General features: G+C 67.8%; 45 protein-coding genes, 1 other RNA gene and 2 pseudogenes. 22 read left to right on the forward strand and 26 right to left on the reverse strand.

Annotated elements, in window-relative coordinates; genetic code table 11:
• The coding region (locus A9W95_RS24240; protein WP_172826715.1) for a glycerate kinase at nucleotides 1-525 on the reverse strand (525 nt) is incomplete at its 3' end.
• Between the two features lie 228 nt (nucleotides 526-753).
• Here A9W95_RS24240 and A9W95_RS24245 point away from each other — a divergent pair.
• Genes A9W95_RS24245 through A9W95_RS24260 form a run of 4 tightly spaced genes read left to right on the forward strand, consistent with a single transcriptional unit; the run spans nucleotide 754 to nucleotide 3,680 of the window.
• Nucleotides 754-1,356: a DUF3043 domain-containing protein gene (locus A9W95_RS24245; RefSeq protein ID WP_371328116.1), complete on the forward strand. Its 603-nt coding sequence runs from the start codon at nucleotides 754-756 to the stop codon at nucleotides 1,354-1,356.
• On the forward strand, nucleotides 1,346-1,897 hold the full coding sequence (locus A9W95_RS24250) for a bifunctional adenosylcobinamide kinase/adenosylcobinamide-phosphate guanylyltransferase (protein WP_067418706.1): 552 nt from the start codon (nucleotides 1,346-1,348) through the stop codon (nucleotides 1,895-1,897). Before A9W95_RS24245 ends, A9W95_RS24250 begins: the two co-directional genes overlap by 11 nt.
• Nucleotides 1,894-2,943, forward strand: coding sequence for a nicotinate-nucleotide--dimethylbenzimidazole phosphoribosyltransferase (cobT, locus tag A9W95_RS24255; RefSeq protein ID WP_067418708.1), 1,050 nt, complete (start codon nucleotides 1,894-1,896; stop codon nucleotides 2,941-2,943). The genes A9W95_RS24250 and cobT overlap by 4 nt, the downstream gene beginning before the upstream one ends.
• On the forward strand, nucleotides 2,943-3,680 hold the full coding sequence (locus tag A9W95_RS24260) for an adenosylcobinamide-GDP ribazoletransferase (protein ID WP_067418710.1): 738 nt from the start codon (nucleotides 2,943-2,945) through the stop codon (nucleotides 3,678-3,680). The genes cobT and A9W95_RS24260 overlap by 1 nt, the downstream gene beginning before the upstream one ends.
• Nucleotides 3,681-3,772: 92 nt before the next feature.
• Here the strand turns inward: A9W95_RS24260 and A9W95_RS24265 are convergent, their stop codons facing one another.
• Nucleotides 3,773-4,879 carry a branched-chain amino acid aminotransferase gene (locus tag A9W95_RS24265; RefSeq protein ID WP_067418711.1) on the reverse strand — a complete coding sequence of 369 codons (1,107 nt, stop codon included), beginning with the start codon at nucleotides 4,877-4,879 and terminating at the stop codon, nucleotides 3,773-3,775.
• Between the two features lie 54 nt (nucleotides 4,880-4,933).
• The gene (gcvT, locus tag A9W95_RS24270; RefSeq protein WP_067418713.1) at nucleotides 4,934-6,037 is read right to left on the reverse strand and encodes a glycine cleavage system aminomethyltransferase GcvT; all 1,104 of its coding nucleotides are present in this window, start codon (nucleotides 6,035-6,037) and stop codon (nucleotides 4,934-4,936) included.
• A gap of 45 nt (nucleotides 6,038-6,082) precedes the next feature.
• Between gcvT and A9W95_RS24275 the strand changes: the two genes are divergently transcribed.
• Both A9W95_RS24275 and A9W95_RS24280 read left to right on the forward strand, forming a co-directional pair.
• Nucleotides 6,083-7,186: an adenylate/guanylate cyclase domain-containing protein gene (locus tag A9W95_RS24275; RefSeq protein WP_067418715.1), complete on the forward strand. Its 1,104-nt coding sequence runs from the start codon at nucleotides 6,083-6,085 to the stop codon at nucleotides 7,184-7,186.
• A 20-nt stretch (nucleotides 7,187-7,206) separates the two neighbouring features.
• A complete protein-coding gene (locus A9W95_RS24280; protein WP_067418716.1) occupies nucleotides 7,207-8,754 on the forward strand; it encodes a leucyl aminopeptidase in 1,548 nt (515 codons plus the stop codon).
• A 5-nt stretch (nucleotides 8,755-8,759) separates the two neighbouring features.
• Here A9W95_RS24280 and A9W95_RS24285 read toward each other — a convergent pair whose 3' ends face one another.
• Both A9W95_RS24285 and A9W95_RS24290 read right to left on the reverse strand, forming a co-directional pair.
• Nucleotides 8,760-10,355 carry an NAD(P)/FAD-dependent oxidoreductase gene (locus tag A9W95_RS24285; protein WP_067418718.1) on the reverse strand — a complete coding sequence of 532 codons (1,596 nt, stop codon included), beginning with the start codon at nucleotides 10,353-10,355 and terminating at the stop codon, nucleotides 8,760-8,762.
• Nucleotides 10,355-10,819 (reverse strand): SRPBCC family protein, encoded by a 465-nt coding sequence (locus tag A9W95_RS24290; protein ID WP_067418719.1) that lies wholly within the window; start codon nucleotides 10,817-10,819, stop codon nucleotides 10,355-10,357. Before A9W95_RS24290 ends, A9W95_RS24285 begins: the two co-directional genes overlap by 1 nt.
• Before the next feature lie 165 nt (nucleotides 10,820-10,984).
• Between A9W95_RS24290 and A9W95_RS24295 the strand changes: the two genes are divergently transcribed.
• Nucleotides 10,985-11,341: an aminopeptidase gene (locus A9W95_RS24295; RefSeq protein WP_067418721.1), complete on the forward strand. Its 357-nt coding sequence runs from the start codon at nucleotides 10,985-10,987 to the stop codon at nucleotides 11,339-11,341.
• A gap of 2 nt (nucleotides 11,342-11,343) precedes the next feature.
• Here A9W95_RS24295 and A9W95_RS24300 read toward each other — a convergent pair whose 3' ends face one another.
• Entirely contained in the window at nucleotides 11,344-13,125 is a 1,782-nt protein-coding gene (locus A9W95_RS24300; RefSeq protein ID WP_067418723.1) for an SDR family oxidoreductase, read from the reverse strand.
• A 210-nt stretch (nucleotides 13,126-13,335) separates the two neighbouring features.
• Between A9W95_RS24300 and sucB the strand changes: the two genes are divergently transcribed.
• The 5 genes from sucB to A9W95_RS24325 are packed head-to-tail and all read left to right on the forward strand — an operon-like array spanning nucleotide 13,336 to nucleotide 18,537.
• A complete protein-coding gene (sucB, locus tag A9W95_RS24305; protein WP_067418725.1) occupies nucleotides 13,336-15,177 on the forward strand; it encodes a 2-oxoglutarate dehydrogenase, E2 component, dihydrolipoamide succinyltransferase in 1,842 nt (613 codons plus the stop codon).
• A gap of 15 nt (nucleotides 15,178-15,192) precedes the next feature.
• A complete protein-coding gene (locus A9W95_RS24310) occupies nucleotides 15,193-16,104 on the forward strand; it encodes a TIGR01777 family oxidoreductase (protein WP_067418726.1) in 912 nt (303 codons plus the stop codon).
• A 22-nt stretch (nucleotides 16,105-16,126) separates the two neighbouring features.
• Entirely contained in the window at nucleotides 16,127-16,828 is a 702-nt protein-coding gene (lipB, locus tag A9W95_RS24315) for a lipoyl(octanoyl) transferase LipB (RefSeq protein WP_067418728.1), read from the forward strand.
• The gene (lipA, locus tag A9W95_RS24320) at nucleotides 16,825-17,763 is read left to right on the forward strand and encodes a lipoyl synthase (RefSeq protein ID WP_067418730.1); all 939 of its coding nucleotides are present in this window, start codon (nucleotides 16,825-16,827) and stop codon (nucleotides 17,761-17,763) included. The genes lipB and lipA overlap by 4 nt, the downstream gene beginning before the upstream one ends.
• 21 nt (nucleotides 17,764-17,784) lie before the next feature.
• Nucleotides 17,785-18,537, forward strand: a complete 753-nt coding sequence (locus A9W95_RS24325) for a DUF4191 domain-containing protein (RefSeq protein ID WP_067418731.1) — start codon at nucleotides 17,785-17,787, stop codon at nucleotides 18,535-18,537.
• Nucleotides 18,538-18,605: 68 nt separating this feature from the next.
• On the opposite strand, the gene A9W95_RS24330 is transcribed toward A9W95_RS24325, so the two are convergent.
• On the reverse strand, nucleotides 18,606-19,025 hold the full coding sequence (locus tag A9W95_RS24330; RefSeq protein WP_371328115.1) for an RDD family protein: 420 nt from the start codon (nucleotides 19,023-19,025) through the stop codon (nucleotides 18,606-18,608).
• 231 nt (nucleotides 19,026-19,256) lie between these two features.
• Between A9W95_RS24330 and glnA (A9W95_RS24335) the strand changes: the two genes are divergently transcribed.
• Both glnA (A9W95_RS24335) and A9W95_RS24340 read left to right on the forward strand, forming a co-directional pair.
• Nucleotides 19,257-20,690, forward strand: a complete 1,434-nt coding sequence (gene glnA / locus A9W95_RS24335; protein ID WP_067418734.1) for a type I glutamate--ammonia ligase — start codon at nucleotides 19,257-19,259, stop codon at nucleotides 20,688-20,690.
• Between the two features lie 298 nt (nucleotides 20,691-20,988).
• Entirely contained in the window at nucleotides 20,989-22,146 is a 1,158-nt protein-coding gene (locus A9W95_RS24340) for an acyl-CoA dehydrogenase family protein (protein ID WP_082983308.1), read from the forward strand.
• Nucleotides 22,147-22,153: 7 nt separating this feature from the next.
• Here A9W95_RS24340 and A9W95_RS24345 read toward each other — a convergent pair whose 3' ends face one another.
• Entirely contained in the window at nucleotides 22,154-23,035 is an 882-nt protein-coding gene (locus tag A9W95_RS24345) for an AraC family transcriptional regulator (RefSeq protein ID WP_067418736.1), read from the reverse strand.
• 157 nt (nucleotides 23,036-23,192) lie between these two features.
• On the opposite strand from A9W95_RS24345, the gene A9W95_RS24350 reads away from it, so the two are divergent.
• Complete coding sequence (locus tag A9W95_RS24350) at nucleotides 23,193-24,389, forward strand: acyl-CoA dehydrogenase family protein (protein ID WP_067418738.1); 1,197 nt, start codon at nucleotides 23,193-23,195, stop codon at nucleotides 24,387-24,389.
• A 3-nt stretch (nucleotides 24,390-24,392) separates the two neighbouring features.
• Here the strand turns inward: A9W95_RS24350 and A9W95_RS24355 are convergent, their stop codons facing one another.
• The 7 genes from A9W95_RS24355 to A9W95_RS24385 form a co-directional block, all read right to left on the reverse strand.
• The gene (locus tag A9W95_RS24355) at nucleotides 24,393-25,253 is read right to left on the reverse strand and encodes a TIGR03619 family F420-dependent LLM class oxidoreductase (RefSeq protein ID WP_067418739.1); all 861 of its coding nucleotides are present in this window, start codon (nucleotides 25,251-25,253) and stop codon (nucleotides 24,393-24,395) included.
• Nucleotides 25,250-25,876 (reverse strand): PaaI family thioesterase, encoded by a 627-nt coding sequence (locus A9W95_RS24360; RefSeq protein WP_067418741.1) that lies wholly within the window; start codon nucleotides 25,874-25,876, stop codon nucleotides 25,250-25,252. The genes A9W95_RS24355 and A9W95_RS24360 overlap by 4 nt, the downstream gene beginning before the upstream one ends.
• Nucleotides 25,877-25,895: 19 nt before the next feature.
• Nucleotides 25,896-28,883 carry a bifunctional [glutamine synthetase] adenylyltransferase/[glutamine synthetase]-adenylyl-L-tyrosine phosphorylase gene (locus A9W95_RS24365; protein ID WP_067418743.1) on the reverse strand — a complete coding sequence of 996 codons (2,988 nt, stop codon included), beginning with the start codon at nucleotides 28,881-28,883 and terminating at the stop codon, nucleotides 25,896-25,898.
• Between the two features lie 58 nt (nucleotides 28,884-28,941).
• Entirely contained in the window at nucleotides 28,942-30,282 is a 1,341-nt protein-coding gene (gene glnA, locus A9W95_RS24370) for a type I glutamate--ammonia ligase (RefSeq protein ID WP_067418745.1), read from the reverse strand.
• A gap of 77 nt (nucleotides 30,283-30,359) precedes the next feature.
• Complete coding sequence (locus tag A9W95_RS24375) at nucleotides 30,360-31,928, reverse strand: alpha/beta hydrolase (RefSeq protein ID WP_156746387.1); 1,569 nt, start codon at nucleotides 31,926-31,928, stop codon at nucleotides 30,360-30,362.
• An 86-nt stretch (nucleotides 31,929-32,014) separates the two neighbouring features.
• Entirely contained in the window at nucleotides 32,015-33,574 is a 1,560-nt protein-coding gene (locus A9W95_RS24380; protein WP_067418746.1) for an alpha/beta hydrolase, read from the reverse strand.
• 57 nt (nucleotides 33,575-33,631) lie between these two features.
• Nucleotides 33,632-35,020, reverse strand: a complete 1,389-nt coding sequence (locus A9W95_RS24385; RefSeq protein WP_067418748.1) for a wax ester/triacylglycerol synthase family O-acyltransferase — start codon at nucleotides 35,018-35,020, stop codon at nucleotides 33,632-33,634.
• A 145-nt stretch (nucleotides 35,021-35,165) separates the two neighbouring features.
• On the opposite strand from A9W95_RS24385, the gene panB reads away from it, so the two are divergent.
• Together panB and A9W95_RS24395 are read left to right on the forward strand one after the other, a co-directional pair.
• Complete coding sequence (panB, locus tag A9W95_RS24390; protein WP_067418768.1) at nucleotides 35,166-36,011, forward strand: 3-methyl-2-oxobutanoate hydroxymethyltransferase; 846 nt, start codon at nucleotides 35,166-35,168, stop codon at nucleotides 36,009-36,011.
• A gap of 91 nt (nucleotides 36,012-36,102) precedes the next feature.
• Nucleotides 36,103-37,629, forward strand: a complete 1,527-nt coding sequence (locus tag A9W95_RS24395; RefSeq protein ID WP_067418750.1) for a CYTH and CHAD domain-containing protein — start codon at nucleotides 36,103-36,105, stop codon at nucleotides 37,627-37,629.
• A gap of 13 nt (nucleotides 37,630-37,642) precedes the next feature.
• Here A9W95_RS24395 and rnpB read toward each other — a convergent pair.
• Nucleotides 37,643-38,054: RNase P RNA component class A (gene rnpB / locus A9W95_RS24400), an RNA gene on the reverse strand.
• Between the two features lie 65 nt (nucleotides 38,055-38,119).
• On the opposite strand from rnpB, the gene A9W95_RS24405 reads away from it, so the two are divergent.
• Entirely contained in the window at nucleotides 38,120-38,830 is a 711-nt protein-coding gene (locus tag A9W95_RS24405; RefSeq protein ID WP_067418751.1) for a 2OG-Fe(II) oxygenase, read from the forward strand.
• 15 nt (nucleotides 38,831-38,845) lie between these two features.
• Here A9W95_RS24405 and A9W95_RS24410 read toward each other — a convergent pair whose 3' ends face one another.
• From A9W95_RS24410 to cobC, 4 genes are read right to left on the reverse strand one after another with little or no spacing between them, the layout of a single operon-like run.
• Nucleotides 38,846-39,964, reverse strand: a complete 1,119-nt coding sequence (locus tag A9W95_RS24410) for a bifunctional RNase H/acid phosphatase (protein WP_067418752.1) — start codon at nucleotides 39,962-39,964, stop codon at nucleotides 38,846-38,848.
• The gene (locus tag A9W95_RS24415; protein WP_067418753.1) at nucleotides 39,961-40,698 is read right to left on the reverse strand and encodes a zinc ribbon domain-containing protein; all 738 of its coding nucleotides are present in this window, start codon (nucleotides 40,696-40,698) and stop codon (nucleotides 39,961-39,963) included. Before A9W95_RS24415 ends, A9W95_RS24410 begins: the two co-directional genes overlap by 4 nt.
• Nucleotides 40,695-41,846, reverse strand: a complete 1,152-nt coding sequence (locus A9W95_RS24420) for a YqfO family protein (RefSeq protein ID WP_067418754.1) — start codon at nucleotides 41,844-41,846, stop codon at nucleotides 40,695-40,697. Before A9W95_RS24420 ends, A9W95_RS24415 begins: the two co-directional genes overlap by 4 nt.
• A complete protein-coding gene (gene cobC / locus A9W95_RS24425) occupies nucleotides 41,843-42,877 on the reverse strand; it encodes an Rv2231c family pyridoxal phosphate-dependent protein CobC (RefSeq protein ID WP_067418755.1) in 1,035 nt (344 codons plus the stop codon). The genes A9W95_RS24420 and cobC overlap by 4 nt, the downstream gene beginning before the upstream one ends.
• Before the next feature lie 143 nt (nucleotides 42,878-43,020).
• Here cobC and A9W95_RS24430 point away from each other — a divergent pair, with 143 nt between their 5' ends.
• Genes A9W95_RS24430 through A9W95_RS24440 form a run of 3 tightly spaced genes read left to right on the forward strand, consistent with a single transcriptional unit; the run spans nucleotide 43,021 to nucleotide 44,970 of the window.
• The gene (locus tag A9W95_RS24430; RefSeq protein WP_067418772.1) at nucleotides 43,021-43,653 is read left to right on the forward strand and encodes an HAD-IA family hydrolase; all 633 of its coding nucleotides are present in this window, start codon (nucleotides 43,021-43,023) and stop codon (nucleotides 43,651-43,653) included.
• The gene (locus tag A9W95_RS24435; RefSeq protein ID WP_082983309.1) at nucleotides 43,646-44,143 is read left to right on the forward strand and encodes a low molecular weight protein-tyrosine-phosphatase; all 498 of its coding nucleotides are present in this window, start codon (nucleotides 43,646-43,648) and stop codon (nucleotides 44,141-44,143) included. The genes A9W95_RS24430 and A9W95_RS24435 overlap by 8 nt, the downstream gene beginning before the upstream one ends.
• Complete coding sequence (locus tag A9W95_RS24440) at nucleotides 44,143-44,970, forward strand: SURF1 family protein (protein ID WP_067418756.1); 828 nt, start codon at nucleotides 44,143-44,145, stop codon at nucleotides 44,968-44,970. Before A9W95_RS24435 ends, A9W95_RS24440 begins: the two co-directional genes overlap by 1 nt.
• On the opposite strand, the gene A9W95_RS24445 is transcribed toward A9W95_RS24440, so the two are convergent.
• From A9W95_RS24445 to A9W95_RS27040, 5 genes are all read right to left on the reverse strand, one after another.
• Entirely contained in the window at nucleotides 44,952-45,875 is a 924-nt protein-coding gene (locus A9W95_RS24445; RefSeq protein ID WP_067418758.1) for a cobalamin biosynthesis protein, read from the reverse strand. The genes A9W95_RS24440 and A9W95_RS24445 overlap by 19 nt on opposite strands.
• A gap of 43 nt (nucleotides 45,876-45,918) precedes the next feature.
• Entirely contained in the window at nucleotides 45,919-46,074 is a 156-nt protein-coding gene (locus A9W95_RS27035) for a hypothetical protein (protein WP_156746390.1), read from the reverse strand.
• Between the two features lie 167 nt (nucleotides 46,075-46,241).
• On the reverse strand, nucleotides 46,242-47,174 hold the full coding sequence (locus A9W95_RS24450) for a cation diffusion facilitator family transporter (RefSeq protein WP_067418760.1): 933 nt from the start codon (nucleotides 47,172-47,174) through the stop codon (nucleotides 46,242-46,244).
• A 52-nt stretch (nucleotides 47,175-47,226) separates the two neighbouring features.
• On the reverse strand, nucleotides 47,227-48,345 hold the full coding sequence (locus tag A9W95_RS24455; RefSeq protein ID WP_067418761.1) for an epoxide hydrolase family protein: 1,119 nt from the start codon (nucleotides 48,343-48,345) through the stop codon (nucleotides 47,227-47,229).
• Nucleotides 48,346-48,356: 11 nt separating this feature from the next.
• A complete protein-coding gene (locus A9W95_RS27040) occupies nucleotides 48,357-48,527 on the reverse strand; it encodes a hypothetical protein (protein ID WP_186246643.1) in 171 nt (56 codons plus the stop codon).
• Between the two features lie 202 nt (nucleotides 48,528-48,729).
• Between A9W95_RS27040 and A9W95_RS24460 the strand changes: the two are divergent.
• Nucleotides 48,730-49,461 (forward strand): annotated as a pseudogene (locus tag A9W95_RS24460) (adenylate/guanylate cyclase domain-containing protein); the annotation flags it as partial.
• Here the strand turns inward: A9W95_RS24460 and A9W95_RS28140 are convergent.
• Nucleotides 49,456-49,666: pseudogene (locus tag A9W95_RS28140) on the reverse strand (hypothetical protein); the annotation flags it as partial. The pseudogenes A9W95_RS24460 and A9W95_RS28140 sit on opposite strands and share 6 nt — an antisense overlap.

Below are 49,666 nucleotides of genomic sequence, written 5' to 3' on the forward strand. Positions count from 1 at the left end.
CAGGGGATATTCGGTATCCGAGGCGGCAATCAGTTCCACTTCGGCCAACCGGTTACGGGCTTCGTCCAGGCCGCCGAGTTCGGTGATCATTCCGCGTCCGCCGTCGGTGCAGGCGCTGCCGCCCAGCCCGACCACGACCCGCTTGGCGCCCGCCTGCAGCGCGGCGGCGATCAGTTGGCCCACTCCCTTGCTGTGCGCGGCAATCGCCGTCTCCGGCGTCGGCGGCCCGCCCAGCAACCCCAGCCCGCACGCTTGCGCACACTCCAGGTAAGCGGTCGCCGAGCCGGGATCGAAGACCCACGCCGCCTCCACCGGATCATCCAGCGGCCCGGACACGCGCAGCCGCCGGGGCCGCCCCAGCCTGCTGGCGAGCACCTCGACGAACCCGGGTCCGCCGTCGGACTGGGGCGCGACGATGAAGGAGTCACCCGGCCGAGACCGGGTCCAACCAGTGGCGATGGCGGCGGCGGCTTCTACCGCGGACAGGCTGTCGCCGTAGCAATCCGGCGCCACCAGCACCCGCATCGCAGGCAGCTGTAATCTGCCGGGCCCGAAGCCACCGGCAGGATCGTCCGAGGCCTGCGAGCCGTTCATCACTCGCCAGGGTATGTCCAATTCAACTACTGGCGCATGCGTAATAGTGGCGCACTTCCGGCGTTCAGCTAGCCGCGAAGTAACCTGTCGACTGTGAAGCTGCTGGGCCGTAAGAAGGGCACTCAACCGGGCGCCGACGCGCCCCCCACACCCGTCGAGATCGTGGATGCGTCCGGCGCCCCGCGCAGCACCAGCCCCAAGGGCCGTCCCACCCCCAAGCGCAACGAGGCCCGCAAGAACAAGAAGGGCCCGGTAGTACCGGCGCCGATGACCGCCGCAGAGGCTCGGGCCCGGCGCAAGTCGCTGGCCGGCCCCAAGCTCAGCCGCGAAGAACGGCGAGCCGAGCGGCTCGCCAGCCGAGCCCGGATGACCGAGCGCCGGGATCGCATGATGGCCGGCGAAGAGGCTTATCTGCTGCCGCGCGACCAGGGCCCGGTGCGGCGCTACGTGCGCGACATCGTCGACGCCCGGCGCAACGTGCTGGGCCTGTTCATGCCGTCCGCGCTGGCGTTGCTGTTCGCCATGTTCGCCGTCCCGCAGGTGCAGTTCTACATGTCACCGGCGATGTTGGTGTTGATGGCGTTCATGACCATCGACGGCCTCGTCCTGGGCCGCAAAGTCGGCAGGCTGGTCGATGCCAAGTTCCCCAAGAACACCGAAAGCCATTGGAAGCTGGGCCTCTACGCCGCCGGCCGGGCCTCCCAGATGCGCCGCATGCGCTCCCCCAAGCCGCAAGTCGAGCGCGGCGCCGATGTCGGCTAGCGCTGCGCGCACCCTAGTGCTCGGCGGGATCAGGTCGGGCAAGTCCCGCTGGGCCGAGAACGTGATCACCGAGTCGGTGCCGGCCGGCCAACCGGTTCGGTACCTGGCCTCCGGCCCGGCCGCGCCGGGCGACACCGACTGGGAGCGACGGGTGACCACCCACCGCAGCCGTCGGCCCCAGCACTGGGCGACGGTGGAGACCGACGACATCACGACCGAACTGCGCCAATCGCCTGGAACCCCGACCCTGGTCGACGATCTGGGCACCTGGCTGACCGGCACGCTGGACCGACATCACGGCTGGGCGGACGGGTCGGTGGCCGCGCCCGTCGACGAGATGCTCGCCGCGGTGCGCGCGTTCGAGTCGACGCTGGTGCTGGTCAGCCCGGAAGTAGGGCTGACCGTCGTACCGGCGACGGCCTCCGGCCGCCGTTTCGCCGACGAGTTGGGCGACCTCAACCAGCAGGTCGCGGCGCTGTGCGATCGGGTGGTGCTGGTCGTGGCGGGACAGGCCGTGCCGATCAAGCCGCAGCCGACATGATCGGCTTCGCGCCCATCTCGCCGCCCGACCTGGCCGCCGAAGCCGCCGCCCGTGCCCGGCAGGACACGCTGACCAAACCGCGCGGCGCCCTGGGACGGCTCGAGGAGCTGTCGGTGTGGGCGGCCGCCTGCCAGGGTCAGTGCCCGCCGCAGCAGTTCCAGCGGGCCCGAGTGGTGGTGTTCGCCGGTGACCACGGTGTGGTCAGGTCCGGGGTGTCGGCCTATCCGCCCGAGGTGACCGCGCAGATGGTCGCCAACATCGACAGCGGCGGCGCCGCGATCAGCGCGCTGGCCGGTGTCGCCGACGCCACCGTGCGCGTGGTGGACATGGCCGTCGACGCCGCGCCGGCGTCGGAACGGATCGCGGCGCACCGGGTGCGGCGCGGCAGCGGCGACATCACCACCGAGGACGCGTTGACCGCTGAGCAGACCGCCGCGGCGATCGCCGCGGGCCAGCAGGTCGCCGACGAAGAGGTCGACGCGGGCGCAGATCTGCTCATCGCCGGTGACATGGGCATCGGCAACACCACCCCGGCCGCGGTGCTGGTGGCCGCGCTGACCTCCGAGGAACCGGTGGCGGTGGTGGGTTTCGGCACCGGTGTCGACGACGCAGGGTGGTCGCGCAAGACCGCGGCGGTGCGCGACGCCCTGTTTCGCGCGCGACCGCTGTGGGGTGACCCGGTCGGGTTGCTGCGCTGCTGCGGCGGCGCGGATCTGGCGGCGATGGCGGGATTCTGTGCGCAGGCCGCGGTGCGCCGCACGCCGCTGCTCCTGGACGGCATGGCGGTGACGGCCGCGGCTTTGGTGGCCGAGCGCCTGGCGCCGGGGGCCCGGCAGTGGTGGCAGGCCGGTCATCGCTCCACCGAACCCGGTCACCACGTGGCGCTCACGGCCTTGCAACTCGATCCGATTCTCGATCTCGGGATGCGGCTGGGCGAGGGCACCGGCGCGGCGGTCGCCTTGCCCGTGCTGCGCGCCGCCGTCGCGGCGCTGTCCAGCATGGCTACCTTCGCCGAGGCGGGGGTCTCGACCCGGTCTTCGTCCTAATGGGATGGCTGGCAACGGCTTTCGCGTTCGCGACGGTACTGCCGGTGCCTAGTTCTCGAGTCACCCCGATGGGTCGCGGCGCGATGACCGCGCTGCCGGTAGTCGGGGCCGGCTTGGGCGCCCTGGCGGCGGCCGTCACCTGGGCCGGCGCCCAAGCGTTCGGGCCCTCGAGTGCGCTGTCCGGATTGCTCGCGGTGGCGGTGTTGCTGTTGGTGACCCGCGGCCTGCACATCGACGGTGTCGCCGACACCGCCGACGGTCTGGGCTGTTACGGGCCGCCGCAGCGAGCCCTGGCCGTGATGCGCGACGGGCCCAGCGGGCCGTTCGGGGTGGCGGCCGTGGTGCTGGTCATCGCACTGCAGGGCTTGGCTTTTTCGACGATCCCCACGGCCGGGATCGCCGTCAGCGTGGTCGCCGGGCGGGTGAGCGCGGTGTTGGCGTGTCGCCGTTCGGTTCCGGCGGGTGAGAGCAGCGCGTCGGGCGCCCGGGTCGCCGGTACCCAACCGATGGCCGTGGTGGCGGGCTGGCTGGCGGTGCTGCTGGCGGTGTCGCTATGGGCCGGGCCGCGGCTGTGGCAGGGGCCGGTTGCCGTGGTGGCGGCGGTGTCGGTGGCGGCGGTGCTGGTCGCCCACTGCGCGCGCCGCTTCGGCGGGGTCACCGGCGACGTGTTGGGTGCGGCCATCGAGTTGACGACGACAGTGTGCGCGGTGGTGCTGGCGGCGCTGGTGCGGGTGTAGCGTCCCGGCGCCGAGTGTGCGGCTGGCCGCACACTCGCGCCCCGCTGTGCGGCTAGCCGCACACTCGGCCGTGAGGGCCGGCGCAGGAGAGCCTAGCCGAGCCGCGACATCCAACCGTGGGTGTCGGCGAACGTCCCCCGCTGTATCCCGGTGAGGGTGTCGCGCAGCGCCATCGTCACCTCACCGGGTTCACCGTCGGCGATGGTGAACTCCGCGTCGCCGTATTTCACCTGGGCGACCGGGGTGATGACGGCGGCGGTGCCGCACGCGAACACCTCCGTGATCTCCCCCGACGCCGCCTTCTTCTGCCACTCGGCGATGTCGATCTTGCGTTCTTCGACCGCGAACCCGGCGTCAAGAGCCAACTGCAGCAACGAATTTCGCGTGATGCCGGGCAGCAGCGAGCCGGACAATTCCGGAGTGACCAGGCGCGCCGAACCGCCGCTGCCCAGCACGAAGAACAGGTTCATGCCGCCCATCTCTTCGACGTAGCGGCGCTCCACCCCGTCCAGCCAAACCACTTGGTCGCAACCGTTTTCGGCGGCTTGGGCCTGGGCCAGCAGCGAGGCGGCATAGTTGCCGCCGAACTTGGCCGCGCCGGTGCCGCCCGGACTGGCGCGCACGAATTCCGTTGAGATCCAGACCGTCACCGGGTTGATGCCGCCTTTGAAGTAGGCGCCGGCCGGGGAGGCGATCAGCAGGTACCGGTACTCCTTGGCCGGTCGCACGCCCAAGCCGGGCTCGGTGGCGATGATGAACGGACGCAGATACAGCGCCTCTTCCCCGCCGGCCTTGGGCACCCACGCCTTATCGATCGCGATCAGCTGGCGCAGGGATTCCAGGAACACCTCGTCGGGCAGTTCCGGGATCGCCAAGCGGCGTGCTGAGGAGCGCAACCGGGCCGCATTGGCGTCGGCGCGAAACGACACAATCGACCCGTCCGCCCAGCGGTAAGCCTTGAGGCCCTCGAACACTTCCTGCGCGTAGTGCAACACGATGGCCGACGGGTCCAGTTCGATCGGGCCGTAGGCGATGACCCGGGCGTTGTGCCAGCCTCGGCCGTCCACGTAATCGATCGAGACCATGTGATCGGTGTGGTATTTGCCGAACCCCGGGTCCGCCAGGATCGCTACCCGCTGCGCCTCGGTGGCGGGATGATCCGACGCCGAAACCGAGAACTCGAGGGAGCCGCTGGTCATGGGGGTCAATTCTATATCGGTGCGCCAACGGTTTTTCGCCGCGCAATGTCGGGACTAGCGCGTCTTCAACGTGACGAAAGGTGGGCGCACCACTTCGCACGGGGCCGCGCGGCCACGCACGTCGACGGTGATTTGCTGGCCGTCCTGCACACCGGCCGCCGTGTCGATCAGCGCCAACGCGATACCGGCCTGCAGCGTCGGAGAAAAAGTTCCCGACGTGGTGACACCGATCGCCTGGTCCCCGTCGAGCACGGTCATGCCCGGCCGCAACACTCCCCGGCCCAGCATCCGCAATCCCCGCAGTAACCGCGTCGGCCCGGTCTGCTTCTCGGCCAGTAACGCCTCTCGGCCGAAGAACGCGTCCTTCTTCCAGCCGATGGCCCAGCCGCAGCGCGCCTGCAGCGGCGAGATGTCCAAGGCCAATTCGTGCCCGTGCAGCGGATAGCCCATCTCGGTGCGCAGCGTGTCACGGGCACCCAGCCCGGCGGGTTGGCCACCGGCATCGGTCACCGCCGCTGCCAGCGCATCGAACACCACAGCCGCGGACTCCCACGGCGGCAACAGCTCGTAGCCGTGCTCGCCGGTGTAGCCGGTACGGCAGACCCGCACCGGCACGCCCGAAAAGCTGGCGTCGGCGAAGCCCATGTAATCCATGTCGCTGGGCAGCCCCAACGCGGCCAGCACGTCCGCGGACCGAGGCCCCTGCACGGCCAGCACGGCATACGAGCGGTGCAGGTTAGTGACGGTCAGGTCGGCCGGTGCGGCTGCTTGCAGCGCGCCGACCACCGCGGCGGTGTTGGCGGCGTTGGGCACCAGGAAGATCTCGTCGTCGGCGACGTAGTAGGCGATCAAGTCGTCGATCACCCCACCGGATTCGGTGCAGCACAACGTGTATTGGGCCTTGCCCGGCCCGATGCGGTTGAGGTCGTTGGTCAGCGCGGAATTGATGAACTGCGCGGCGCCGGGTCCGCGGACCAGCGCTTTACCGAGGTGGCTGACGTCGAACAGGCCGACGGCGGTGCGGGTGGCGTTGTGCTCGCTCACCGTGCCCGCGTAAGAGACCGGCATCAGCCAGCCACCGAACTCGGCGAAGGTGGCGCCCAACTCACGATGGCGATCTTCCAACGGTCCCTGCTGCAGCTGCGGCGCTTCGCTCACGGCGTCCCACCCTAATCCAGCGCCGGTGCTGGCACACTTAGGCAGGTGTCCGGCTCCGCAGAGGACTTCGATGCGCTGGAAGCCGCCGGGATCGCCAACCCGCGCGAGCGGGCCGACCTGATCAAGTACCTGCACGGGCTCGGCTTCACGGTCGAGGAGATGGTCGACGCCGAGCGCCGCGGTCGGCTCTTCGGACTGGCCGGCGACGTCCTGCAGTGGTCCGGGCGACCGACCTACACCCTGCGCGACGCGGCCGAAGCCCTCGGCCAGTCAGCCCAAGAACTCGCGCATGCGTGGGGCTTGCTGGGCCTGACCATCGCCGGTCCCGACGTACCCGCGCTGAGCCAGGCCGACGTCGACGCCCTGACCACCTGGGTTCAGCTCAAGGCGGTGATGGGCGAAGACGGCGCCTCAGGGTTGTTGCGAGTCCTCGGCGCGACGATGGCCCGACTCGCCGAGGCGGAGTCCACGATGATCCGCTCGGCGATGCCCGACATTCAGATGACCCACACGCACGACGAATTGGCCACCGCGCAGGCGTATCGCGCGGCCGCCGAGTTCGTGCCGAAGATCGGGGCGCTGATCGACATCGTGCATCGTCACCACTTGACCAGCGCCCGTACCCATTTCGAAGGTGTGCTGCGCGACACCTCGGCAAGTGTGGTCTGCGGCATCGGGTTCGCCGACTTGTCCGGTTTCACCGCACTGACGCAGATGCTGACCCCGGCACAGCTGTCGGACTTGCTCAACGAGTTCGGCGGCACCGTCGCCGATGTGGTGCACGCCGACGGCGGCCGGGTGGTCAAATTCATCGGCGACGCGGTGATGTGGGTCAGCCCAACGCCGGAACGGCTGCTGCAAGCGGCGACGGACCTGGTCGACCATCCCAAGGCCCGCGCCGAAGGCCTGCAGGTGCGGGCGGGGCTCGGCTACGGCACCGTGCTGGCCATCAACGGTGACTATTTCGGTAACCCGGTCAACTTGGCGGCCCGACTGGTCGCGGCGGCCACGCCGGGTCAGATCCTGGCCGCCGCGCAGCTTCGCCAGGAACTACCGGACCGGCCCGCGACCGCGTATGGGCCGATGACGCTCAAGGGTTTTGACGCCCCGGTCGACGTGTTCGACCTGCGCACCGGCCCCGCTGGCTAGCCCGACTAGGCTCACTGCACGTGACAGCTGAACCGCTCTACCAAAGTCCCTCCGTCAACGTCGCCACATCGCTACCCAAACGGGGCGCAGGTTCTTCGGTATTGCTGGTGCCGGTGGTCTCGACCGGTGAAGACGACCGGTCAGGTGCCGCCGTCGCGACGGCCGATTCGCTGCTGCCCGCCGAGGCTGTCGCCGAGATCGAGGCCGGCCTGCGAGCGCTGGATGCCTCCGGTGGCACCGAGCAGGTGCACCGACTGGTGGTGCCGTCGCTGCCGGTCTCGAGCGTGCTCACGGTCGGCCTGGGCAAACCCCGGCCGGAGTGGTCGGCGGACACCATCCGCCGCGCCGCCGGTGTGGCGGCCCGCTCGCTGGGCTCGGCCGAGGCGGTGATCACCACCTTGACCGAGCTGCCCGGAGACGGTGTCGCTGCGGCCGCGGTCGAGGGCCTCGTCCTGGGCAGCTACCGCTTCACCGCGTTCCGCAGCGCCAAGACCGCGCCCAAAGACGCTGGCCTGCGCAAGATCACCGTGCTGAGCTCGGCGAAAGACGCCAAGAAGCAAGTGGCGCACGGCGCTGCCGTCGCGACCGCGGTCGCCACCGCCCGCGACTTCGTCAACACGCCACCCAGTCACCTGTTTCCCGCCGAATTCGCCCGTCGCGCAAAGGCATTGGGCGAATCGGTTGGGCTGCAGGTGGAGGTGCTCGACGACAAGGCGTTGACCAAGGGTGGCTACGGCGGGGTGATCGGCGTCGGGCAGGGATCCGCGCGGCCGCCGCGGCTGGTTCGGTTGACCCATCGTGCTTCGCGGCTGGCCAAGCGCGGCAAGCCGGCCAAGAAGGTCGCGTTGGTCGGCAAGGGCATCACCTTCGACACCGGCGGCATCTCCATCAAGCCGGCGGCGGGGATGCACCACATGACCTCCGACATGGGCGGGGCGGCCGCGGTGATCGCCACGGTGACGCTGGCCGCGCAACTGGACCTGCCCATCGACGTGATCGCGACCGTGCCGATGGCCGAGAACATGCCCTCGGCGACCGCGCAGCGGCCGGGCGACGTGTTGACCCAGTACGGCGGCATCACCGTCGAGGTGCAGAACACCGACGCGGAGGGCCGGCTGATCCTGGCCGACGCGATCGTGCGGGCGTGTGAAGACAATCCCGACTACCTGATCGAAACTTCTACCCTGACCGGCGCGCAAACCGTCGCGTTGGGCGCCCGCATTCCTGGGGTGATGGGCAGCGACGAGTTCCGCGATCGGGTTGCGGCCATCTCCCAGCGAGTCGGCGAAAACGGTTGGCCCATGCCGCTGCCCGACGAGCTCAAGGACGATCTGAAGTCGACCGTGGCCGACCTGTCCAACATCAGCGGGCAACGCTACGCCGGCATGCTGGTGGCCGGGGTGTTCCTGCGCGAGTTCGTCGCCGACGGGGTGGCCTGGGCGCACATCGACGTGGCCGGCCCGGCGTACAACACCGGCAGCCCGTGGGGGTACACGCCCAAGGGCGCCACCGGCGTGCCGACCCGCACCATGTTCGCGGTGTTGGAAGACATCGCCGCAAACGGCTAAGCGCCTCAGCGGGTCAGCATCGACAGCACGGCTCGACGCAGCTTGCGTCGCGGCCAGCCGGTCAGCCCGCCGGCGCGCAGCGCGGCGTTGGCGGCGTTGCGCCCGCACGCGCCGTGCACCGACCCGCCCGGGGTGGCCGAGGCACTGGCCAAAAAGAGTCCCTCCACCGGGGTTTCGGGTCGGCCCATGCCCGGCACCGGCCGGAAGATCAGCATCTGTTGCAGTTGAGCGGTGCCTCCGTTGAGCGATCCGCGATGCAGGTTGGCGTCGCTGGCTTCCAGGTCCGACGGGCGTTGCAGGAACCGGTCGACCACCCGGGAGCCGAAGCCGGGCGCATGGGCTTCGATGACCTCGTCCATCGATTCAGAGAGTCGCTCGGCCGAGGCGTCGTCGTCGATGCTGCGGGGCAAATGTGTGTAGGCCCAAACACTTTCGGTGCCTTCGGGCGACCTGCTGGGGTCCGCCGTAGTGGTTTGGCCCAGCAGCATGAACGGGCTTTTCGGTAACACCTTGGTGTTGACGTCGGCCATCCACCGGACCAGGCCGTCCCCGTCGGCGCCCAGGTGAACGGTGCCCACGCTGTGCAAGCTCTCGGCCCGCCACGGCACGGGGCCGTCGAGCGCATAGTTGACCTTCACCACCGGCGGATCCCACAGGAAGTGCTCGAGGTCGTGCCGCATGCCGCTGGGCAGCGCATCGCGCGGCAGCATCTCGCAGAACAAGCGCGGCGCCGTGACGTCGGCGACGACGGCGCGGCGCGCCCTGAGCGTTCGCCCGGCGGTTGTCGTCACCCCGACCGCCCGGCCGCCGCTGACCTGGATGCGAGCGACGTTCTGGTTGCATTCGATTTGCCCGCCCGCCGATTGGACGCGGTTCACCAGGGCCGCCGTCAACTGCCCGGCTCCACCGACCGGCACCGGCCAACCGAGGTCTTGGGCCATCATCGACATCAGCAGTCCCATCACGCCGCTGCCCGGCGCGTCGAGCGGGATGTCGGCGTGCATGGCGTTGCCCAACAACATCACTCGTGGTGCGTCGCCGACGAACAACCGCTGCGCCAGGGTATTGGCCGGTTGCACAAGCAGATTCGCCAACCGCAACGCTTCGGCGGTGCCGAGCTTGGTCAACAGCTGCGTCAGCGGCCCGACCGGCGGGAAGGGCGCCAAAATGGCATGCAGCAGTGGCTCTTTGACTTTGTCCCACAATTCGACCAGGCTCAGCCAGTTCTCACCGTCACCGGGCTGGCGACGTTCGAACTCCGCGGCGGTGCGAGCCGGGTCGTGATAGATGACCGGTGGGTCGTCGTCGCCGGGATGGCGCGGATGGCCCACCACCGACGGCGCGTGCGACCACCGCAGGCCGTGGTGTTCCAAATGCAGCGCGCCGATCGCCGGCGACGCGATCGTCATCGGGTAGAAGGAGCTGAACAGGTCGGTGATGTAACCCGGCGCCAGTTCGGCGCTGCGCACCGCACCACCCGGTTCGGGTTGCGCTTCGAGGACCACCACGTCCCACCCCGCGTCGGCCAGCATCGCCGCGGCCACCAGGCCGTTGTGTCCGGCGCCGATGACGACCGCGTCGACGGCGTCGGCAGACCCCACTATTTGACCTGACTGGGGTTGAGCCGTTCGGCGAGTGCGGCCAGGCGCCACAGGCATTCCCGGTTGCGGGGATACACCGCGGCCAGTGCGAGGCGATTGGGAATCAGACTGCCCGGGCCCGACGCGGGCACCTCGATCATCTCGACCCGGCATCCTTCGGGAATGTCGCTCAGCCGCAGCGTGATACGTGCACCGCCGGCAAGTCCGCCGCGCGCGTGCAAAACGAGTTCCTCACCGGGTGTGCAACTTTCGACCACGGTCTTGTCGTCGATCAGCAACGGCCACACCCCGATCGAGTGTCTGATCTCTGAGCCCGGTTCCGGCCAATTCGGATCGACGGCGCGGGTGCGGCTGTTGCCGACCACCCACTGCGAGTACGTCCAGCCATTGGCCATCACATCCCACACGTTTTGGCGAGATGTCGCCACGTCACGGGTGGCGATCAATGTTTCGGTCACCGACATGAGGGTCCTTTCAGGCGAGGATTCTTCTCGCGGGGGTACCCGCGCCGGGCGAAACTAGTACGCCGCCGCGCCGGTTAAGTGGCTGACCACGCCGCGGCGTTTAGCCGAGGACCGCCGCGGTTACTAAATTCACCGTCCGAATGTCCACTGGGGAAAGGCCGAACTGTGACTGTGCGACGGTTGATCCTTGCTGTGAGCGCCGTGCTTCTGCTGGTCGGCGTGATTGGGTTGTTGGTTCCGGTGACGGTCGACAACAGCAACGGCGGGTCGGTGTCCTGCGGAAACGGGCTTGCCGAGGATTTGTCGTCGGCGCGCAACGCCAACGACAAGAACGGGGCCAACATCCCGATCCTCAACCAGGTCGTCCCGCATACCGACTACGTGGCGCAGTGCGAGTCCGCGGTGTCGGGCCGCAGGACCTGGACCATCCCGCTGGCGGTCATCGGGATCGTCGGGATCGGGGCGACACTGCTGCTGCGGCGCACCGACGGGGTCGGCACCCGCGCCCCCAGAGGCGTCTGACGTCAGATCACCCGCATGCGCGCGGTGCTGCGCAGCGCTTGGGGCAGCACGCGGGAGATGCCGTACAACGCATACGCCTCGAAGGTCACCGGCCGGATCGGCTTGTTCTTCTCGACCGACGAGACGATGGCGTCGGCCACTTTGTCCGGCCCGTAGCGGCGCAGGGCGAACATCTTCTGTAGCTGGCCCTGGCGTCCTTCGACGGCGTCGTCGTTGCCGCGGCGGGCGTGAAACGCCGTGGTCTGGATGATGTTGGTGTTGATGACCCCGGGGCAGATGGTGGTCAGGCCCACCCCGGCGGCGTCGAGTTCGGCGCGTAAGCAGTCGGAGAACATGAACGTCGCCGCTTTGGAGGTGCAGTAGGCGCTCAGCGACTGCAGCGGCGCATAGGCAGCCATGGACGACACATTGACAATGTGCCCGCCGGTCCCGCGTTCGACCATGCGGCGTCCGAACGAGCGGCAGCCGTTGACCACGCCGCCGAGGTTGATGTCCAGCACCCGGTCGAACTGGTCGGCCGGGATGTCCAGGAAAGCGCCCGCCTGGCCGATGCCGGCGTTGTTGACGACGATGTCGGGCACTCCGTGTTCGGCGCTGACCCGCTCGGCGAAGGCCTCGACCGCGTCGGCGTCCGACACGTCGAGCACATAGGGGTGGGCCACGCCGCCGCGCACGGCGATCTCGGCGGCGGTCTCCTTGACGGTGGCTTCGTCGATATCGCTGATCACGACTTCGGCCCCATCCCGCGCGAACGCCAGCGCGGTCTCGCGACCGATGCCGCTGCCGGCCCCGGTGACTGACACCAGGGTGTCCCCGAACCGGGCGCGGGGGCGGCCGACCTGGGCGCGCAGCAGCGCACGGCTGGGCTGTCTGTCTTCGGCGAGGTCGGCGAAATCGTGCACGGCGGCCGCCATCACCTGCGGGTGCGACATCGGTGAGAAGTGTCCGGCGCGAATGTCGCGCCGCCACAGTCGCGGCACCCAACGGGCCGTCTCGTCGTAGCCGTAGGGCCGCACGTACTGGTCCTGGGTGTTAACGATCAGCTGCACCGGCACGTCGACGATGTGCACGCCCCGGCGGCGCCAGCTTGCCGAGAAGGTGCGGAAGTAGTTGGCGGGGTATGTCTTAACCGATTGAGCGGCGTCGCGCGCCAGCTTGTCGGAATGGTGAATCTGCTCGACGGGGATGTTGTCGACGATGCCGCGCCGTACGCCGGGCACCGACAGCGCCAAGCGCAGCAACAGCGGCGCCAGCACTGGTATGGAGAACAACGCCATATAGCTCAGCCGCAAAGCCTGGGAGAGTGAGCGGGCGAACCGTCGCGGGCGCCACGGCCGCCGCAGACCGCTGAAGATGTAATCGGCCAGCTGCTCATGGCTCGGCCCGGACACGGAAGTGAACGCCGCGACCCGGTCGCTGGCGCCGGGCCGGCTCAGGTACTCCCAAACCCCCACCGATCCCCAGTCGTGGGCCAGCACGTGCACGGGCCGGCCGGGGCTCAGCTCGCCGATGACCGCCGCGAAGTCGTCGGCAAATCGAGCCATGGCGTAGGCGGACACCGGTTTGGGCACCGACGAGAAGCCGACGCCGCGATTGTCGTAGCGGACGATCCGGAACCGCTCGGCCAACAGCGGAACGACGCCGTCCCACAACACGTGCGAGTCCGGCCACCCGTGGACCAGCACGACGGTCGGCCCCTCGGGGTTGCCTTCCTCGTAGACCGCGATGCGGACCCCGTCCTGGCTGTCGACGAACCGCTGGGGCGCCTGTGTAGTTGCCGACATCAAACCTCCGACTGCCGCGCTTTGCTGGGCTCTCAGTGGGCACACCGTAGCAAGGGGCTCCGACGGCCAGCTGGCCCTGGCTGTGTGCCGACAAAAATGCGGTGACAGGATAGTTTCGACATCAAATGGGTTTCCCGCCAGCTTCATCATGGTGTGGTAAGCCAGAGATCGACGTGTGCCGACCGACGACCGATCCAGGAGTCAATAACGATGGCCTTCTCAGTCCAGATGCCGGCACTTGGTGAGAGCGTCACCGAGGGAACGGTCACCCGCTGGCTCAAGCAAGAAGGCGACACGGTCGAAGTCGACGAGCCTCTGGTGGAAGTGTCCACGGACAAGGTCGACACCGAGATCCCGTCGCCGGCCGCGGGTGTGCTGACCAAGATCGTCGCCCAAGAGGACGACACGGTGGAGGTGGGCGGTGAACTCGCCGTCATCGGTGACTCCGAGGACAGCAACGACGGCGGTGACGGCACGGGCGACTCCGGTCAGCAGGACAGCGGCGAGCAGGCCCCGGCCGAGCAACAAGCCGAGCCAGAGCCAGAGCCAGAGCCCGAACCCGAACCCGACCGCGAGCCCGAGCCAGAACCGGCGCCCCAGGCGAAGTCCGGTGGTGCCGGCGGCGGCGGTGACTCGACGCCCGTCCTGATGCCCGAGTTGGGCGAGTCGGTGACGGAAGGGACGGTCACCCGCTGGCTGAAGAAGGTGGGCGATACCGTCGAGGTCGACGAGGCGCTGGTGGAAGTGTCCACCGACAAGGTGGACACCGAGATTCCCTCGCCGGTGGCCGGAGTGTTGCAAAGCATCACCGCCGAAGAAGACGACGTGGTGCAGGTGGGCGGGGAATTGGCCCGCATCGGGTCCGGGGCACAAGCCGGCGGCGACTCCCAGCCCGAGCCCAAGCCCGAACCGGAGGCCAAACCGGAGCCCGAACCGGAACCCGAACCGGAGCCCAAGGCCGAGAAGAAGCCGGAACCCACGCCGGGACCGAAACCGGAGCCCAAGCCGGAGCCCAAGCCGCAAGCCGAAGAAAAGCCCTCGCCCAAGCCCGAGCCAGATCAGGGGCAGCCGTCCGGCCAGGGCGACGGTGCGCCGTATGTCACTCCGTTGGTGCGAAAGCTGGCCGCGGAGAACAACATTGACCTGGCCGAGGTGACCGGCACCGGAGTCGGTGGACGCATCCGCAAGCAGGACGTGCTGGCCGCCGCCGAAGAGAAGAAGCAGCAGAAAGAACAAGCACCGGCCCCAGCAGCGCAGTCCCAGGCCGCCGCACCCGCGGCCAAGGCGCCCGCTGCCGCCGCCCCCTCGCCATCACCCTCGCTGGCGCACCTGCGGGGCACCACCCAGAAGGCGACCCGGATCCGGCAGATCACCGCGGCCAAGACCCGAGAGTCGCTGCAAGCCACGGCACAGCTCACCCAGACCCACGAGGTCGACATGACCAAGATCGTGTCGTTGCGGGCTAAAGCCAAAACCGCCTTCGCCGAGCGCGAAGGGGTGAACCTGACGTATCTGCCGTTCATCGCCAGAGCGGTGATCGACGCGCTGAAGGTTCATCCCAACGTCAACGCCAGCTACAACGAGGACTCCAAGGAGATCACCTACTACGACGCCGAGCACCTCGGTTTCGCGGTGGACACCGAGCAAGGCCTGCTCTCCCCCGTGATCCACAACGCCGGCGACTTGTCGCTGGCCGGGTTGGCCCGGGCCATCGCCGACATCGCCGCGCGTGCCCGGTCCAACAAGCTCAAGCCGGACGAACTCTCCGGCGGCACGTTCACGATCACCAATATCGGCAGTCAGGGCGCGTTGTTCGACACCCCGATTCTGGTGCCGCCGCAGGCCGCCATGTTGGGCACCGGGGCCATCGTGCGCCGGCCGCGGGTGATCGTCGACGAATTCGGCAACGAGTCGATCGGCGTGCGTTCGGTTTGCTACCTGCCCCTGACTTATGACCATCGCCTGATCGACGGCGCCGACGCCGGACGTTTCCTCACCACCATCAAGCACCGCCTTGAAGAGGGAGCTTTCGAGGCCGATCTAGGGCTTTAGGAAGGCTTCTTCACCGTGGACAACGCCGTTATCGCGATAGCGGGTTCGTCTGGCTTGATCGGCTCGGCCCTGACCTCCGCGCTGCGCGCCGCCGACCATACCGTGCTGCGCATCGTGCGCCGGACACCGACGAATTCCGAAGAGCTGCACTGGAATCCCGAAAGCGGTGAGTTCGATCCCGACGCGCTGCTGGATGTCGACGTGGTCGTCAATCTGTGCGGCGTCAACATCGGCAAGCGTCGCTGGTCGGGGGCGTTCAAGCAGAGTTTGCGCGACAGCCGGATCGCCCCGACCGAGGTGCTGGCGGCCGCCGTCGCCGACGCCGGTGTCAGCACCCTGATCAATGCCAGCGCCGTCGGCTACTACGGGGACACCAAGAATCGCGTCGTCGACGAAAACGATTCCGCCGGAGCCGGTTTCCTGGCTCAACTGTGCGTGGACTGGGAAGCCGCGACGCTGCCAGCGCAGTACAGCGGCACCCGAGTTGTGTTGGCACGCACCGGAATTGTGCTGGCCCCGTCGGGCGGTGCGCTGCGCATGATGCGACCGGTGTTCTCGGTCGGGCTGGGTGCACGGCTGGGCAGCGGCCGGCAGTACATGTCCTGGATCAGCCTTGAGGACGAGGTGCGGGCGTTGCTGTTCGCGATCTCACATCCCACGTTGTCCGGCCCGGTCAACCTGACCGGACCGGCGCCGGTCACCAACGCCGAGTTCACCACGGCCTTCGGCCGCGCCATCAACCGACCGACGCCGTTGGCGGTGCCGGGGTTCGCGGTCCGGGCGGCCCTGGGTGAATTCGCCGACGAAGGTTTGCTCACCGGGCAGCGCGCCATTCCGTCGGCGTTGGAGCGCGCCGGATTTCAGTTCCACCACAACACGATTGGCGAGGCCCTGGAGTACGCGACGCTGCGGCTTCGCGAGCCGTAGCCCGCGGGGTAGCCTCGGTTCTGTGACGGGGTCCATCCGATCCAGCGCCGCCCCTATCGCGGTACGCCAGCTGAGGTCCATCGACTACTCAGACGCCTGGCAATTGCAGCGTGAGCTGGCCCAGGCCCGGGTCGCCGGTGGCGCCGACACGCTCCTGCTGTTGGAGCATCCCGCGGTCTATACCGCTGGCCGGCGCACCGAGCCGCACGAACGCCCCAGCGACGGAACTCCGGTGATCGACACCGACCGCGGCGGCAAGATCACCTGGCATGGCCCCGGCCAATTGGTCGGCTACCCGATCATCGGCCTGGCCGAGCCCCTCGACGTGGTCAAGTACGTGCGGCGCCTCGAGGAGGCATTGATCACCGTTTGCGGCGAATTGGGGCTCGACACCGGCCGGGTCGACGGCCGCTCCGGCGTGTGGCTGCCGGCCGGTGACGGCCGGCCCGCTCGAAAGATCGCCGCTATCGGCGTCCGGGTGTCGCGCGCCACCACGTTGCACGGATTTGCGCTCAACTGTGATTGTGACTTGCAAGCCTTCACCAGAATCGTGCCCTGCGGGATCGCTGACGCCGGAGTGACGTCCCTGACGGCCGAATTGGGACGTACGGTCACCGTCGCAGACGTGCGCAGCCGGGTCGCTGACGCGGTGTGCGACGCCTTGGACGGTGTGCTGCCGGTCCAAGAGCATGTCCCGGGTGGCCGCGTAGCATCGACGTTGTGACTGTCGCTCCGGAAGGCCGCAAACTGCTGCGCCTCGAGGTGCGCAACGCCGAGACGCCGATCGAGCGCAAACCGCCGTGGATCAAGACGCGGGTCCGGATGGGCCCGGAGTACACCGAACTCAAAAGCCTGGTGCGACGTGAGGGTCTGCACACGGTCTGTGAAGAGGCCGGCTGCCCCAACATCTTCGAATGCTGGGAAGACCGGGAAGCCACCTTCCTGATCGGCGGCGACCAATGCACCCGCCGTTGCGACTTCTGCCAGATCGACACCGGCAAGCCCGCCGCGCTGGACCGCGACGAGCCCCGCCGGGTCGCCGAGAGCGTGCAGGCGATGGGCCTGCGGTACGCCACCGTCACCGGCGTGGCCCGCGACGACCTGCCCGACGGCGGCGCGTGGCTCTACGCCCAGACCGTGCGCGCCATCAAGGAACTCAACCCGCACACCGGCGTCGAACTGCTGATCCCCGACTTCAACGGCGCGCCCACCCGACTCGCCGAAGTCTTCGAGTCCCGCCCAGAAGTGTTGGCGCACAACGTCGAAACGGTGCCGCGCATCTTCAAGCGCATCCGCCCGGCCTTCACCTACCAGCGCAGCCTCGACGTGATCACCGCCGCGCGCGACTTCGGATTGGTGACCAAGAGCAACCTGATCCTGGGTATGGGCGAAACGCCCGAGGAGGTGCGCACCGCCCTGGCCGATCTCCATCGCGCCGGCTGCGACATCGTCACCATCACCCAGTACCTGCGCCCGTCGGCGCGCCACCACCCCGTCGATCGCTGGGTGCGGCCCGAAGAGTTCGTCGAGCATGCGCAGCACGCCGAGCAAATCGGCTTCGCCGGGGTGCTGGCCGGACCGCTGGTGCGCTCGTCCTACCGGGCGGGACGCCTCTACGAACAGGCCGCTGTTCGCCACCGTCACTCAGCCCCGCGCTGAGCGTCACTATCCTTGGTGACTATGGCCAAATCCCGTAACGCCGCCGAGACCAAGGCAGCCAAAGAGGAAGCGAAGGCTGCCCGCAAGGCCGCCGCTCGGGAGCGCCGCAGCCAGCTGTGGCAGGCGTTCAGCATGCAGCGCAAAGAAGACAAGCGCCTACTGCCGTACATGATCGGCGCCTTCGTCCTCATCGTGGCCATCGCGGTGGCCGTCGGACTGTGGGCCGGCGGATTCACCATGATCCTGCTCATCGTCTTCGGCGTGGTGCTCGGCGCGCTGGCGGCCTTCATCATCTTCGGTCGGCGCGCCCAGCGCAGCGTCTACCGCAAAGCCGAAGGGCAGACCGGCGCCGCGGCCTGGGCGCTGGAGAACCTGCGCGGCAAGTGGCGGGTCACGCCGGGAGTGGCGGCGACCGGTCACTTCGACGCCGTGCACCGGGTGATCGGCCGGCCCGGCGTCATCTTCGTCGCCGAAGGATCGGCCAACCGCGTCAAACCGCTGTTGGCGCAGGAGAAGAAGCGCACCGCGCGGCTGATCGGCGACGTGCCAATCTACGACATCGTCGTCGGCAACGGCGACGGCGAGATTCCGCTGGCCAAGCTCGAACGCCACCTCACCCGGCTGCCGGCCAACATCTCGGTCAAGCAGATCGACACCTTGGAGTCGCGGCTGGCCGCGCTGGGCACCCGAGCCGGCGCAAGCATGCTGCCCAAGGGTCCACTGCCCACCAACGCCAAGATGCGTGGCGTGCAGCGCACGGTGCGGCGGAAATAACGCGGCGATCGCAAGCGCGGCGTAGCCGGGCGCAGCGCCTCGCCGCCAAAAAATAGTCTGCAGCCGAGTCAGCGCCTGACCACCGCGGTAGCGGTCAGCCGGTCCTGTAGTCCGCGCCCGTCCGAATCGGTGAACAACGGCGGCACCACCAGCCCGATCAGCAGGCCCCGCACCGCCAACCGGCCGATGCCGATGGGCGCTGGGGCGCCGACCGAAGCCACCTGCAGACCCAACAGCAACTGGCCGGGACTGAAGCCGAACAGCCGCACCGACACCGCACCCAGAACCAGCCAGACGGCCAGCACAGCCGTCGAGAGCATTGGCATGGAAATCAGTCCGAATCGCATGGCCAGCAACGCCAGCCCGTAACCGATCAGCCAGTCGATCAGCAGCGCGCCGAATCGCCGCCCCGTTCCCGCCAGCGAACCCGGGCCACTGCGCGGCAGGCCCAATGCCTCACCGGGGTAGGTCGACGGCGACTCCGACATCACTGACCTGGCCCGACGGTCGAAGACTCCGGTCGCGCTGACAACCCGCGCGAAATCACCGTCGGACCAGTTACGATCTTGCCGATCATGGCTTCACAATAGGGCCCGGGCACAACCCGGAAACTGATGCCGCCGCTGTGGTCACGTAACGTCTGCGCAACACGGGGTTGACCAACCGGCAACAACTGCTCCCTAGCGTCGGCCGCGAATCACCAAGTAAAGGAGCACTCTGTGACAACGACGCCCGACGACGTCTTCAAACTCGCCAGGGACGAAAACGTCGAGTTTGTCGACGTCCGGTTCTGTGACCTGCCCGGCATCATGCAGCACTTCACAATTCCGATTTCGTTCTTCGACGAGAGCGTGTTCGAAGACGGCCTGGCCTTCGACGGTTCGTCGATTCGTGGTTTCCAGTCGATCCACGAGTCCGACATGCTCCTGTTGCCGGACCCCGACACCGCGCGCATCGACCAGTTCCGCGAAGCCAAGACGCTGAACATCAACTTCTTCGTGCACGACCCGTTCACCCTCGAGCCCTACTCCCGCGACCCGCGCAACGTGGCCCGCAAGGCGGAGAACTACCTGATCAGCACCGGCATCGCCGACACCGCGTACTTCGGGGCCGAGGCCGAGTTCTACATCTTCGACTCGGTGGCCTTCGACTCGCGCACCAACGGCTCGTTCTACGAAGTCGACGCCATCTCCGGGTGGTGGAACACCGGGGCGCCCAACGAAGCCGACGGCAGCGCCAACCGGGGTTACAAGGTCCGGCCCAAAGGCGGCTACTTCCCGGTGGCACCGGTCGACCACTACGTCGACCTGCGCGACAAGATGCTGACCAACCTGATCAACGCCGGCTTCAGCCTGGAGAAGGGCCACCACGAGGTGGGCACCGGCGGGCAAGCCGAGATCAACTACAAGTTCAACACCCTGCTGCACGCGGCCGATGACATGCAGCTCTACAAGTACATCGTCAAGAACACCGCGTGGCAGAACGGCAAGACCGTCACCTTCATGCCCAAGCCGCTGTTCGGCGACAACGGCTCCGGTATGCACACCCACCAGTCGCTGTGGAAAGACGGCAACCCGTTGATGTACGACGAGACCGGGTACGCCGGCCTGTCGGACACCGCCCGTCACTACATCGGCGGCCTGCTGCACCACGCGCCGTCCCTGCTGGCGTTCACCAACCCGACGGTCAACTCCTACAAGCGGCTGGTGCCCGGTTACGAGGCCCCGATCAACCTCGTCTACAGCCAGCGCAACCGCTCGGCGTGTGTGCGGATCCCGATTACCGGCAGCAACCCCAAGGCCAAGCGCTTGGAATTCCGGTGCCCCGACTCGTCGGGCAACCCGTACCTGGCGTTCTCGGCGATGTTGATGGCCGGGCTGGACGGCATCCGCAACAAGATCGAGCCGCAGGCCCCGGTCGACAAGGACCTCTACGAGCTCCCTCCGGAGGAGGCCGCGAACATCCCGCAGGCGCCCGTGCAGCTGTCCGCGGTGATCGACCGGCTCGAAGCCGATCACGAATATCTCACTGAGGGAGGCGTTTTCACGCCCGACCTGATCGAGACGTGGATCAACTTCAAGCGGGAGAACGAGATCCTGCCAGTGCAGATCCGGCCGCACCCGTACGAGTTCGCGCTTTACTACGACGTATAAGGAAGACGTTTAGCACCGAAGCCGCCCGCGCGTAGATCCGCAATCCGCCGACCTACTCGCGGGCGGTTTTCGTTTTGGAACTACCGATTGGTCGGTATAGCCCTCCCATACGGCCATGACCAATCAACGCCGATCGTCAACGGCTCGGCGGAGCGCACCACCAAACGATGTGACCTTGCTCATAGCGAGCCACAAGTTAGCCGGTACGGCGTGTTCGGATGGTCAAACCGATTCAACACAATGACCGAGTAGTACGGCGCACGCTCCGCGACAGCATTCGGCAGAAGGTAGGTGTTCTATGGCCGCGAGCTACGGAAGAACTTCGCCGCCTGTCGACATTGGGCGTGACTTGGTGGTCCGCGCCGCGGACTTGGTTCCACTGCTCACCTTCAACGCCGCCCGGGCCGACCGTCAGCGTCGTATTTGTGGGGAGAACCTGGATGAGCTTCGCGACGCCGGCTTGTTGCGCATGATGACTCCCCGCCGGTGGGGCGGCCGCCAGGCGAAATTCGAGACCAAGGTCAGGGTGGTGAGCGAACTCGCTCGCGGCTGCGCCAGCACGAGTTGGGTGTTGGCTCAGCTCACCGGCGGAACGTGGTTCGTCGGCATGATGAATAAACAAGCCCAACAGAACGTCTGGGCAAGCAATCCGGACGCGACGGTGGCAGTGGCCATCTCACCGCCGGGCACAGCGGACCCGACAGGCGAGGGCTACCGCATCAGCGGGCACTGGCCCCACTGCTTCGGCGTCGAGCACGCCGACTGGGTGCTCCTCGGCGCCCGGCCCGTCGGCCCCGACGGACCGGCACCCCTCGTCGCGCTGGTGCCGCGCGACGAGGTTCAGATCGAGGACACCTGGCACCTGACGGGCATGCGAGGCACCGGGTGCAACACCGTCGCGACCGATGGCGTGACCGTCCCCTTCCATCGGACGACTTCGCTTGGCGCAATTGAGAAGACGCTGCTGCGTTGGGGTGCCTTGAGCGATCTCGGCGGAGCTCAGCTCGGGTTGGCCCAGGCCGCACTGGATCTGGTGAGGGATCACGCGTCCCGACGCGGGTGCACTGCCACCACGTCCAGCCGGACATCGGATGCACCGACCGTCCAGCTCGGCGTGGCACGAGCGGCTTCAGCCCTCGACACGGCAGAAGCTTTGGTGTTCAACGCGGCCCAGGAACAAGACCGCGCGGGCCGCAAATGGGCCCCGCCTTCGGTGTTGGACCGCGCGCGCGTGCACGGGAAGCTGAACCGCGGCATCATCGAGGCCCGTGACGCCGTCCGTGAGCTGATTTCGGTTGCAGGTGCGCCCGCGCTCGCCGAATTCAATCCGCTGCAACGCATTTGGCGTGACAGCGAGATCGCCGCCAGCAACGCCGTCAGCAACCCGGCAATCAGCGCCGAGGTCTATGGCCAACTGTTGTTGGGCGTCGACGAGCCGCGGGCCGTCACGTTGTGACAGTGACTCAATTCATCTCGGCTCGATAGCGTCCGGGCGTGATGCCGGCCACCGCGCGAAACGCGCGGCGTAGCTGAGTTTCCCCGCTGAATCCGGATGCTGCGGCGATGTCAGCGACCGACCGATCGGGATGAGCGCGCAGGAGGCGTTGGGCTTCGGCCACCCGGATCTCACGCAACTCGTCGGCCAGCGATCGAGGGGTATCGCGAAACAGACGGAACAACGTGCGCCGCGAGAGGTGGCAGCTGCGCGCCACCGCGTCGGCATCGAGGGTGGAATCACGGAAGGCTCGACGCAGGTTTAGCAGCACCCGCTCTCGCTCGAGTTCGGCCGGCGCGCTCTGGGCGCCGGCGGCGATGGCCACCGTCGAGCTGATCAGGCCGAGTGCGTGGGTGGCGAAGGCCGAACAGTCCTGACCGGCGAGTGCTCGAAAGAACGCACCTACCGCCGCGGCGCGGCCGTCGTCTCCGTCCAGCGGTGAGCCACTGGCTCGCTTCAGAGCCCGCTCGGGTACCGCGTCGCGCGGCACCTGCACGATCACCTGTTCGAAGTCGCCGTCGAAGGAGAAGTCGAACGGACGCGTGCTGTCACAGAACACGATCGCCCCGGGCGTGAGCCGTGCCGACCGGCCGTCCTGTTCCACCTGGCACTGGCCGGCGACATGGATCGTCGCCATGGCGTATCCGCCAACCGCGTCATCGATCAGAGCCGACGTGCGGCGGACTCGCTGCGCGGTCGAGCGGACGGTGGTGATCTGCAGCGCACCACACCCCGCTCCATCGAGTTCCGCCCAGAAGGGCCCGTCACCCAACGGTGAGGCCACGAGCGGAACCAGCGTGCGGTTGATCACGTCCCGATAGGCGGTGAAGGTGTGGGGTCGGACCTGCATTCGAAGTTCAACACGGGGCGAGGAGAAAGCAATCCTGCAATCGGCCGCCAATTGGCACCATCTGACCGGACGTCGGCACTCAGGGCATCACCTCGGCAACCGCACCGGCCCAAGCTGAAACGCACAAACGTCCCGAACGACAGAAGGTACTCGCTCTATGACCGCGATCCCCAACACAACCTGTGCATCTCTCGGCGCCGCCCTGGTTGCCCGTGCCGCAAACCTGGTTCCGCTGCTCAGCTTCAACGCCGCGCGCGTCGACCGGGAGCGCCGTATTCCTGCCGAGAATCTCAACGAGCTCACAGAAGCCGGCCTATTGCGGATGATGACACCGAGGCGATGGGGCGGCCACGAGGTGGGGTTCGCGACGAAGATCGCGGTGGTCAGCGAACTCGCACGCGGCTGTGCATCCACCAGCTGGGTGTTGGCTCTGCTCACCGGCGGGGCCTGGTTCGTCGGCATGATGAACGAGCAAGCCCAGAGCGATGTCTGGTCGACCGGTCCCGACGCGACGGTCGCGGTCGCCGTCCCCCCGTCCGGATCGGCGGACCTCGTCGACGACGGGTACCGCGTCAGCGGCCGCTGGCCGTACTGCTCCGGCGTCGAGCACGCCGACTGGGTGCTTCTCGGCGCCCGGTTCCTCGGCCCGGACGGCCAACCGGCTCCCATCGTGGCGCTGGTGCCGCGCGAGCAGGTGGAGATCGAGGACTCCTGGCACGTGACGGGAATGCGCGGCACCGGGTCCAATACCGTGGTGACCGGTGGGGTACATGTGCCGTTCCACCGAACGATCGGCCTGGGTGCCGTCGGGGAAGGACACGTCGACACCGCGTTCACCGCCGAGGCGCCCTACCACGTTCCACTGACCCTGGCCGCGTTGAGCGATCTCACCGGACCCCAACTCGGATTGGCCAGAGCGGCACTGGACTTGGTGATCGAAGCAGCATCCCGGCGCGGCGTCAGTGCCACCACCTACCCCCGGCAAAGCCAAGCGCCGACCGTGCAGCTCGCCGTGGCACGAGCGGCCTCATCGATCGATACCGCGCACGCGTTGGTGTTCACCGCGGCAAAGGAAATGGACCGCGCCGGCCGCACCCGGGTGCGTCCTCCGCTACTGGACCGCGCGCGCATGCGGATGCAATTGACCCGCGGCATCGTCGAGGCACGCGCCGCGATCCGTGACCTGATGTCGGTCGCAGGCAGCTCTGCATACACGGAAGCCAATCCATTGCAACGCATTTGGCGTGACAGCGAAATTGCCGGCAGCCACGCCGTGAGCAACCCCGCCATCAGCGCCGAGGTCTACGGCCGGCTCCTGTTGGGCGTCGACGAGCCGCTGGTGATTCCCGTGTGACCGCTAGGCGTCGAGCGCGAGGTCCTTGCGGAAGCGGCGCATGCCGTCGATCTTGTCGTCCAGACTGGCGTCGGGGCCGGCGTAGAACATCCACGGCATGGTGATGATGCCGGTGATGCCCGCGTCGGCGGCGCGTTGGTAGTCGGCGGTGGTGAACGCGTCGGTGAGCGGGGTGAGGATGGTGAATTCGTCCATAGTTAAGCCGGATTCGGCTCTGAGTTCGCGCAACCGGCCGGCCGCCCCGATGGCGCGGTCGGTCTTGATCAGGTCACCGATCCAGCCGTCGTTGCGCGCGGCGCGGCGCAGCGCGGCGTCGCTGAGCCCGCCGACGTAGATCGGTATCGGCGGTGGCGTCGGCTGCATTTCCAACCGGGGCGCGGTGTAGAACTCGCCCTCGAACTCCGTCCAGCCCGGCGCCCACAGCGCTCGCATCAATCGCAGGATTTCGTCGGTGCGCTTGCCGCGGGCCGTGAACGGCTCGCCCATCAACGCGAACTCCTCTTCGCACCAACCCACTCCGACACCCAGCTCCACCCGGCCAGCGGCCAGAACCGCGGCCGTACCAATCGCTTTGGCGGCCGAATAGGGGTTGCGCATGGCGGGGATGTACACGGTGTTGACGAACCGCAGCCGCGAGGTGACTTGGGCGAGCGCACCGACCAGCACCCACGGGTCGGGCCAATCGGTGAACGGCTGCCAGCGCCGCTGCCCATCTTTGGTGTACGGATACGGCGTGGCCAGGGTTTCCAGGTTGACGACGTGGTCGGGTATGCCGATGCCGTCGTAGCCGAGTTCGTCAGCGGCCTTGGCGATCTCGATGATCTCCGTGGTGTTCAAGAAGGCGCTGCTGATGTAGAACTTCATTCGGGGTCCCGGGCCCACGCCGGTTTGATGAAGATGCCTTCGGCCTCGACCGTCACGCCTTTGGCATCTGAAATAGACCCGCGCGCAAATGCTTTGACACCTTCGGCCCGCTCGACGTAGGCGTCGCAGCGTAGCGGGCCCAATGGGGTGCCGCGCAGGTACTTCACCGTGATGGTGCCGGTGAACAGCGGCTTGGTCAGCCCACCGCTGGCCGCCTCACCCAGCATGTGGTCGAGCACCAGCGCGCTCATACCGCCGTGCACCAATCCGGGCGGACCTTCGTAGGCAGGGCCGAGCACGAATTCACTCCAGCACCGTCCGTCGTCCTCGTGGTGCACCACCAGCGGCGGGGCCAGGGGGTTACACGGGCCGGTCGCCGCGTTGCCCAGGGGCACCGGACGGCCGTCGACGCGGTAGCTGACGCCGGGCGGGCGGACGCGTTGGCTCAGCAGAGATTCGGTGACCTTCTCGATGGTCGCGCGCGCCGCGGAGATGACGTCATCGTCGGCTTGGGTGCGAATCGTCGCGTCGATGAGGTCTCGCACGGCTTCGGTCAACGGCGCATACATCGCCGTCACCCGACCAAGCTCCGCCTCGCTCAAGACCTCGAACGTCGCGTCCAACCGAATCCGCCTCCCCTGTTCAGGTCCCGAACACCTTGCGCACGACGGCTTTTGCGCGTCGCGTCACCCGCAGATAGTTGTCCAGGAATTCTCCGCCGTCCTCACCCTGCCAGCCCGCGGCCACGGCCACGGCGTTGAGCTGGCGCCCTGGACCGGGCAGCTGATCGGTCGGCTTGCCCCGCACCAGAACCAGCGCATTGCGCGCTCGGGTGGCGGTCAGCCAGGCCTGCCGCAGCAGATCCACTTCGTCTTCAGGCACTAGGCCGGCTTCGGCGATCGCGTCCAGGGACTGCAGTGTCGAGGTGTTGTGCAGCGCCGGGATCTCGTGGGCGTGCCGCAGTTGCAACAACTGCACGGTCCACTCGATGTCGGCCAACCCGCCGCGGCCCAGTTTGGTGTGGGTGTTCGGGTCCGCACCCCGCGGCAGTCGTTCGGACTCCACGCGGGCCTTGATGCGGCGGATCTCGCGGACCGCATCGGCCGATACCCCGTCGGGCGGATACCGCGTCTTGTCCGCCAGTACCAGGAACCGTTGACCCAGTTCGGCATCGCCGGCCACCGCGTGCGCGCGCAGCAACGCCTGGATCTCCCAGGGTTGGGCCCATTGCGCGTAGTAGGCGGCGTAAGACCCGAGCGTGCGGACCAGCGGCCCATTGCGGCCTTCGGGGCGCAGGTTGGCGTCGACCTCCAGCGGAGGGTCGACGCTGGGCGTGCCCAACCGGGCCCGCACCTGCTCGGCGACCATCGTCGCCCACTTCACGGCTTGCGAATCTGCCACGTCATGGGCCGGCTCGCAGACGTACATGACGTCGGCGTCCGACCCGTAACTCAGTTCCGAGCCGCCCAACCGTCCCATGCCGATCACCGCGAGAGCCGCCGGTGCGCGGCCGTCGGCGGGCAGGTTGGCCCGGATCACCGCCTCCAGCGCGGCCTGCAACACCGCGACCCACACCGAGGTCAGCGCGCGGCAGACTTCGGTGACCTCCAGCATGCCCAGCAGATCGGCCGACCCGATCCGGGCCAATTCGCGGCGGCGCAGCGTCCGGGCGGCCGCGATAGCCCGCTCCGCATCGGTGTGCCGGCCCGCCGAGGCGACCAATGCGCGGGCCACCGCCGCGGGTTCGGTCTCCAGCAGCTTGGGGCCCGACGGCCCGTCGGAGTACTGCTGGATCACTTCGGGTGCCCGCATCAACAGATCGGGCACGAACGCCGAGGTGCCGAGCACGTGCATCAACCGTTTGGCCACGGCGGGTTTGTCGCGCAGCGTCGACAGGTACCAGGTCTGGCCGGCCAGAGTTTCGCTGAGGCGGCGGTAGGCCAACAGGCCGCGGTCGGGGTCGGGCGCATATGACAGCCAGTCCAGCAGCCGGGGCAGCAACACCGATTGCACTCGTCCGCGCCGTCCGCTCTGATTGACGAGCGCCGAGATGTGCTTGAGCGCGGTCTGCGGGCCCTCGTAGCCCAGCGCGGCGAGTTGGCGCTCGGCAGCCTCCGACGTCATTCCGTGGCCGAGCTCCAGCCCGGTCGGCGTAATCGATTCCAGCAGTGGTTGATAGAAGAGTTTGTCGTGCAGCCGTGACACCCGGTGGTTCTGGTTCTTCAGCTCTTCGCGCAACACCCCCGCGGCGTCGTGCCGACCGTCTGGCCGGATGTGCGCCGCCCGGGCCAACCAGCGCACCGCTTCTTCGTCGTCGACTTCGGGCAGCATGTGGGTGCGCTTGAGCCGTTGCAGCTGCAGGCGGTGTTCGAGCAGCCGCAGAAACTCGTATGAGGCGGTCAAGTTCGCTGCGTCCTCGCGCCCGATGTATCCACCGGCGCTCAACGCCGCCAGCGCGTCCACCGTCGACGCCACGTGCAGCGACTCGTCGCTGCGGCCGTGCACCAGCTGCAGCAGTTGCACGGCGAATTCCACGTCGCGCAGCCCGCCGGTGCCCAGCTTCAGTTCGCGGCCGCGCACATCGGCTGGCACCAGCTCCTCCACCCGGCGTCGCATGGCTTGCACTTCGGATACGAAGTCCTCCCGCTCGCAGGCGGTCCACACCATCGGCATGAGCGCGGCCAGATAACTCTCGCCCAGTTCCCGGTCACCGACCGCGGCGCGGGCTTTCAGTAACGCTTGGAATTCCCAGGTTTTGGCCCACCGCTGGTAGTAGGCGACGTGCGAATCCAGCGTCCGGACCAACTCGCCGTTGCGGCCCTCTGGGCGCAGGCCGGCGTCCACCTCGAAGAAGGCCGCGGAGGCCACCCGCATCATTTCGCTGGCCACCCGCGCGCTCAGTGAGTCGGCGCGCTCGGCGACGAAGATGACGTCGACGTCGCTCACGTAATTGAGTTCGCGCGCACCGCATTTGCCCATCGCCATCACAGCCAGGCGCGGCGGTGTGCGCCCCGAGCACAACGTGTCTTCGGCGACCCGCAGTGCGGCCGCCAGCGCGGCATCGGCGGTGTCGGCGAGTTGGGCGCCGACCACGGTGAACGGCAGCACCGGTTCGTCTTCGACGGTCGCGGCCAGGTCGAGCGCGGCCAGCACCAACAGATGGTCGCGGTACAGCGCCTGCAGCCGGCGCAACAAGGCGCCCGACGATTCGCCGGCGGCCTCCTCGATGCACTCGGTGAACGACCGGTGCAGCTGGTCCAGCGTCGGAAGTTTCACGTTGCCGCGCAACAACTTCCACGATTGCGGATGGGCGATCAGGTGGTCCCCCAACGCCAGGGACGAGCCCAGCACCGCGAACAACCGTCCGCGCAGATTGCGCTCGGCGAGCAGCGCCATGTTCAACTGGTTCCAGCCGGTATCCAAACTCTCCGAGAGTCGAATCAAGGCTCGCAGCGCCGCATCGGCGTCCGGGGCGCGCGACAGTGACCACAGCAGATCGACGTGGGCCTGATCGTCTTGCTGGTCCCAACCCAACTGCGCCAGCCGGGCGCCGGCGGCAGGGTCGACCAATCCGAGCCGCCCAACGCTGGGCAACCTGGGTCGCTGCGTCGCGGGCTTGGTCACGCCCATGACGGTAGCGCAAAGCGGCGGGCACCCCGTCCGCTAGGCACGGTGCGTCGACAGGTGGTTAGAGGGACAAGTAGGTACTCAGCTCGTACGGGGTGACGTGGCTGCGGTAGTTCGCCCACTCCGTGCGCTTGTTGCGCAAGAAGAAGTCAAAGACGTGCTCCCCCAGCGCTTCTGCGACAAGCTCGGAGGCTTCCATGGCACGCAGCGCGGCGTCCAGGCTGGACGGCAACTCGCGGTACCCCATGGTGCGGCGTTCCTCGGGCGTGAGATCCCAGACGTTGTCCTCGGCCTGCGGGCCCAGCACGTAGCCCTTCTCCACCCCGCGCAGGCCGGCGGCCAGCAACACCGCGAACGCCAGGTAGGGGTTGCACGCCGAATCCGGGCTGCGCACCTCGATGCGCCGCGAGGACGTCTTGTGCGGGGTGTACATGGGCACCCGCACCAGCGCCGAGCGGTTGGCCGCTCCCCAGGATGCGGCGGTGGGCGCCTCCCCGCCGTGGACCAGCCGCTTGTAGGAGTTGACCCACTGGTTGGTGACCGCGCTGATCTCAGAGGCGTGCTCCAAGATCCCGGCGATGAAGGACTTGCCGACGTCGGAGAGTTGCAGCGGATCGTCGGTGCTGTGGAAGGCGTTGACGTCGCCTTCGAACAGGCTCATGTGCGTGTGCATCGCCGAGCCGGGGTACTGCCCGAACGGCTTGGGCATGAACGACGCCCGGGCGCCCTGGCCCAGCGCCACTTCCTTGATCAGGTAGCGGAACGTCATCACGTTGTCGGCCATGGACAGCGCGTCGGCGAAGCGCAGGTCAATTTCCTGCTGGCCCGGCGCGCCTTCATGGTGGCTGAACTCCACCGAGATGCCCATGAACTCCAGGGCCTCGATCGCCTCCCGGCGGAAGTTCGACGCGGAGTCGTGGATGGCCTGGTCGAAGTAGCCGGCGTTGTCGATGGGGACGGGCACCGAGCCGTCGTCGGGACCGGCCTTGAGCAAGAAGAACTCGATCTCCGGGTGCACGTAGCAGGAGAACCCGAGTTCGTTGGCCTTGGTCAGTTGCCGACGCAACACGTGGCGCGGGTCGGCCCACGACGGCGAGCCGTCGGGCATGCTGATGTCGCAGAAGATCCGCGCGGAGTGATGGTGGCCGGCCGGGGTGGTCCAGGGCAGCACCTGAAACGTCGACGGATCCGGGTTCGCCACGGTGTCGGATTCGGAGACCCGCGCGAACCCCTCGATCGAGGACCCGTCGAAGCCGATGCCCTCTTCGAAGGCGCCTTCGAGTTCCGCCGGGGCGATCGCGACCGACTTGAGGAACCCAAGCACGTCCGTGAACCAGAGCCGGACGAACCGGATGTCGCGTTCCTCCAGGGTGCGGAGGACGAATTCCTTCTGTCGATCCATATCCCGAACAGTAGGCACTGTGTGTTAACTCCGTGTTACCGATGCCCGTTCAGGCGCGTTGCGGCGTGTCTGCCGACTCACTGCTGGCAGCGCAGGTTGGCCGGCGGCGGCGTGAGGTCGACGAAGTAACGCACCACTGCGGTGTCCACACACTGGTTGCCGTCGAACACCGCGGTGTGTTGGGTGCCGTCGAAGGTGATCAACGCGGCGCCCAGCTGGCGGGCCAGGTCGACGCCGGCCTGGTACGGGGTGGCCGGGTCGTGGGTGGTGGAAACGACGACGACTTTGCCGGGCCCGGCCGCAGGTGCCGGGTGCGGTGTGGACGTGGCCGGCTCGGGCCACATCCCGCAGATGTCGCGCGGGGCGGACCCGGTGAACTGCCCATAGCTGATGAACGGCGCCACCTGCCGGATCCGCTGGTCGGCGGCGACCCAGGAGGCCGGGTCCGTGGGGGTCGGCGCGTCAACGCAGCGGATCGCGTTGAAGGCGTCCTGGCCGTTGTCGTAATGCCCTTGGCGGTCGCGGCCGTTGTAGTCGTCGGCCAGCGCCAGCAGGTCGCCGGCATCCGTGCCGCGTTGCAGCCCGAGCAGGCCGCTGGTCAGGTACTTCCAGTGCTGCGGGGTGTAGAGGGCGTTGATGGTGCCGGTGGTGGCGTCGGCGTAGCTCAGGCCGCGCGGGTCCGACGTCTTGCCCGGGTTGGCGACCAGCGGGTCGACCAGCGCGTGGTAGCGGCTGACGAACTGGGTCGGGTCGGTGCCCAGCGGGCAGGCGGTCGAGCGGGCGCAGTCCGCGGCGTAATCGTTGAATGCGGTTTGGAAACCGGCCATTTGGTTGACGGTCTGTTCGATGGGCCCGATGGTCGGGTCGATGGCGCCGTCGAGCACCATGGCCCGCACGTGGGCTCCGAACCGCTCGACGTAGGCGGTGCCGAGTTCGGTGCCGTAGCTGTAGCCGAGGTAGTTGAGCTGCTCGTCGCCGAGCGCCTGCCGGACCATGTCCATGTCGCGTGCGGCCGAGGCCGTCCCCACGTTGGCCAGGAATGCCGGTCCCATGCGGTCCACGCAGTGCTGGGCCAGGTCGTGATAGACCTGCTCGATGTGGGCGACGCCGGCCGGGCTGTAGTCGACCATCGGGTCACGGCGGTAGGCGTCGAATTCGGCGTCGGTGCGGCACCGCAACTGCGGGGTCGAGTGGCCCACGCCGCGCGGGTCGAAGCCCACCAGGTCGAAGTGACGCGCGATGTCGGTGTTCTTCAGTTCCGGTGCCATCCCGGCGACCATGTTCACCGCAGACGCGCCGGGGCCGCCGGGATTGACCAGCAGCGAGCCGATGCGTTGGCCGGTGGCCGGGACGCGGATCACCGCTAACTTCGCTTGCGGCCCACCGGGTTTGTCATAGTCGACGGGCACCGACACCGTGGTGCAGCGCGCCGTGGGGATGTCGGTGGTGTCGGACACGAACGCGCCGCAGGATTCCCAACTCTGTTGCCCAACGGCGACGGGCGTTGCCGGACTCTGGGTCTGACCGGTGTCGGGTTCGGGAGTGGCGCCTGCCAACGGTGATGCGGCGATCGACTGCCCGCCGACTACCAACCCGAATGACAGCAGCACCGAGCTCAACGATGTCAGGCGCGGCATGGCGGACATCGTCTCACTTCCACCGGCCCGCGCAGGACGCGGATGGGTAACGCCTTGGTCTCTTATCTATCGCCGGCACAGCCGATCTGGCGTGGCTAACACTTGGCGCCACTAGGTGGTGTGGTACCGCCGATCAGATATGCGGTGACGTAATCGTCGATGCAGCTATCACCCTGGAAGACAACCGTGTGTTGGGTTCCGTCGAAGGTGAGCAGTGATCCGCGCAGTTGGTTGGCCAGGTCGACGCCGGCTTTGTACGGTGTCGCGGGATCATGGGTCGTCGAGACCACCACGGTGGGCACCAGGCCGGGGGCCGAGACGGCGTGCGGCTTGCTGGTCGGCGGTACCGGCCAAAACGCGCATGTTCCCAGCGGCGCGTCGCCGGTGAACTGCCCGTAGCTCATGAACGGCGCGACTTCGCGGGAGCGCCGGTCTTCGTCGACGACTTTGGCACGGTCGGTGATCGGTGGCTGGTCGACGCAGTTGATCGCCACCCGCGCGTCGGTGGCATTGGTGTAGTGCCCCTTGGAGTCTCGCCGCATGTACATGTCGGCCAGCGCGAGCATGGTGTCGCCGCGATGGTCGGTCAGTTCGCGTAAGCCGTCGGTCAGGTGGTGCCACAGATTGGGCGAATACAGCGCCATAATGGTGCCCACGATCGCGTCGCTATAGCTCAGGCCTCGCGGGTCCTTGGTCTTGGCGGGTCGGCTGACTTGCAGGTTGTTCGGGTCGACCAGCGGGTCCAGCAGGCTGTGGTACACCTCGACGGCTTTGGCCGGGTCGGTGCCCAGCGGGCAGCTTTGGTCCTTGGCGCAGTCGGTGGCGTAGTCGTTGAACGCGTCCTGGAAACCCTTGGCCTGGCGCAGATCTGCCTCGATGGGGTCGGCGTTGGGGTCGACGGCACCGTCGAGGATCATCGCTCGCACGCGCTGCGGGAAGGCCTCGGCGTAGGCCGAGCCGATGCGGGTGCCGTAGGAGTAGCCCAGGTAAGTCAGCTTGTCGTCGCCGAGTGCGGCACGGATGGCGTCGAGATCTTTGGCGACGTTCACTGTTCCGACATTGGCCAGGAAGTTCTTGCCCATCTTGTCGATGCACCGGCCGACGAACTGCTTGGTCTCGTCCTCCATGTGCGCCACGCCCGCCGGGCTGTAGTCGACCTGTGGTTCGGTGCGCAGCCGGTCGTTGTCGGCGTCGGAGTTGCACCAGATCGCCGGCCGCGAGGACCCGACTCCGCGGGGGTCGAATCCGACCAGGTCGAAACGTTCGTGGATGCGTTTGGGCAACGTCTGGAACACACCGAGTGCCGCCTCGATACCGGATTCACCCGGGCCGCCGGGATTGATGACCAGCGAACCGAGCTTGTCGCCGGTCGCGGGGAACCGGATCATCGCCATTACCGCGACCTGATTGGGGTCGGGGTGGTCGTAGTCGACGGGGACGGCGAGCTTGCCGCACATCGCGCCGCCGGGCAGCTTCAACTGCGCGCTCGCGGTGCGACACGGCGTCCACTCCACCGCCTGCCCCAGCCGCGGCTCTGCCATCCGGGCGCGGCCGCCGACCACGCGGATGCAGCCGGTGAGCACCAGGGCCACGGTGGCGATCGCGGTCCAGATCAGCAGCAAGCGCGCGATCTTGTCGCGGCGAGACGAGAACATGGCACCCTATGCTGCCAGAGATCACCCAAGACGCTGGTCAGCGGGCTATCCGGGTCGTTACCGGGCCGCCGCCAGCAGTTCTTCCATCGCGACGGGGAACTCGTCAGCCATCTCCCACAGGTCCGGCAGCAGGTCGGGGCAGGAGATCAGCCCGACGTTGAGGCGGCCGGTCAACGACATCACGGTGATGTTCAACCCCGAGCCATGGAAGATCGGGCCCAGCGGGTACATCGCCTTGACCTCGCAGCCCAGCAAGTACAGCGGGATCTGCGGGCCGGGCACGTTGGAGACCACCAGATTGTGCACCGGCAGGCTTTCGGTCAGCCGGGTGCTGGCGTAGACCCGCATCGCCACCCCGAACACTGCCGGTGCGGCGAACTGGGTCCAGTCCTGCAGCAGCGTCGCACCGATGGCCGAACTGTGTTCCTTCGCAACCGAATTCGCGTCGGCGATCGCTTTCAGCCGCTGCACCGGGTCGGCGATGTGCGATTGCAGGCTGGCGAACATCGCCGAGACCTGGTTGCGGCCAGGGCGATCCGACTTGCCGTGCACCGACACCGGCACCGACGCCACCAGCGACGTCTCCGGCAGCGCATCGCGCTCGGCGAGGTATTGCCGCAGCACCCCGGAGACCAGTGCCATCACCACATCGTTGACCTTGACGTTGAACCGGTCCTTGCCCGTCTTGACGTCTTGCAGGTCCAAGTCGGCGTAGGCGATGTTGCGGCGGCCGGTGACGCTGGCGTTGAACACGGTGCGGGGCGCGGAGAACGGCCGCGCCATGGCCTGACCGTCGCGGGCCCGCAGCACCGTCTCGACCACCGAGGACACCGTCTGCGGCACCACATTGGCCAGTTGCAGCGGCCGGGTGGCGAATCGGAGCAGACCGCCCGCGGCGATCTGCCAGCCGCTGGCGTCGCCCACACCGGCCACCGGTTCGGGCGCGGGCGCGTCGGCTTCGGTGGTGCACAGCTTGGACATCAGGTTGGCGCCGGTCACGCCGTCGACGCCGGCGTGATGAACCTTGGTCATCACCGCCAGACACTTCTTGTGTCGGTCGGCGCCCGCGACGCCTTCGATCACCCACATCTCCCACAGCGGTCGGCTGCGGTCCAACGGCAGCGAGGCCAGGTGCCCGCAAATCTCGGCCAGTTCGGTGCGTCCGCCCGGCGGCGGCAATCCGATGCGGTGCAGATGGCGGTCGATCTCGAAGTTGGCGTCGTCCACCCACACCGGGTGATCGAGGTTCAGCGGGCTGTTGGCAAGCTTTTCCCGGAACTCCGGCATGGCTTTGATGCGCAGTGACAACGCGTCGCGCAGCCGGTCAAAGCTGTACCCGCCGGGCATCGTGGTCGGGTCCAGACCCATGATCGAGCAAACGTGCATGGGCTGGGAGGGCGTCTCCAGGTAGAGAAAGCTGGCGTCGAGTCCGCTGAGCCGCTGCATCCGACGATGCTATGCCGCCAGGGGGACGAGCACATCGGCGGCGCGATCTGGCAGAATGGCAGGGTCAGACGAACCCGGGGACCCGCCGAGGGAAACAGACCTTCGCAGGCCACGAGGATCGACCCGACCACCCACTAGGACAATGATGTCTGAACAAAACCCCTATGGGGTCAATTCCGTTGCCGCCGGCGCGCCACGCGTCAAGACCCGCACTCACCACCTGCAGAAGTGGAAGGCCGAAGGCCACAAGTGGGCCATGCTGACCGCCTACGACTACTCCACCGCCCGGGTGTTCGACGAAGCCGGCATCCCGGTGCTGCTGGTCGGCGACTCAGCGGCCAACGTCGTCTACGGCTACGACACCACGGTGCCAATCTCGATCGACGAGCTCATTCCGCTGGTTCGGGGCGTCGTGCGCGGCGCTCCGCACGCCCTGGTCGTCGCCGACCTGCCGTTCGGCAGTTACGAGGGCGGCCCGGCCGCGGCCTTGGCCGCCGCCACCCGGTTCATGAAGGAAGGTGGGGCGCACGCCGTCAAGCTCGAAGGTGGTGAGCGGGTCGCCGAACAGATCGCCCATTTGACGTCTGCGGGCATCCCGGTGATGGCGCACATCGGCTTCACCCCGCAAAGCGTCAACACCCTGGGCGGCTTCCGCGTGCAAGGCCGCGGCGATGCCGCCGAGCAGACCACCGCCGACGCCATCGCGGTCGCCGAAGCCGGGGCGTTCGCCGTGGTGATGGAGATGGTGCCCGCCGAACTGGCCACCCAGATCACCGGCAAGCTCACCATCCCGACGGTGGGAATCGGCGCCGGGCCCAATTGCGACGGGCAGGTGCTGGTATGGCAGGACATGGCGGGGCTGAGCAGCGGTAAGGCGGCCCGGTTCGTCAAGCGCTTCGCCGACATCGGCGGCGAACTGCGCCGCGCCGCAACGCAATACGCCGAAGAGGTGGCCGGCGGAGTGTTCCCCGCCGACGAACACTGCTTCTGACCGTTCCGGTCAGCGCGTAACCCTGGTATGGCACTCTATTGGGGCCCTTTCCCGATCCCCGACCGCGGTGACGCGCTCTCACGGAGGCGAAATGCCAGGAAAAGCGCCGAAGGCGGCGCGCCATCTCGAGGTTGAGCGCAAGTTCGATGTCGGTGAAACGGCGGTGTCGCCGTCGTTCGAGGGCATTGCCGCCGTGGCTCGTGTCGAGAAGTCGACGGCGCAGGCGTTGGACGCGGTGTACTTCGACACCCCGGATCAGGATCTGGCGCGCCACCGGATCACGCTGCGTCGCCGCACCGGCGGTCACGACGCCGGGTGGCACCTGAAGTTGCCGGACGGGCCCGATTCGCGCACCGAGATCCACGCGCCGCTCGGTGAGGCCGACAACGCCGACGTGCCCGGCGAGTTGCGCGACGTCGTGGCGGCCATCGTTCGCGACCGCCCGCTGGAACCGGTCGCCCGCATCACCACCCAACGGGAAAGCCAGGTGCTCTACAGCGCTGACGGCGCCGCATTGGCGGAATTCTCGAACGACCACGTCACTGCCTGGTCGGCCGGGCGGCCCGACGACTCGGACTCCGAGCCCGCCGAACAGCAGTGGCGGGAGTGGGAGATCGAGCTCGCCGAGGATGAAGGCTCGAACGGCGCCGCCGGACGCGAGCTGCTGGACCGGCTGAGCAATCGGCTGCTCGATGCCGGCGCCGCTCCAGCCGGCCACGGCTCGAAGTTGGTTCGAGCGCTGGGCCCGATAGCACCTGACCGCACTCCCCCGCCAGCCGATCCGGTACACCGTGCGGTCGCCGAGAACATCGAGGAACTGCTCGTTTGGGATCGAGCGGTCCGCGCCGACGCCGACGATGCCGTCCACCAGATGCGGGTGGTCACCCGCAAGATCCGCAGCTTGCTCAAAGACACCCAGGAATCATTCGGGTCGGACTGCGAGTGGGTGCTCGATGAGCTACGTGAGCTGGCGGGTGTATTAGGGGTGGCCCGTGACGCCGAAGTGCTGCGCGACCGCTACCGCGAGGCACTCGACCGGCTCGACCCGGCGCTGGTGCGCGGACCCGTTCGGCAGCGCCTGGTCGACGGCGCGCAGCGGCGCTACGAGGTGGGGTTGCGCCGGTCGTTGATCGCGATGCGCTCCCAGCGCTACTTCCGGCTGCTCGACGCGCTGGAGGCGTTGGTTGCCGAAGCGCCTGCCGCCGCGACGGATCAGAAGCCGCCCGAGAAGACGCCGGTCACCATCGACGCGGCCTACCGGGGCGTTCGCAAGGCCGCCAAAAAGGCCCAGGCCGAACCCGAGGAAGAACACGACGAGGCGCTGCACCGAATCCGCAAGAAAGCAAAGCGGTTACGTTATACGGCGGCGGCCACTGGTGAGAAAGACGTGTCGCAGCAAGCCAAAGCGATCCAGGCGCTGCTCGGCGATCATCAAGACAGCGTTGTCAGCCGCGATCACTTGGCGCAGCAGGCCGACACCGCCTATGCCGCGGGCGAAGACACGTTCACTTACGGCTTGCTGTACCAGCAGGAAAGCGACTTGGCCGACGCCTGCCGTCAACAGCTGGATGCCGCGCTGCGCGCACTCGACAAGGCGGTTGACAAAGCCCGGGATTGAACCGGGTGAGGCGCGAACGAGTTGGCCTGTAAGCCGGATTCTGTTCCCCACCGCCGCGGCTGGAGCCAACGGCAGCACGGCGACGACCATCCATCTGGACACACCGTTGCCGGGTGCCTCAAGCGGCCTACCCGCAGACTCGGGCGAGCAACCCTCGAACGTCTGCGCGGCCGCACCTAGGGCGCGGCCTTCTTGGCCTTGCTTCGGGTGGGGTTTGCCGAGCCATCCCGGTCACCCGGGATGCTGGTGCGCTCTTACCGCACCGTTTCACCCTTACCACCTCGAGGGTGGCGGTCTGTTTTCTGTGGCACTTTCCCGCGAGTCGCCTCGGATTGCTGTTAGCAATCACCCTGCTCTGTGAAGTCCGGACTTTCCTCGACCCGATGCTGATTACCAGCACGAGCCGCGGCCGTCCAGCCAACTCGTCCGCGACGAACACGCTACTCGCTGCACAATGGACCGCAACAGCCCGCACGAGGAAAGGACGCGAATGACCCGGTGGGACAGGCGCGTCGACGCCGGTGATTGGGACGCCATCGCCGCGGAGCTGAACGAATTCGGCGGGGCGTTGCTGCCCCAGCTCGTCACGCCGAGCGAGGCGGCGCGGCTGCGCAAGCTCTACCCCGACGACAGCCTGTTCCGATCGACCGTCGACATGGCGCCGAAGCGTTACGGCTCCGGGCAATACCGGTATTTCCATGCGCCGTATCCCGAGCCGATCGAACCGCTCAAACAGGCGCTCTATCCCCGGTTGCTGCCGATCGCCCGCGACTGGTGGGTCAAGTTGGGTCGAGCGGCGCCATGGCCGGACAGCCTCGACGAATGGCTGGCCGTGTGCCACGCCGCAGGCCAGACCCGGTCCACCGCGCTGATGCTCAAGTACGGGCCCGGAGACTGGAACGCCCTGCACCGAGACCTCTACGGCGACTTGGTTTTTCCGCTTCAGGTGGTGATCAACCTCAGCGACGCCGAGACCGATTACACCGGCGGTGAATTTTTGCTCGTCGAACAGCGACTGCGCGCGCAGTCCCGGGGCACCGCAACGCAATTGCCGCAGGGGCACGGTTACGTCTTCACCACCCGCGAGCGGCCGGTGCCCTCAGCACGGGGCTGGTCGGCGGCACCGGTGCGCCACGGCGTGTCGACGGTGCGGTCCGGCCAACGCTATGCGTTGGGGCTCATCTTCCACGACGCGGCGTGACCAGTCCGGTCACCGTCACCCCAGGTAAGCGGTCTGATTCACCAGCCGCACCGACGACGCCCCGTCGGGATAGAACTCGGCGATGCTCAACGACGCCAGGTCCAGATGCAACCGGTACAGCACCTCGGGGCCGACATCCAAGGCCATGCGCAGCAGCATCTTGATCGGCGTGACGTGGGAAACCACCAGCACCGTCTGACCGTCGTAGGCATCGACGATGCGGTCCAACCCTCGGCGCACCCGATCAAGCACGCTTTCAAAGCTCTCGCCGCCCGGCGGTGTCGTGCTGGTGTCACGCAGCCAACGCCGGTGCAGTTGCGGATCTCGTTCGGCGGCTTCGGTGAACGTCAACCCTTCCCAGGCGCCGAAGTCCGTCTCGATCAGGTCGTCGTCGACCGTCACCTCGAGGCCCAACGCTCTTGCCGCCAGGCTGGCGGTGTCGTAGGCACGTCGCAGCGGAGAGGACACCACCGCGGCGATCCCGCCGCGCTCGGCCAGGTAGCGCGCGGCCGAATCCGCTTGTTGCCTGCCGACATCGGTCAAAGCCGGATTGCCACGTCCCGAGTAACGCCGTTGCACCGACAGTTCGGTCTGCCCGTGGCGCAACAGAAGTAAGCGGGTCGGCGTACCGCGCGCACCGGTCCAGCCCGGCGCCTTCGGCGACTCCAGTTCTACGGTCTTGTCGATGACGGTGATCGGCCCGTCCGTCTTCGGCACGTCAACCGTGATTTGCCCCGCGGCGTCCATCGCCTCGTTGGCCAGCCGGTCGGCATAAGAGTTCTCCGCCCGCGGCACCCACGCATAATTGATGCGGGCGAACCTCGAGGCCAATTCGCGGGCTTCGGCGTGCAGCGCGATCAGGTCCGGGTGTTTGACCCTCCACCGCCCCGACATCTGCTCCACCACCAGCTTGGAGTCCATCAGCACCCGCACCTCGCTGGCCCCGACCCGCTCGGCTTCCTCCAAACCCGCGATCAGGCCGCGGTATTCGGCGACGTTGTTCGTCGTCCGGCCGATCGCCTGCTTGGCTTCCGCCAGCACCGTCTGGTGATTCTCGGTCCACACCACCGCGCCGTAACCGGCCGGACCCGGGTTACCTCGCGATCCGCCGTCGGCTTCGACGACCACTCTCACTGGTCAAATCCTCTGACCCGCAACAGTATTGCTCCACACTCGGGGCAGCGCACCACCTCGTCCTCTGCGGCCGACGTGATGCGGGCCAGCTCCCCTCGCCCGATCTCCAAGCGACAGGCACCGCAGCGATGCCCGAGCAGCGGTCCGGCACCGACACCGCCGCCGGCGCGTAGCCGTTCGTAAAGCGCCGACAAATCAGCATTCAGCGAAGCGGCCAGCTCGTTGCGCCGCGCCGACTGTTGAGTTCTGGCCTCCTCGATTTCCACCACCGCGGCATCCAAAGTCCGCTGAGCATCGGCGAGTTCGCTGTGCAGGCCCTCGATTATGGTGACTTCGGCGCTCTGCTGCGCTTGCAGCTCCTCCCGGCGCTCCATGATCTCCAGTAAGGAATCCTCCAAGGTGGCCTGCCGGCGCTGCAGTGTTTCGAGCTCGTGCTGCAGATCCGAAAGCTGCTTGGCGTCAGTGGCTCCGGACGCCAGCAGGGCCCGGTCCCGGTCCTCACGTTTACGCACCGAGTCGATCTCAGCCTCCAAGCGGGATATTTGCCCGTCCAAGTCTTCGACGGCGATCCGTACCGCGGCCAGACGATCGCTGGCCGAGTTGTGTTCGGCCTGAACGCGTTCGAAGTCGGCGCGCTGCGGAAGGTGAGAAGACCGGTGTGCGAGTCGGGACAGCTCCGCATCCAGCTTCGCCACTTCTAGAAGCGAACGCTGTTGTGCGACATCGGCTTTCATCGTTGTTCTCCGCTGTCAGTCATTCCGGAATGGCGAGCCACGTTCCACGGGTCGGTGCGGATGCCGCAGACCTGCACCGGCAGGGCACCCTCGAAACGCGATCGCAGCAGGTCGGCCGCTTGGTCACACCACGGGAACTCACTGGCCCAATGCGCGACGTCGACCAGGGCCACCGGCGAGGCCCGTCGGTGTTCGTCGGCCGGGTGGTGTCGCAGGTCCGAGGTCACGTAAGCCTGCACATCGGCTGCGGCCACCGCGCCCAGCAGCGAATCGCCCGCGCCGCCGCAGACCGCTACCCGCGACACTCGCAGGTCTGGATCACCCGCTGCCCGCACCCCCCAGGACGTCTCGGGCAGGGCGGCGCCCACCCGAGCGACGAAGGCGCGCAACGGTTCCGGCTCAGGCAGCCGGCCGACGCGACCCAACCCGGTATCGGCGGGCGGCGGCACGAGCGCGAAGATGTCGAAGGCCGGCTCCTCGTACGGGTGTGCAGCGCGCATCGCCGCCAACACGGCGGCCCGCGCCCGCGCCGGTGCGATGACTTCGATGCGGTCCTCGGCCACCCGCTCCACGTTGCCGACGCTGCCGATCGCCGGCGCGGCTCCTTCGTGCGGCAGGAATTGTCCGGTGCCGGTCACGCTCCAGCTGCAGTGCGAATAGTCACCGATGTGCCCGGCACCCGCCTCGAACACGGCCGCGCGCACCGCCTCTGCGTTCTCCGCCGGCACATAGATGACCCACTTGTCCATATTCGCCGCACTCGGCGAGGGGTCCAGTACCGCTTCCACGGTCAAGCCCAGGGCGACGGCGAGCGCGTCGGAGACGCCGGGGGCCGCGGAATCGGCGTTGGTGTGCGCGGTGAACAGCGAACGACCGGTTCGGATCAGGCGGTGCAGCAACGCGCCTTTGGCCGTGTCGGCCGCGACCGTGTCGACTCCTCGCAGCAACAGCGGATGATGGGCCAGCAGCAGGCCACCGTCGGGAACCTGGTCGACGACTTCCGGTGTTGCGTCGATCGCGATGGTTACCGAATCCAGCACTTCGGTGGGGTCGCCACAGACCAGCCCGACCGAGTCCCAGGACTCGGCCAGCCGCGGCGGATACGCCTCGTCCAGCACGTCGATCACGTCGGCCAGTCGCACACTCACGCTGCTGCGATCCCCTCCACCAGCTGCGGCCACTCCGCTCGCACCGCGGCCCGCAAATACTGTTCGTCCAAGCCCTCGAACGTGTCGCAGCGACGCACCGCGATTCCCCGGTGGTGCAACGTCTTTCGCACCAGCTCCCCGTCGGGAATGCGGAACAACACGAACGGGGCCCGGCCGTCGACCACGGTGGCGCCGACGGCTGACAGTCCGGCCACCATCTCGGCGCGCACCGCCGTGAGTCGTTCGGCGTCGGTCGCGGCCGCGGCGACGGCGTCGGGTGCGCAGCAGGCCGCGATTGCGGTCAATTGCAGTGTTCCCACCGGCCAGTGCGCGCGTTGACTGGTCAGTCGAGCCAGCACGGCTGGTGAGCCGAGCGCGTATCCGACCCGTAACCCGGCCAGCGACCACGTTTTCGTCAGGCTGCGCAGCACCACTACGTCGGGCAGCGAATCTCTGGCCAACGACTCCGGCTCTCCCGGCACGGCGTCGGCAAACGCTTCGTCGACCACCACGATCCGCCCCGGGCGACGCAACGCGAGCAACTGCTCGCGGGAGTGCAACACCGAGGTCGGGTTGGTCGGGTTGCCCACCACGACCAGATCGGCGTCGTCGGGCACCCGGGCCTGATCGAGGCGGAACGGTGGGTCGAGGACGACGTGGTCCACCGGGATGCCGGCCAGGCCGAGCGCTACCGCCGGTTCGGTGAACGACGGCGCGATGAGCGCCGCGCGGGCCGGACGCAGGTTGCTCAGCAGCGCGAAGCCCTCCGCCGCGCCGGCCAACGCCACCACCTCGTCGCGATCTCGGCCGTGGCGTGCGGCGACCGCGTCATGCGCGGCGGCAATGTCGTCGCTGCTGGGGTAACGACCCAGGTCGGGCAACCGTGAGGCCAGCCGCTGCACCAGCCACGACGGGGGCTGGGCGTGCCGTACGTTGACCGCGAAGTCCAACATGCCGGGCGCGACGTCTTGATCACCGTGATACCGCGCTGCCGCCGGGCGAATCGACGCGCTTCGATCCAGACCGGCCATCAGGAAAACACTAGTGCGCCGCCACGACGGCAGGGCATCGGGAGCTATCAACGACAATGGAAGGCGTGACAGGTCCGACCGCACCGCAAGCTGAGCGCCCCACTGTGCCGGGCGGCGACGACGGCTGCCGGATCCCCCAGCTGGTGATCTTCGATCTCGACGGCACTCTGACCGATTCCGCGGCAGGAATCGTGGCCAGCTTCCGGCACGCGCTCGACCAGATCGGCGCCCGGGTTCCCGACGGTGACCTGGTCGCACACATTGTCGGCCCGCCGATGGACGACACGTTCCGGTCGATGGGACTCGGGGAGCGCGCCGAGGACGCGATCGCGGCGTTCCGCGCCGAGTATGCGGCGCGAGGATGGGCCGTCAACACCGTGTTCGACGGGGTCGCGTCGCTGCTGGCCGACTTGCGCGCCGCCGGTATCCGGCTGGCGGTGGCGACCTCCAAGCTGGAGACCACCGCGCGGCGCATCCTCGCGCACTTCGATTTGGATCAGCACTTCGAGGTGGTGGCCGGCGCCGCGCCGGACGGCTCGCGCAAAAGCAAGGTCGATGTGTTGGCTCACGCGCTCCAACAGCTCGCGCCCCTGCCCGAGTGTGTGCTCATGGTCGGTGACCGCAGCCACGACGTAGAAGGAGCCGCCGCCCACGGCATCGACACCGTGGTGGTCGGCTGGGGCTACGGTCGCGCCGACTTCGCCGACCCCAGTGACCTGACCGGCGTCACGCACGTGGAAACGGTCGAGGAGTTACGGAGGGCGTTGGGTGTCTGAACGCAAACCCCTGCACATCACGTTCGTCTGTACCGGCAACATCTGCCGCTCGCCGATGGCAGAGAAGATGTTCGCCCACCAGATCGAGCAGCGCGGCCTGGCGGGCGCGGTGCGGGTGACCAGCGCGGGCACCGGGAACTGGCATGTCGGTCAGTGCGCCGACGAACGCGCCAACCGGGTGCTGCGCGCACACGGCTACCCCACCGAGCACTGTGCGGCTCAAGTCGACGACGACCACCTCGCGGCCGACTTGGTGATTGCGCTGAGCCGCAACCACGCCCGGCTATTGCGCGAGATGGGCGTCGACGAGGAACGGATCAGGATGCTGCGTTCCTTCGACCCGCGCTCCGGGAGCTATGTCCTTGACGTCGACGACCCGTATTACGGGGACCACGAAGATTTCGAGCAGGTGTTCGCCGTCATCGAGGCCGCCCTGCCCGGCCTGCACGACTGGGTTGACCAGCAACTGGCGGGGAACGGGTCGGGTTGATGCGACGTTCGACGCGGGGGCTGACATTTCTGCTGCGCCCGGGCTGGCTGGCGCTGGCGCTGGTCGTCGTGGCGTTCACCTATCTGTGCTTCATGGTGCTGGCGCCCTGGCAGTTAGGCAAGAACACCAAGACGTCGCGCGAAAACCACCAGATCGAGCAGTCCCTCAAGACCGCGCCGGTACCGCTGACTTCGATTCTGCCGCATCAGGATTCGACCGCTCCCGCGGCGCAGTGGCGGGGTGTGACGGCTACCGGGCATTATCTGCCGGACGTTCAGGTGCTGGCCCGGCTGCGAGTCGTCGAGGGAGAGCAGGCGTTCGAGGTGCTGGCGCCGTTCGTGGTCGACGGCGGACCGACCGTCCTGGTCGACCGCGGCTATGTGCGGCCCCAGCCGGGGTCGCACGTGCCGCCGATTCCGCGGGCGCCGGAGCAACCGGCGACCATCACCGCGCGGCTGCGTGACCCTGAGCCGACCGTACCGGGCAAGGACCCGTTCACCAGAGACGGCTTCCTGCAGGTCTATTCGATCAGCACCGAGCAGGTTTCGGCGTTGACGTCGGTTCCGCTGGCGGGCATGTACTTGCAGTTGGTCGACGATCAGCCCGGCGGGCTGGGTGTGCTCGGTGTCCCGCATCTGGATGCCGGGCCGTTCCTCTCCTATGGCATCCAGTGGATCTCGTTCGGCATTCTGGCGCCGATCGGACTGGGCTATTTCGCCTACTCCGAGATCAAAGCGCGGCGCCGGGAGAAGGCGCAGGCCGAGCCGGTAGACCAGCCGATGACCGTGGAGGAGAAACTGGCCGACCGTTACGGCCGCCGCAGGTAGGCAATCATCGCCGCGCAGAGAACCGCTCCGGCTTGGACCGCCCGGGACAACGCAACCGCGCGGCGCAGGTCAGCGACGGCGGGCTGCCGCCCATCGCCGAGCGTGGGCCGGATTTGTAGCTCGTGGTGGTAGTGGGTGGGCCCGCCGAGGCGCACCCCGAGCGCCCCGGCGAACGCCGCCTCGACCACGCCGGCGTTGGGGCTGGGATGACGCGCCGCGTCCCGACGCCAGGCCCGTATGGCGTCCGCGGATGATCCGCCCACGACGGGCGCGCACACCACCACCAGCATGGCCGTCACCCGGGCTCCGAGGTAATTGGCGACGTCGTCCAATCGTGCTGCGGCCCAACCGAACCGCAGATACCGCGGCGAGCGGTGACCGATCATCGCATCCAGCGTGTTGATCGCCCGGTATCCCAACACCCCGGGTACCCCGCCGGTTGCCGCCCACAGCAGCGGCGCGACCTGCGCGTCGGAGGTGTTCTCGGCGACCGACTCCAGCGCGGCCCGCGTCAGGCCGGCTGCGTCCAGCCGCGCGGGGTCGCGCCCGCACAACGACGGCAACAACCGTCGCGCCTCATCGATGTCGTCACCGTCCAGCCGGTCGGCCATGCGCAAGCCGGTGCGCGCCAACGAGGTTCCGCCCAGGGCGGCCCAGGTGGCGGCCGCGGTCGTCCCGACGCCGGATCCGATGGCCGCCCCGAGAAGGCAGACCCCACCCACCAGCACACCGGTGTGCACGGCACCGGCGACCTTGCTGTCGCGATAGCTGACTCGTTCCAATTGCTCGGCGCCCCGACCGAACACAGCCACCGGATGACCGCGTCGCGGGTCGGCGAAGGCGAGGTCCGCCAGCCAGCCAACCAACACGCCGGCGACCCGAGCTTGCCCCGTCGACGCCAACACCCCGGCAGCGTCTCACATTAGGTGTGCGGAGTTTGTCGCGCGCTCACACCAACCAAACGGTCGCCACCGTGACGGCGATCGTCATCGCCACCGCCAGCACCCACCACAGCGCCGGGAACAGCGCCATCTTGCGCGGCGCGCGTACCGGCTGCGCAGCGCTAGACCCGTCGGACGAATGCGGGCTTGCCGGTCCACTCATGGCTACCCTTGTGCCCGTTTACCGGCCGGCTAACCGTTGGAAGTGTCGCTCTCGTGCCCACTTCAGAAGCGACAAGACGAATTGTCGCTCTGAGGTGGGCAAAAAGTGCACCGTGCCTGCCGGAGGCGGATGTGGCCAGTGTGATTAATGAGCCGGCAGCTCGGTTATCAATCTTCCGACGAAACGCCGCGCGCGGCCCAGGTGAAGCTGCGCATCTGCGGTAGCCGTGCCGACAGCCGATCGGCAACCTGCTGACCTATGCGGTCGGCCGCGGCGACCGTGGTGGAGGAATCGACCCAACCTTCCACTTCCACCCGCAAGGTGCGCCCGGTCCAGCGCGCTCGGGCATGTGCGTGCAGCACGCCCTCGGTCCCAGCGGCGACCGCTTCGGCGGTGTCGACGACGTCCGGGTCCACCCCGTCCAGCAACCGCTGACCGATGTCGCACGTAACCTCCCATCCGACGTGGCAGATGAAACCCGTCACCGCGACGCCCGCCAGTCCGTCGGCCCATTGCCAGCCGACGGCAACTCCGCACAGTCCCAATAGCGCGCCCGCCGAGGACAAGCCGTCCAGCCACGAATGCTTGGCGTCTGCGACCAACGTCGACGACTGGATGCGGCGGCCCACCGTCAGCTTGTAACGGGCAATCAGTTGGTTGCCGACAATACCGACCAGCGCCGCACCGATGCCCCAACCGACTTGATGGGTTGGGCTGTGCCGCACCAATTTTCCGACACTTTCCATTCCCGCGAACAGGGCGCTGGCCCAGATCACCAACGCGACGCCGATGCCGGCGAGGTCTTCAGCGCGTTCCAAGCCATAGGAGAAGCGCTGAGTGGCCACCGCACGCGAGCCGCGGAAGCCACCGAACACAACCGCGCTGGTCGTCACGTCTGAAAGATTGTGCAGCGCATCACCGAGCAAGGCGGCAGAACCAGAGATCAACGCGACGGCGAGTTCGATCAGACCCGTCAGCGCCAAACCCGCAGCGCTGACTCCGACCGCACGATTGGCCCGGCGCCGCTCGTCGTCGTCGTCGATGGAGCTGGTCAGGTGAAAACTGGTGCCCGGGTCGCGAGACCCGCTGAGGACATGCATGGCGTTAGCGTGCCACGTCCGGAGCGCCGGCGAATACCGCGATCCGAAAGGCTCAGCGCACCGTCGCGAAAAACGCCCGCAGGTCCTCGACGAACAGCTCGGGCTGTTCGAAAGCGGCGAAATGCCCGCCGCGCGGCATCGTCGTCCAGTGCGTGATGTTGTACACCGGCTCGCACCAGGATCGCGGGGCGCGTAGCAGTTCTTTCGGGAAGGCCCCGACGCCCGTGGGCAATTCGACGCGGTCGAACTGTCCCCAAACCTTGAAGCTCTCCCAATACAACCGGGCCGAGGACGCGGCGGTGCCGGTCACCCAGTACAACATCACGTTGTCGAGCAATTCGTCTCTGCTGAAGGCGTTTTCGGGATGGCCATCGCAGTCGGACCACGCCCAGAACTTCTCGACGATCCAGGCGAGTTGCCCGACGGGTGAGTCGACCAAGCCATAGCCGAGGGTCTGCGGACGGGTGGACTGCTGCTTGGAATATCCGGTGCCCCACTTGCGGTGGTGGTCCAACGCCACCATCGCCCGTTGCTCTTCCTCGGCGGGGTTCTTCAGCGATTCGGGGGTAGGCCGGCCGATCGGCATGTTGAGGTGAATTGCCGCGCAGTGCCCGCCGTTGCGACCGATCTGGGTGGTGACGGCCGCGCCCCAGTCCCCGCCCTGGGCGCCGTAACGGTCATACCCGAGGCGCAACATGAGCGTCTCCCACGCTTCGGCGATCTTCGGCACGCCCCAGCCGGTGCGGCTGGGCTTGCCGGAGAATCCGTATCCGGGCAGCGACGGACACACCACGTGGAAGGCATCCTCGGCGCGTCCGGACGGCGGATTGGTCAGCGGCTCGATCACCTTGTGGAACTCCACCACCGAACCCGGCCAGCCGTGCGTGATCACCAGCGGGAAGGCGTCCTCGTGCGGGGAGCGCTGATGGACGAAATGGATATCCAGGTCGTCGATCTCGGTGACGAAGTGGTCGAAACGATTCAGCGCCGCCTCGCGGGCGCGCCAGTCGTAGTCGTTGGCCCAGTATTGGGCGAGTTCGCGGGCGTAGGCCAGCGGGATGCCTTGGCTCCAGTCGGCGACACATTCGGCCTCGGGCCAGCGGGTGCGCGCCAATCTCGCGTGGAGGTCGTCGAGCACGTCGTCGGGTACCTCGATGCGAAACGGCCTCATCCCGTTCGTCTTTACTTCGACTCGCGAATCAGCGTGCTGATCTGCTCGAGCAGTTCACGCATGTCGGCGCGCATCGCGTCCACCGCGGCGTACAGATCCGCCTTAGTCGCCGGTTGTTGGTCCGACGACGCCGACCGCACCGGCGGTCGCGCCGCACTCTCGCTTTGGAAGGCCTCGCCCACGTCCACGACCTTGCCATACCGGCACCTGCAAGGAAACCTGATGGCGTCGACCGAGGTTCGGCGACCACGATCGCCGCGCGTTGGTAATAAGCGCACAGTCTCCGCGGAAGCATCGACGCATCAGCGACTATGCGATCGGCTCGCCCGAAACGGCGACAATTATTAGCGCTTTCGCTGATGTTTCGGCGGTGCCTGGGCCGACATGCTGGCTAACATGAGCGAAAGTAGCTGGAGCGGCCTGGACATGAGTGAGCTTCCGACTGGAACGGTCACCTTGTTACTGGCTGACGTCGAAGGTTCGACCCGGTTGTGGGAGGGTCAGCCCGAGGAGATGACCTCGGCGGTCAGTCGCCTCGACCAGGCGCTGTCCAGCGCGGTCGCCGCCCACCACGGCGTGCGACCCGTCGAGCAGGGCGAGGGCGACAGTTTCGTCATCGCGTTTGCCAGCGCGGCCGATGCCGTGACCTGTGCGCTCACCTTGCAGCGGGCAGCGTTGGCGCCGATCAAGCTGCGCATCGGCATCCACACCGGCGACGTGCGATTGCGCGACGAAGGCAACTACATCGGCCCGACCATCAACCGGGCCGCACGGCTGCGCGACCTGGCGCACGGCGGCCAAACGGTGCTGTCCGGCGCCACGGAACCGCTTGTCCTCGACCAACTCCCCCCAGACGTCTCGCTCACCGACCTGGGCACCCACCCGCTGCGTGACCTGCCTCGTCCCGAACGAGTCGTTCAACTCTGCCATCCTGACCTGCACAACGAATTCCCGCCGCTGCGCACACCGAGTCACCTTGCGATCGAGCGGCTTCCGACGCAATTGACCAGCTTCGTGGGGCGTCAAGCAGAAATGGCGAGCATTGCAGAGGCGCTGACCGACAATCGGCTCGTCACATTGACCGGTGCCGGCGGTGCGGGTAAGACCCGGTTGGCCGGGTTGGTCGAGGAGGCCTAGCGCGCGGGAGGCCGTCACGGGTACCACGTCGGGGTCGGTTATGGGTGCCAAGTCGACGTACCACACGCCATCGGCGAAATCGGTGGCTCGGTTGGCCGCGACCTGGACGGCCAACCGGGTCTTACCCGCACCGCCGGCACCGGTCAATGTGACGAGCCGATTGTCGGTCAGCGCCTCTGCAATG

The sequence above is a fragment of the Mycobacterium sp. 1423905.2 genome, assembly GCF_001673155.1.
Lineage (GTDB): Bacteria > Actinomycetota > Actinomycetes > Mycobacteriales > Mycobacteriaceae > Mycobacterium.

Bases quoted from the DNA above. Each gene is read 5' to 3' on its own strand.
- A9W95_RS24250 (WP_067418706.1), top strand. From the start codon at position 1,346: ATGTCGGCTAGCGCTGCGCGCACCCTAGTGCTCGGCGGGATCAGGTCG.
- cobT (WP_067418708.1), top strand. From the start codon at position 1,894: ATGATCGGCTTCGCGCCCATCTCGCCGCCCGACCTGGCCGCCGAAGCC.
- A9W95_RS24260 (WP_067418710.1), top strand. From the start codon at position 2,943: ATGGGATGGCTGGCAACGGCTTTCGCGTTCGCGACGGTACTGCCGGTG.
- A9W95_RS24265 (WP_067418711.1), bottom strand. From the start codon at position 4,879: ATGACCAGCGGCTCCCTCGAGTTCTCGGTTTCGGCGTCGGATCATCCC.
- A9W95_RS24290 (WP_067418719.1), bottom strand. From the start codon at position 10,819: ATGTCGGTGACCGAAACATTGATCGCCACCCGTGACGTGGCGACATCT.
- A9W95_RS24300 (WP_067418723.1), bottom strand. From the start codon at position 13,125: ATGTCGGCAACTACACAGGCGCCCCAGCGGTTCGTCGACAGCCAGGAC.
- sucB (WP_067418725.1), top strand. From the start codon at position 13,336: ATGGCCTTCTCAGTCCAGATGCCGGCACTTGGTGAGAGCGTCACCGAG.
- A9W95_RS24325 (WP_067418731.1), top strand. From the start codon at position 17,785: ATGGCCAAATCCCGTAACGCCGCCGAGACCAAGGCAGCCAAAGAGGAA.
- A9W95_RS24330 (WP_371328115.1), bottom strand. From the start codon at position 19,025: ATGTCGGAGTCGCCGTCGACCTACCCCGGTGAGGCATTGGGCCTGCCG.
- A9W95_RS24340 (WP_082983308.1), top strand. From the start codon at position 20,989: ATGGCCGCGAGCTACGGAAGAACTTCGCCGCCTGTCGACATTGGGCGT.
- A9W95_RS24345 (WP_067418736.1), bottom strand. From the start codon at position 23,035: ATGCAGGTCCGACCCCACACCTTCACCGCCTATCGGGACGTGATCAAC.
- A9W95_RS24350 (WP_067418738.1), top strand. From the start codon at position 23,193: ATGACCGCGATCCCCAACACAACCTGTGCATCTCTCGGCGCCGCCCTG.
- A9W95_RS24355 (WP_067418739.1), bottom strand. From the start codon at position 25,253: ATGAAGTTCTACATCAGCAGCGCCTTCTTGAACACCACGGAGATCATC.
- A9W95_RS24365 (WP_067418743.1), bottom strand. From the start codon at position 28,883: ATGGGCGTGACCAAGCCCGCGACGCAGCGACCCAGGTTGCCCAGCGTT.
- glnA (WP_067418745.1), bottom strand. From the start codon at position 30,282: ATGGATCGACAGAAGGAATTCGTCCTCCGCACCCTGGAGGAACGCGAC.
- A9W95_RS24375 (WP_156746387.1), bottom strand. From the start codon at position 31,928: ATGTCCGCCATGCCGCGCCTGACATCGTTGAGCTCGGTGCTGCTGTCA.
- A9W95_RS24380 (WP_067418746.1), bottom strand. From the start codon at position 33,574: ATGTTCTCGTCTCGCCGCGACAAGATCGCGCGCTTGCTGCTGATCTGG.
- A9W95_RS24385 (WP_067418748.1), bottom strand. From the start codon at position 35,020: ATGCAGCGGCTCAGCGGACTCGACGCCAGCTTTCTCTACCTGGAGACG.
- panB (WP_067418768.1), top strand. From the start codon at position 35,166: ATGTCTGAACAAAACCCCTATGGGGTCAATTCCGTTGCCGCCGGCGCG.
- A9W95_RS24395 (WP_067418750.1), top strand. From the start codon at position 36,103: ATGCCAGGAAAAGCGCCGAAGGCGGCGCGCCATCTCGAGGTTGAGCGC.
- A9W95_RS24405 (WP_067418751.1), top strand. From the start codon at position 38,120: ATGACCCGGTGGGACAGGCGCGTCGACGCCGGTGATTGGGACGCCATC.
- A9W95_RS24415 (WP_067418753.1), bottom strand. From the start codon at position 40,698: ATGAAAGCCGATGTCGCACAACAGCGTTCGCTTCTAGAAGTGGCGAAG.
- cobC (WP_067418755.1), bottom strand. From the start codon at position 42,877: ATGGCCGGTCTGGATCGAAGCGCGTCGATTCGCCCGGCGGCAGCGCGG.
- A9W95_RS24440 (WP_067418756.1), top strand. From the start codon at position 44,143: ATGCGACGTTCGACGCGGGGGCTGACATTTCTGCTGCGCCCGGGCTGG.
- A9W95_RS27035 (WP_156746390.1), bottom strand. From the start codon at position 46,074: ATGAGTGGACCGGCAAGCCCGCATTCGTCCGACGGGTCTAGCGCTGCG.
- A9W95_RS24450 (WP_067418760.1), bottom strand. From the start codon at position 47,174: ATGCATGTCCTCAGCGGGTCTCGCGACCCGGGCACCAGTTTTCACCTG.
- A9W95_RS24455 (WP_067418761.1), bottom strand. From the start codon at position 48,345: ATGAGGCCGTTTCGCATCGAGGTACCCGACGACGTGCTCGACGACCTC.